General features: G+C 43.9%; 46 protein-coding genes, 1 rRNA gene and 1 pseudogene. 21 read left to right on the top strand and 27 right to left on the bottom strand.

Translation table 11 applies throughout. The annotated features are described in order from the left end of the window. The first annotated feature begins 39 nt into the window (after positions 1-39). Complete coding sequence (locus GKR61_RS11235; RefSeq protein WP_036950659.1) at positions 40-1224, top strand: MdtL family multidrug efflux MFS transporter; 1185 nt, start codon at positions 40-42, stop codon at positions 1222-1224. Next, positions 1217-2182, top strand: coding sequence for an HTH-type transcriptional regulator YidZ (gene yidZ / locus GKR61_RS11230; RefSeq protein ID WP_336426621.1), 966 nt, complete (start codon positions 1217-1219; stop codon positions 2180-2182). Before GKR61_RS11235 ends, yidZ begins: the two co-directional genes overlap by 8 nt. A 74-nt stretch (positions 2183-2256) precedes the next feature. Here yidZ and ykgO read toward each other — a convergent pair whose 3' ends face one another. Next, on the bottom strand, positions 2257-2382 hold the full coding sequence (gene ykgO / locus GKR61_RS11225) for a type B 50S ribosomal protein L36 (RefSeq protein WP_006660624.1): 126 nt from the start codon (positions 2380-2382) through the stop codon (positions 2257-2259). 211 nt (positions 2383-2593) lie between these two features. Between ykgO and nagK the strand changes: the two genes are divergently transcribed. The 5 genes from nagK to GKR61_RS11200 all read left to right on the top strand — a co-directional run bounded on the left by nagK (position 2594) and on the right by GKR61_RS11200 (position 12485). Next, entirely contained in the window at positions 2594-3505 is a 912-nt protein-coding gene (gene nagK, locus GKR61_RS11220; protein ID WP_154639773.1) for an N-acetylglucosamine kinase, read from the top strand. Positions 3506-3934: 429 nt separating this feature from the next. After that, a complete protein-coding gene (locus GKR61_RS11215; protein WP_036950652.1) occupies positions 3935-4573 on the top strand; it encodes an OB-fold-containig protein in 639 nt (212 codons plus the stop codon). A gap of 74 nt (positions 4574-4647) precedes the next feature. After that, positions 4648-6849 carry a flotillin family protein gene (locus GKR61_RS11210; RefSeq protein ID WP_036950649.1) on the top strand — a complete coding sequence of 734 codons (2202 nt, stop codon included), beginning with the start codon at positions 4648-4650 and terminating at the stop codon, positions 6847-6849. Positions 6850-6969: 120 nt separating this feature from the next. Further along, positions 6970-11907 (top strand): DNA repair ATPase, encoded by a 4938-nt coding sequence (locus GKR61_RS11205; RefSeq protein ID WP_154599600.1) that lies wholly within the window; start codon positions 6970-6972, stop codon positions 11905-11907. Continuing rightward, entirely contained in the window at positions 11907-12485 is a 579-nt protein-coding gene (locus GKR61_RS11200; protein WP_154639772.1) for a rhomboid family intramembrane serine protease, read from the top strand. Before GKR61_RS11205 ends, GKR61_RS11200 begins: the two co-directional genes overlap by 1 nt. Here the strand turns inward: GKR61_RS11200 and GKR61_RS11195 are convergent. After that, complete coding sequence (locus GKR61_RS11195; RefSeq protein ID WP_036950643.1) at positions 12469-13131, bottom strand: helix-turn-helix transcriptional regulator; 663 nt, start codon at positions 13129-13131, stop codon at positions 12469-12471. The genes GKR61_RS11200 and GKR61_RS11195 overlap by 17 nt on opposite strands. A 74-nt stretch (positions 13132-13205) precedes the next feature. On the opposite strand from GKR61_RS11195, the gene GKR61_RS11190 reads away from it, so the two are divergent. Further along, complete coding sequence (locus GKR61_RS11190) at positions 13206-14636, top strand: MFS transporter (protein WP_036950641.1); 1431 nt, start codon at positions 13206-13208, stop codon at positions 14634-14636. Positions 14637-14867: 231 nt separating this feature from the next. On the opposite strand, the gene GKR61_RS11185 is transcribed toward GKR61_RS11190, so the two are convergent. Next, a complete protein-coding gene (locus GKR61_RS11185) occupies positions 14868-16358 on the bottom strand; it encodes an MFS transporter (protein ID WP_154599601.1) in 1491 nt (496 codons plus the stop codon). Between the two features lie 93 nt (positions 16359-16451). Between GKR61_RS11185 and GKR61_RS11180 the strand changes: the two genes are divergently transcribed. Together GKR61_RS11180 and GKR61_RS11175 are read left to right on the top strand one after the other, a co-directional pair. Next, on the top strand, positions 16452-16991 hold the full coding sequence (locus GKR61_RS11180; RefSeq protein ID WP_036950636.1) for a TetR/AcrR family transcriptional regulator: 540 nt from the start codon (positions 16452-16454) through the stop codon (positions 16989-16991). Positions 16992-17060: 69 nt separating this feature from the next. Further along, on the top strand, positions 17061-18011 hold the full coding sequence (locus tag GKR61_RS11175; RefSeq protein WP_051422601.1) for a hypothetical protein: 951 nt from the start codon (positions 17061-17063) through the stop codon (positions 18009-18011). A gap of 61 nt (positions 18012-18072) precedes the next feature. Here GKR61_RS11175 and GKR61_RS11170 read toward each other — a convergent pair whose 3' ends face one another. Then, a complete protein-coding gene (locus tag GKR61_RS11170) occupies positions 18073-19149 on the bottom strand; it encodes a nitrilase-related carbon-nitrogen hydrolase (RefSeq protein ID WP_154639771.1) in 1077 nt (358 codons plus the stop codon). A 558-nt stretch (positions 19150-19707) separates the two neighbouring features. Between GKR61_RS11170 and GKR61_RS11165 the strand changes: the two genes are divergently transcribed. After that, positions 19708-21000 carry an MFS transporter gene (locus tag GKR61_RS11165; protein ID WP_108479118.1) on the top strand — a complete coding sequence of 431 codons (1293 nt, stop codon included), beginning with the start codon at positions 19708-19710 and terminating at the stop codon, positions 20998-21000. Between the two features lie 53 nt (positions 21001-21053). Here GKR61_RS11165 and GKR61_RS11160 read toward each other — a convergent pair. From GKR61_RS11160 to GKR61_RS11150, 3 genes and pseudogenes are all read right to left on the bottom strand, one after another. Continuing rightward, positions 21054-21699, bottom strand: a pseudogene (locus GKR61_RS11160) (3-keto-L-gulonate-6-phosphate decarboxylase UlaD). Between the two features lie 50 nt (positions 21700-21749). Beyond that, positions 21750-22217 carry a PTS sugar transporter subunit IIA gene (locus GKR61_RS11155; protein ID WP_036950629.1) on the bottom strand — a complete coding sequence of 156 codons (468 nt, stop codon included), beginning with the start codon at positions 22215-22217 and terminating at the stop codon, positions 21750-21752. A gap of 66 nt (positions 22218-22283) precedes the next feature. Next, on the bottom strand, positions 22284-24056 hold the full coding sequence (locus tag GKR61_RS11150; protein WP_154599603.1) for a PTS ascorbate-specific subunit IIBC: 1773 nt from the start codon (positions 24054-24056) through the stop codon (positions 22284-22286). A 427-nt stretch (positions 24057-24483) separates the two neighbouring features. Between GKR61_RS11150 and ulaR the strand changes: the two genes are divergently transcribed. Together ulaR and ulaG are read left to right on the top strand one after the other, a co-directional pair. Beyond that, positions 24484-25239, top strand: coding sequence for an HTH-type transcriptional regulator UlaR (ulaR, locus tag GKR61_RS11145; protein WP_154599604.1), 756 nt, complete (start codon positions 24484-24486; stop codon positions 25237-25239). A gap of 115 nt (positions 25240-25354) precedes the next feature. Then, positions 25355-26422 (top strand): L-ascorbate 6-phosphate lactonase, encoded by a 1068-nt coding sequence (gene ulaG / locus GKR61_RS11140; protein WP_036950623.1) that lies wholly within the window; start codon positions 25355-25357, stop codon positions 26420-26422. Positions 26423-26527: 105 nt separating this feature from the next. Here the strand turns inward: ulaG and GKR61_RS11135 are convergent, their stop codons facing one another. From GKR61_RS11135 to asnC, 16 genes are all read right to left on the bottom strand, one after another. Beyond that, positions 26528-27823: an SLC13 family permease gene (locus tag GKR61_RS11135; RefSeq protein WP_132496979.1), complete on the bottom strand. Its 1296-nt coding sequence runs from the start codon at positions 27821-27823 to the stop codon at positions 26528-26530. Between the two features lie 231 nt (positions 27824-28054). Further along, complete coding sequence (gene glmS, locus GKR61_RS11130) at positions 28055-29887, bottom strand: glutamine--fructose-6-phosphate transaminase (isomerizing) (RefSeq protein ID WP_036950619.1); 1833 nt, start codon at positions 29885-29887, stop codon at positions 28055-28057. A 262-nt stretch (positions 29888-30149) separates the two neighbouring features. Continuing rightward, on the bottom strand, positions 30150-31520 hold the full coding sequence (glmU, locus tag GKR61_RS11125) for a bifunctional UDP-N-acetylglucosamine diphosphorylase/glucosamine-1-phosphate N-acetyltransferase GlmU (protein ID WP_036950618.1): 1371 nt from the start codon (positions 31518-31520) through the stop codon (positions 30150-30152). A gap of 123 nt (positions 31521-31643) precedes the next feature. Then, a complete protein-coding gene (locus tag GKR61_RS11120) occupies positions 31644-32069 on the bottom strand; it encodes a F0F1 ATP synthase subunit epsilon (protein WP_006660646.1) in 426 nt (141 codons plus the stop codon). A gap of 21 nt (positions 32070-32090) precedes the next feature. Further along, entirely contained in the window at positions 32091-33473 is a 1383-nt protein-coding gene (atpD, locus tag GKR61_RS11115; RefSeq protein ID WP_006660647.1) for a F0F1 ATP synthase subunit beta, read from the bottom strand. Between the two features lie 34 nt (positions 33474-33507). Continuing rightward, complete coding sequence (gene atpG / locus GKR61_RS11110) at positions 33508-34371, bottom strand: F0F1 ATP synthase subunit gamma (RefSeq protein ID WP_006660648.1); 864 nt, start codon at positions 34369-34371, stop codon at positions 33508-33510. Between the two features lie 55 nt (positions 34372-34426). Continuing rightward, on the bottom strand, positions 34427-35968 hold the full coding sequence (gene atpA, locus GKR61_RS11105; protein WP_006660649.1) for a F0F1 ATP synthase subunit alpha: 1542 nt from the start codon (positions 35966-35968) through the stop codon (positions 34427-34429). Between the two features lie 14 nt (positions 35969-35982). Next, positions 35983-36516, bottom strand: coding sequence for a F0F1 ATP synthase subunit delta (gene atpH / locus GKR61_RS11100; protein WP_036950613.1), 534 nt, complete (start codon positions 36514-36516; stop codon positions 35983-35985). 12 nt (positions 36517-36528) lie between these two features. Then, positions 36529-36999, bottom strand: coding sequence for a F0F1 ATP synthase subunit B (atpF, locus tag GKR61_RS11095; protein WP_036950611.1), 471 nt, complete (start codon positions 36997-36999; stop codon positions 36529-36531). A gap of 57 nt (positions 37000-37056) precedes the next feature. Next, positions 37057-37296, bottom strand: a complete 240-nt coding sequence (gene atpE / locus GKR61_RS11090) for a F0F1 ATP synthase subunit C (protein ID WP_004246596.1) — start codon at positions 37294-37296, stop codon at positions 37057-37059. A gap of 47 nt (positions 37297-37343) precedes the next feature. Continuing rightward, positions 37344-38162 (bottom strand): F0F1 ATP synthase subunit A, encoded by an 819-nt coding sequence (gene atpB, locus GKR61_RS11085; protein WP_006660652.1) that lies wholly within the window; start codon positions 38160-38162, stop codon positions 37344-37346. A 33-nt stretch (positions 38163-38195) separates the two neighbouring features. Beyond that, entirely contained in the window at positions 38196-38570 is a 375-nt protein-coding gene (gene atpI, locus GKR61_RS11080) for a F0F1 ATP synthase subunit I (protein WP_154639770.1), read from the bottom strand. Between the two features lie 590 nt (positions 38571-39160). Then, complete coding sequence (rsmG, locus tag GKR61_RS11075; protein ID WP_036950606.1) at positions 39161-39784, bottom strand: 16S rRNA (guanine(527)-N(7))-methyltransferase RsmG; 624 nt, start codon at positions 39782-39784, stop codon at positions 39161-39163. 1 nt (position 39785) lies between these two features. Next, the gene (gene mnmG, locus GKR61_RS11070) at positions 39786-41675 is read right to left on the bottom strand and encodes a tRNA uridine-5-carboxymethylaminomethyl(34) synthesis enzyme MnmG (protein WP_154599606.1); all 1890 of its coding nucleotides are present in this window, start codon (positions 41673-41675) and stop codon (positions 39786-39788) included. Between the two features lie 376 nt (positions 41676-42051). Beyond that, complete coding sequence (gene mioC / locus GKR61_RS11065) at positions 42052-42498, bottom strand: FMN-binding protein MioC (protein ID WP_036950602.1); 447 nt, start codon at positions 42496-42498, stop codon at positions 42052-42054. A 90-nt stretch (positions 42499-42588) separates the two neighbouring features. Further along, positions 42589-43050 (bottom strand): transcriptional regulator AsnC, encoded by a 462-nt coding sequence (gene asnC, locus GKR61_RS11060; RefSeq protein WP_036950600.1) that lies wholly within the window; start codon positions 43048-43050, stop codon positions 42589-42591. A gap of 161 nt (positions 43051-43211) precedes the next feature. Here asnC and asnA point away from each other — a divergent pair, with 161 nt between their 5' ends. Continuing rightward, a complete protein-coding gene (asnA, locus tag GKR61_RS11055; RefSeq protein ID WP_154599607.1) occupies positions 43212-44204 on the top strand; it encodes an aspartate--ammonia ligase in 993 nt (330 codons plus the stop codon). Here the strand turns inward: asnA and viaA are convergent, their stop codons facing one another. Then, complete coding sequence (gene viaA, locus GKR61_RS11050) at positions 44205-45662, bottom strand: ATPase RavA stimulator ViaA (protein ID WP_036950597.1); 1458 nt, start codon at positions 45660-45662, stop codon at positions 44205-44207. Continuing rightward, complete coding sequence (ravA, locus tag GKR61_RS11045; RefSeq protein WP_154599608.1) at positions 45659-47182, bottom strand: ATPase RavA; 1524 nt, start codon at positions 47180-47182, stop codon at positions 45659-45661. Before ravA ends, viaA begins: the two co-directional genes overlap by 4 nt. Before the next feature lie 392 nt (positions 47183-47574). Between ravA and rbsD the strand changes: the two genes are divergently transcribed. From rbsD to rbsR, 6 genes are all read left to right on the top strand, one after another. After that, positions 47575-47994 (top strand): D-ribose pyranase, encoded by a 420-nt coding sequence (gene rbsD, locus GKR61_RS11040; RefSeq protein WP_036950593.1) that lies wholly within the window; start codon positions 47575-47577, stop codon positions 47992-47994. Between the two features lie 7 nt (positions 47995-48001). After that, a complete protein-coding gene (gene rbsA, locus GKR61_RS11035; RefSeq protein WP_036950591.1) occupies positions 48002-49516 on the top strand; it encodes a ribose ABC transporter ATP-binding protein RbsA in 1515 nt (504 codons plus the stop codon). Then, entirely contained in the window at positions 49513-50475 is a 963-nt protein-coding gene (gene rbsC / locus GKR61_RS11030) for a ribose ABC transporter permease (protein ID WP_036950589.1), read from the top strand. Before rbsA ends, rbsC begins: the two co-directional genes overlap by 4 nt. Before the next feature lie 39 nt (positions 50476-50514). Next, complete coding sequence (gene rbsB / locus GKR61_RS11025; protein ID WP_108479110.1) at positions 50515-51405, top strand: ribose ABC transporter substrate-binding protein RbsB; 891 nt, start codon at positions 50515-50517, stop codon at positions 51403-51405. 103 nt (positions 51406-51508) lie between these two features. Beyond that, positions 51509-52432, top strand: a complete 924-nt coding sequence (gene rbsK / locus GKR61_RS11020; RefSeq protein ID WP_036950585.1) for a ribokinase — start codon at positions 51509-51511, stop codon at positions 52430-52432. Positions 52433-52441: 9 nt separating this feature from the next. Beyond that, positions 52442-53443: a ribose operon transcriptional repressor RbsR gene (gene rbsR / locus GKR61_RS11015; protein ID WP_410431404.1), complete on the top strand. Its 1002-nt coding sequence runs from the start codon at positions 52442-52444 to the stop codon at positions 53441-53443. On the opposite strand, the gene mdtD is transcribed toward rbsR, so the two are convergent. Together mdtD and GKR61_RS11005 are read right to left on the bottom strand one after the other, a co-directional pair. Beyond that, complete coding sequence (gene mdtD, locus GKR61_RS11010) at positions 53440-54852, bottom strand: multidrug transporter subunit MdtD (protein ID WP_036950583.1); 1413 nt, start codon at positions 54850-54852, stop codon at positions 53440-53442. The two genes, rbsR and mdtD, sit on opposite strands and share 4 nt — an antisense overlap. A gap of 45 nt (positions 54853-54897) precedes the next feature. Further along, entirely contained in the window at positions 54898-55590 is a 693-nt protein-coding gene (locus GKR61_RS11005; RefSeq protein WP_154599609.1) for a FadR/GntR family transcriptional regulator, read from the bottom strand. Between the two features lie 529 nt (positions 55591-56119). Here GKR61_RS11005 and GKR61_RS11000 point away from each other — a divergent pair. Next, a 16S ribosomal RNA gene (locus GKR61_RS11000) occupies positions 56120-57659 on the top strand. Positions 57660-57671: the final 12 nt, after the last annotated feature.

The following is a 57671-nucleotide window of genomic DNA, read 5'->3' as shown; positions in this document are numbered from 1 at the left end:
TAAGATTAGCGAGTTAATCCTCACAAAGTAGCGTATCTCATGACCAAATATGTCCTTTTCAGTTTCTGGATCGTCCTTATCTATCCTTTGGGCGTTGACCTCCATTTAACCGGTATTCCTTATATTGCCGCCGATTTAAATGCCAATGAAAGCCAGCTCCATGTGGCATTTTCTATCTATTTAGCGGGTATGGCATCCACCATGTTAATTGCCGGATGGTGTGCCGATCATATTGGTCGAAAACCTGTCGTTTTAGTCGGTACGATGGTATTTGCCATCGCCTCTGTGATCGCCGGAAATGCCACCGCCATTGATACCTTCTTAGTATCGCGATTCTTTCAAGGGATTGGCGCAGGTTTCTGTTATGTCGTGACCTTCGCTATTTTGCGTGATGTACTGACACCGCAGCGCCGCACCAAAGTGCTCGCCGCAATGAATGGTGTGACCTGCATCGCGCCCGTGTTAGCGCCTGTCATTGGATTTGCCATTTTGCTGATTCACCATTGGTCGGTGATGTTCTACTTTATGGCGGGTTATGCGGTTATCAGTATGCTATTTTGCTTAATCTCAATTAAAGAAACTAAGCCTTCTTCAGCATCACCAGCTATGCAATCGAATGCCCAACCAGTCACAGAAGAAAAGCTATTTAGCACCTTCTTTGTCACGCGCTTGATTATTTCCTGCTTCGGCATGGGCGTGATCCTGACTTACGTGAACGTCGCCCCAATTATCTTGATGGAAAACCTCGGTTTCACAACCGGCCAATACTCTACCGCCATGACCTTACTGGCGATGGTGAGTATGGGAACCTCATTCTTGATGCCAAAACTGATTTCGACATTTAATAGCCATACCTTGCTCAACACAGCCCTAAGCCTGTTTCTAGTTAATGGCATCCTGCTCTTCATCTATCTGCTGGCTCTCCCACATTTGGCGCTGCTGTACATCGTCTTCGCCTTCTGCGGTATTGGTTTCTCAATGCAGTTTGGCATCATTATGAGCCAAGCACTGTCACCATTTGCCCAAAAAGCGGGTATTGCCAGTTCTGTATTGGCCATCTCACAATTAAGCTGCGCCTCAGCGTATATTTGGGTGATGGGTGTGATGGGCGTTCCATCAATCAGTATGTTGTTAATTATCTTGCTTGCGGCGGGAATGATTGGCATGGTGTTGCTAAGAGTGCCCACCACGCAAGTCAACCAACAGGTCGCTACATGTGAATAAGCAACTGCATCGATTAGACTTAAATTTACTGGTTATTCTGCAATATCTGGTGGAAGAGCGCAGTGTTAGTCTCGCAGCTAAACGCCTTGCAATCACCCCATCATCGGTCAGTAAGTCGTTGTCTAAACTGCGCCAATGGTTTGATGACCCTCTATTTATCCGCAGCCCACAAGGGCTGCTTCCTACCCCACTCATGCTACGCATTGAAAAATCACTGCCTGAGTTTTTAAATCTCTCACACTATATTGCTGAAATTCGTGATACCGAGAAACCACGAGGCATGAATTTCCGCTTAATGATGGAAGCACCGTTAAACTTAATCATGCTCCATGATTTATCCCTGAATATCCTCAATCAATATCCAGAATCCGAGGTCATTGTACGAGATTGGGATTATAACTCGTTGGCAGCACTGATTGCGGGGGATGCCGATATTGGGTTAGTCGGTCGTGAAAGTTTTCATTTATCTAGAGAGTCGATAAGCCAACTACCCGATATTCTAAATTTCGAAGTGTTATTCACCGATAAACCTCTGGCGTTTATCCGCAGTGACCACCCCATTTTGCAAGAAGAATGGACGTTGGCAAATTACTTGAAATATCCCCATATCAGCACTGAATTTGGCAACCGTATTCCGTGGGCGCTCGATGATTTACTGGAAACCATGGGGTTACATCGCCAAATCCATTTATCCTTTTCGACCTTTGAACAATCCCTCTTAATGGCTTCTCGCCCCGACCATAACCTTATTACAAGCTCCCCGGGCTATTGCCAACACTATGTTAATGATTTTAACCTTGATTTAGTCTGCCTTCCTCTTCCTGTTGATGACATTCTCTACCAGCAGCTCGAAATCCCTTTTTTGATGCTGTGGCACAAACGTAATTCCTATAACTCAAAAACCTTATGGTTAAGAGAGCAGATCAAAAACAGTACGCTTGAGTTTGTAACAATATAAAAAAACGCCATGGTAAGGAGTATGAATTGCCACGGCGAAAGCAAGGATGCGAAGAAACAGAGAATAACGGAATACTAACCTTGAACGGCTTTGAAACGAGGATTGGTTTTACAAATTACGTAGATACGACCACGACGACGCACAACTTGGCAATCAGGATGGCGCTGCTTAGCGGTTTTTAATGAGCTGAGGACTTTCACGGTAACTCCCAATAACTATTTAATGTAAATAAAATACAATGTAATGTTATAATATTACACTCATGGGATATGACAATAATCGAATTAAAATCATCCCGCAATCATTTTTTGGGAAACTTTTGTATACTTAAGCCATTACTGACTCTCTGTCATTATTTATCAAATAGATACATTTCTATTTAATGAAATAGACCAATTTGAGGAAGATGAAATGTATTACGGCTTTGACATGGGCGGCACCAAAATTGAATTAGCAGTGTTCGACCAAGCGCTCAATCAAGTGTGGCAAAAACGTGTTCCAACCCCCAAAGATGACTATCTCGCGTTGCTCAATGCTTTTCGTGATTTAACGGCTGAAGCCGATGCGCAGTTTAACTGCCAAGGTAAAATTGGCATTGGTGTTCCGGGGATCGTCAATCACGCAGAAGGCGTGGTATTTACGACCAATGTCCCAAGCGCACAATACAAACCTTTCATTCATGACCTAACCAAGCTGTTAAATCGCCCCGTTAGAGTTGAAAATGATGCCAACTGCTTTGCCTTATCAGAAGCGTGGGATCCTGAATTCAAGCGTTACCCTAGCGTGTTAGGTTTGATTCTGGGCACTGGTGTTGGTGGCGGTTTCGTCATCAACGGCAAGGTCTTATCAGGGAAAAATGGCATTGCTGGGGAAATCGGACACATGAACATGAGTGTTCGTGCTGCAAAATATCTCGGGGACACCGTACCTGAAATTGTCTGTGGTTGCGGTCAAACAGCCTGTTTTGAAACCTACCTTTCAGGCCCCGGTTTCGAACGTATTTATGCCGCATTTACCGGTGAGAAACGCTCTGCTATCGAGATTATTGAACGTTATCACAACGGTGACATCGCTGCGAAACAGCATGTTGAACGCTATATGATGGTGCTGGCGATGTTTATGGGGCAAGTTATTACTGTCTTTGACCCTGACTTAGTGGTGATTGGCGGCGGCTTGTCACAATTTGATGAAATTTATCGCCTATTACCGGAAATAGTACCTCAATATCTTTATGGTATTGCGAAAATGCCCGTTATCGAAAAAGCCCGTTATGGTGCCTCTGGTGGTGCCCGTGGTGCTGCATTTTTGAACCTGGTCGATTAATTTTCCGCACTCATTAATACCCGTACTTAATGTCCGCAAACTGCTCTTTCCGCACATTATTCCGCAATCGCATCTCTACTCTTTCGACTTATCGAGAGTAGAGATGACCAATACCTCAAAATCACCAAAATATAATTGAGAATAATTATCATCTTTGTTATTTTTAATTAAATTGGCTAATAATCAACAAGTTAAATCTTTTTTCTTTTTCAGATTAACAACAGAAAATTAACCATAAAAATCAGCGAGATAATCTAGAAACTAGACTTAGACTAGTCCTATGTTGTTAACGCGAAAAGAGCTTATGATTAACGTGGTTTTGCTCATTTTTAGATAAATTCGCGATAAAAACACAGTTAAAGGCCATACACGTAACAGACAGATACCCGCTAAAGTCACATTCAGCCACTTAACTAAAGAGAAAAATAAATGAATTTGTTTTTAGAAAATTGCTTGGCTTTCCCGACCATTATCTTTAGCGGTTTACTGATTATTGTCCTGTTTTACTGGCTTTGTGCCGCTTTTGGTCTGTTAGATATTGATTTATTTAATATCGATACCGAATTAGATGCTGACGGCCTCGATCTCACTGGCTTTGCCGGCTGGCTGACAAAACTTGGTTTAGCCGGAATTCCCGTCACCATTATCTTGACGCTATTCACCCTCTTCGGCTGGCTGATTAGTTACTTTGCTGCGCATTTATTCCTACGCTTTATTGATATGACCTTGCTGCGTTACGCCGTTGGAGTCACGTCGCTAGTGATCACCGCCTTTATTTCCCTGCACTTAACCGCCATTTGCCTAAAACCCATCCGTAGCCGACTGGTTAATATTAATAAACCCAAAACGGTTCATCAGCTAATGGGAAAATTGGCAACCGTGCGCTCAGGGACTGTCACAGAACAAAATGGGGAAGCCACCTTAGAAGATGGCGGTGCGGGGCTGATTTTGCAGGTTAGAGCACCTAGCGCCGAAAATATTAAACGCGGGGATCGCGTCGTTATCATCAGTTATGACCCTCAATCCCACAGTTACCAAATTGTCACCGAGAACGAATTCAGGCAGTAAACACAAAAAATAAACTACCTACTTTGCTAATTAATAAAGAATGACGACATCGTCAGAACCCATGGAGAAGAAATATGGATTTGGCTGAATACATGCCTTTTTTAACGGTTGTTGGGGGAGTGATCATCATCATTCTTGGGTTCTTTGGTTTATTTAAAGCCTTCTACATCAAAGTCCCTCAAGGTACCGCTCTGATTGTCAACGACATGTCGTCACAACCAAAAGTGCATTTCACGGGTGCGTTAGTGTATCCCGTTATCTACAAGAAAGAGTTTATGCGCATTTCGCTGCTGACGCTGGAAGTGGATCGCCGTGGTAAAGACGGCTTAATTTGCCAAGATAATTTACGTGCAGATATCACTGTTGCCTTCTATCTGCGTGTTAATGAAACCACTGAAGACGTATTAAAAGTAGCAAAAGCCATCGGTGTTGAGCGCGCCTCTGACCATCAAGCCGTCAGCGCCCTATTCAGCGCTAAATTCTCTGAAGCCCTGAAAACGGTTGGTAAGCAATTAGAATTAGCCAAACTGTTTGAAGACCGTCAAAGCTTCCGTGACCGTATTGTTGATGTGATTGGTAAAGACCTTAATGGTTACGCGCTAGAAGACGTAGCAATCGACTATTTAGAACAAACGCCGAAATCTGCCCTCGATCCGAATAATATTTTCGACTCCGAAGGTATTCGCAAAATCACTGAAATTACCGCTATCCACAATATCGAAACTAACCAAAAAGAGCGCGACCAAGAGTTAGCTATCAAAAAGAAAAACGTGGAAACCCGCGAAGCGAGCTTAGCATTAGAGCGCCAACAAGCCGACGCTGAAGCCCGTCAAAAACGTGAAATTGATAATATCCGTGCACGAGAACAAGCTGAAACCCTACGCGTTCAAGAAGAAGAGCGCCTCAAGTCAGAGCAAGCGCGTATTCAAACTCAGCAAGAAATTGAAATTCGTGAAGAAAACCGCATGCGTGAAGTGGAAGTGGCTCAACAGAACCGCACCCGCGCCGTGGCTATCGAAGAAGAGCGTGTCAACCGTGCTCGCGAGCTAGAAATTGTCGCCCGTGAACGTGAAGTTGAGCTGCAACGTATTGAAAAAGAAAAAGCGCTAGAAGAAGAACGTAAAAACATCTCTAACGTGATCCGCGAACGTGTTGCCGTCGAAAAAACCGTCGCGCAGGAAGAGGAACGTATCAAGGAAGTCCGCGAAATTTCAGAAGCTGAGCGTATGAAGCAAGTCACCGTGATCAACGCCCAAGCGGAAGCTGAAGAAGCCTTAGTCCGCCAGGTGAAAAAAGCCGAAGCCGATGAAGCAAGTGCCAAGCACCGTGCAGAAGAAATCAGCACTATGGCACAAGCAGAACTGGAAGCTTCCGCCAAACAAGCTGAAGCCAAAAAACGCTTAGCGGAAGGGATTGAAGCAGAACATGCAGCATTAGGCTTAGCAGAAGCCCGTGTTCGCCAAGCCACTGCCGAAGCTGAAGAGAAAGAAGGTCTGGTTCAAGCCAATATCACCGCGGAAAAACTGTTAGCCGAAGCTCGTGGTCTGAAAGAAAAAGGCTTAACCGAAGCGCAAGTGATGGAAGCTAAAGCGAACGCCGAACGCCAGCAAGGTTTTGCCGAAGCGAAAATTCTGGAAGAAAAATTGGCAGCGCAGGCTCGTGGTGAAGAACAACAAGCCAACGCGAAAGAAAAACTGGGCTTGGCAGATGCAAAAGTCTTGGAAGAAAAACTGGCAGCCCAAGCTCGCGGTGAAGGTCAATTAGGGGCAGCGCAAGCCGAAGTGATTCGCCAGCGTCTGAAAGCGGAAGCTGACGGTCTGACTGATAAATTCCAATCTATGGATCACCTCAGTGATACGGCTCGTTCACATGAAGAGTTCCGTATGCGCCTTGAGAAAGAGTTCGAGCAATCCATGGCATCCATTGAAGCGAATAAAGAAATTGCTCGCGAGCAAGCGGATGTCCTGGCTGCGGCACTGAGCAAAACCAACATCGAAATTGTGGGCGGTGATGGCGACTTCTTTAACACCTTCTCCAAAGCGCTGAGCTTGGGTAAAGCCGTTGATGGGTTTATGGATAAAAGTAGCTTTGCCAAAGATAACCTTGAAAAGTTAGTCAATCGAGTCACAGAAGAGAAGAAAATTGATATCGCGTCCTTACTGCAACACCCTGAAGTCAAAGATTTAATCAATGGTTTTATGGCTGCAAAAAGCGCACCACAAACAGCGAAAAACATCGTGAACAAACCTGTGTCTTACGATGATAACCAAAGCTAATTTATCAATATTCAGGCTTTTCAAGTAAGTTTTATACCTCATCCCGCCAAGTTGCAGCACATAGGCAACTTGGCGGTTTATGAGCGTATCTTTTTTTAAGACCAAGGAAATTCGTTAAACATGTCAGAAACCCAAGATGTGAATCGCGAACAGGAAATTCTCGACAGTGCCGTCGCGGAAGGTGGTGCGTACGAAATATTACGCAAGCGCTTAACCGAACAAGGGCAGCAACTTCACCAAAAAGCAGCTCAACTCAACGACAGCCGGTTGACTGAATTTGGTCAAAGCCAGATGGACATTATCGGGCGTATCCGTATTCGTACCGAAAATAACTGCCAAGCAAGGGACATTGTCCGTGTCGGTGACTGGCTGCTATTTGGCTATAACGTTTTTCTGGGTCTGAAAAAAGAAACTCACATTGAAGATGTTTTTTCCTTATATCAACTCACTGAAAATGAAGGTGATTTTGATGTAATCTCTGTCCCTTACGAAGAGACATTCCTCAATGATACGCGCTTTGTTCAGGATTTTACTGAGCTATATACCTATTACAAAAACACGCAATTACTGCAATTGGTCGAGCGTGATGGCAAGCTGTTAGCCAGCTTCCAAATTGGTGATCGGTTAACCGACGTGCGTGTTTTCCGCTGGTCAATTTCCAGCGATAAATCCCGCATCGAATACATCGATAACCGGGGTGAACGTGATATCGCCCTACCCCCCACCAATGATTTCGAATGGGTACGTACTACGCGGGAAAATACCGTTAATGGACGCTATCCTCACATTAATATTCTCGATACCGTCTTTGTGGAAACCATCGGCGGCGACCTAACCATCAAATGTGAAAATAATACCGAAGATGGGTTGGGCATATACCGCGAAGCGGTACTCGATAAAAACCAATCCCTCGATGACGCCCAAATTGAATATGCTCAGACTGGCAGCCTAATTTTACTCAAAATCTTGCCATACCGCGAAGAGAGCTGGCGCTATCTGGTTTACAACATTCTGAATCAAACCGTTCACCGTATTGATGCCATCGGGCAAGCGTGCGTGCAGTTGCCGGAAGATCACGGAATTATCTTCCCAGGGGGTTACTACCTGCAAAACGGGGAGTACAAAACCTTCGAGCAACCAATGGATGGCATGCGTTTTCGTCGTCTGCGCCGCTCACCCAACGGGGAAGATGTGCTGTATGTGTTTTATTCCCCGAACCAAGGTCGTATCGCCCTTTTCAATTACAATTTAATTGAACGTAAACTTGCCGTACCATTAATCGGTCATGGTTATGCCATGCTCGAAGATGGCAAAATGGTGCTGTTCGAAGGGGAAGGTGACGAAGCCACTCGCGTTCACCCTATGCAGGTGTGGCAAACCCCATTCTATTCTGACGAATTTGCCGATAAGCAGCCGCCACGGGGTGGGTTTCTTGGGCGTATCGGTAATGCCGATTTAGTCCGCGGGATCTCCGAAATTCTCCATGTCGCCAAAGAGATTGAAGGCAACCAAGTTTCCGTTTCCCGCTATGAACAGCTCAGCCAGCAACCTAAAAACTTGCTGGATATTTTCTATTGGTTTAATGACGACCAATGCTTAGGTATTGGCAAACTCTTAAAAGAGATCGCCCAAACCAGTGAGTTGGTACTCGACGAATACGAGAAAGTCGAAAGCATCCGCCAGCAATCCGTCAAATCAATGAATGAAGCGGTCACTCGCCAACGCTCCTTACTGTCCCTCACATTGCCTGAAGGATGGACAGATATTCAACAATTTGTAGATGGGCTAAACGCCTTAAATGCCCAACAAGGGCATCTGATTTCATTGCGAGAATTCCGCTATATGGATCTCACAAAACTCAGTGAGATGGAAAATGAAATCACCGAAGCACAGCAACGCGTTTCCCAAGGCACTGCGCAATTTCTTGCCAGCGACAAAGCTCTGCAACCGTTTAAAACTCAGCTCGCGACCTTTGAAGAGTTAATTGAAAAAGCACAAACCAGCGCGCAGTTAGATGTCCCAATGAATGACATGGAAAAAATGTCAGCGGATTTGGACATGCTCTCTAATTTAATGGCTTCATTGAGTTTTGATGATGTCACCTTACAGACACATATCATCGATGCCATTTCGCACATTTATGCCCAGTTAAACCAGTCCCGCGCCCGTTTGCAGCAAAAACGTAAATCTCAAACTAGCATTGAGAGCGTGGCGCAATTTGGGGCGCAGTTCCGCCTATTTAGCCAAGGTATCACCAACGCATTATCCCTCGCGACTGACCCAGAACGTTGTGATGATCAGTTATCCCGATTACTGGTTCAGTTAGAAGAGCTAGAAAGTCAGTTTAGCCATCACGATGAATTTCTTGATGATATTCTGGCAAAACGCGAAGAATTACTGGAAACGTTTGAATCCCATAAACAAATCCTGATTGATGACCGCCAGCGCCGTTCGCAGAATTTATTAACGGCCGCCGACCGCTTATTAGAAAGCCTTCAACGCCGTACTGTACGCTTGCAAAACCAAGATGAACTGAATGCGTTTTTTGCTACCGACCCGCTCGCACAAAAAACCCGTGAAATCATCGAGAAACTACGAGAAATCAACGATAACGTCAAAGCTGACGATATCGATGCCAGACTCAAAGCCTCTCGTGACCAAGCCATTCGCATTTTGCGGGATAAAACCGATATCTTTGAAGATGGCGGCAACATTATTAAGCTGGGTCGCCACCGTTTCAGTGTTAACACCCAAGAGCTTGACCTGACTATCTTGCCAAAAGATAACCAGCTGTGGGTATACCTCACCGGAACGGATTTCCAAGAACCCATTGAGAACGCCGAACTTGCACAGTTGCAGCCTTATTGGACAGCCAACCTCGAATCCGAATCTGATACCGTTTATCGCGCTGAATACCTCGCGTATTCCATCATTTATGCCGCAGCAAAACGCCAAGATGGTTTGAATTTCGATACCCTAAAAAGTACGCTGTCTGCCCCTGAAAAAATCGACAAACTGGTGCGTGATTTTGCGGCTCCACGCTACAAAGAAGGCTACGAAAAAGGGATCCACGACCACGACGCTATCGCGATATTGAAAAAGCTGATCCCGATTGGTGAAAGCGCGGATTTACTGCGTTTCAACCCAACAGCTCGCGCCATTGCGGCGATTTTTTGGCATCACATTCAAAGCAACAAATACCCTGCCCAATGGCCAGAACGAGCCAGAACCGCGATGAATATCCGCCAGCTATTCAATAACGATGATGCCCTTTTAGATCTTCAAGCGGAGATCGAGGCAGATGTCAGCTTATTCCTACAAGATAATCCAATTAATTGCCAAGCTCATGAGCAAGCTCAAGCTGCGGAATACCTCAGTTTTGCGTTAGCCAGAACGCCGATTGAATTGGTGTACAGCAAATATGCGCGGGACTTAGTGGCAGCACTACAAACGCGCTTAGAAGAAGCCCATATGTGGCTGGATTTCAATCATTCACAGCAAAACCTTGGCACTCGCTATGCTCAGCGCTGGGCGCTGTTGCAAAATTGGCTGCAAGGGCTGTGTTCGATTGACGAATTTGCACATTTACGTCCATACATTCCAGGCGCCATCGCCATTATTATCTTAGATAAAATGGCATCGGCACGTTATAGCGAAGCCGATTTATACTTTAAAGTTACTGGATTACTGGGGGATCACCCGACAATCCACAACCAAACTCTCTCGTTAAGTTTGGATGACTTTTTCAGTCGAATGCGCGAACAGCGCAAGCAATTTATTCCAGCCTTCCGTCAATACCAAGCACTGCGTCAGCGCATTGTGAGTGAAGAGCGCAGCCGCCTAAAACTTCATGAGTTCAAAGCTAAGCCACTGAGCTCATTTGTGCGTAACAAGCTGATCAATGACGTCTATTTACCGATTATCGGTGACAACATGGCGAAGCAAATTGGCGCTCTAGGCGAAAACAAGCGTACCGATTTAATGGGCTTGTTACTGATGATCTCCCCGCCAGGTTACGGTAAAACGACCCTGATGGAGTACGCGGCTGACCGCCTTGGTTTGATCTTTATGAAGATTAATGGTCCTGCGCTTGGGCATGATGTGCTGTCCCTCGACCCAGAGCAAGCCCCGAATGCTACCGCCAGACAAGAGCTGGAAAAACTAAACCTCGCCCTCGAAATGGGCAACAACGTGATGCTGTATGTGGATGATATTCAACATACTCACCCTGAATTTTTACAGAAATTTATCTCCCTGTGTGATGGAACCCGTCGCATCGAAGGGGTATGGAAAGACAAAACCAAAACCTACGATATGCGCGGTAAAAAATTCTGTGTTGTCATGGCGGGTAACCCGTATACCGAATCTGGCGAAGTGTTCCGTATCCCTGATATGCTCGCCAACCGTGCGGATATTTATAACCTGGGTGAAGTGCTCGGTGGGATGGATGATGCCTTTGCATTGAGCTACATAGAAAACAGCCTGACCTCAAACCCAGTATTAGCACCGTTGGCGCTGCGCGATTTAAATGATTTGTATTTGCTGGTGGATAAAGCCATGGGCAAATCAGTCTCCACTAATGCACTCAGCTACCCGTATTCCGATGCGGAAGTAAATGAAATTACTGCGGTTATTTCCCGATTACTCAGCCTGCGCGATGTGGTTCTGAAGGTAAACCAGCAATATATTGCCAGTGCCGCACAGTCCGATAAATATCGAACCGAGCCGGCATTCCGCCTGCAAGGCAGCTACCGAAATATGAACAAGCTCAGCGAGAAAGTCTCTTCCGTTATGAATGATGATGAATTAGAGAGATTGCTGGATGACCATTATCTTGGGGAAGCGCAATTATTAACGACAGGTGCTGAAGAGAACTTATTGAAGCTGGCAGAATTACGCGGAAGGCTGAATGAGAAAGATGCAGCACGCTGGCAGCAAATCAAGAAAGATTTCTTGCGTAACAAAGCATTAGGTGGTGATAATGCCGATGTGGGCGACCGCGTTGTGACTCAGCTCGCCCAACTGGTTGAAAGCGTACAATCTCTCGGACATCGATAATGCAAACTTGGCTAAGCCCGCGAATTAAATTACTGATTACCCTTGCGGGTTTGCTGATCACTATTCAAATCGCCAATAGTTTAAGTGGCTACGCGCTTGTTGGGTTCGGCATCCAACCAAGAACACTGCACGGGCTGGTGGGGATTATCTTCGCCCCTCTGATCCACGGTGATTGGGCACATCTTCTGAGTAATCTGCCGCCATTACTGGTTTTAAGCGCCCTGCTGCTGCATGATTCCATTCGAAAATATGCTTATGCCAGCGCGTTTATTATTGTGGTTGGCGGCTTGATTGTCTGGCTAGTGGGCAGAAATGCGCTACACATTGGCGCTAGCGGCTGGATTTTTGGGCTTTGGGGCTTATTGATTGCCCAAGGTTTTTTCCGCCGAAAACTGTTAGATATCATTATTGCCCTGTTAGTACTGTTCTATTTTGGCGCGATGGCGAGCGGGTTATTGCCTGTTCATCAACAAATATCGACAGAATCCCATATTGCCGACGCCATCGCCGGAATTACCTATGCGTGGTTAGCCAATAAAAAATTAAAAGCGACGCCGCCGACTACCCTTTCAAAGTAACCCGATATACACAGCGCCCTGCACCATCAAGCAGGTATTGCTCCCGTTCTACATTCACCTGTTCCCCTAATACTTCGCGAAATAGTGCCAATTCAGAACGGCAAAAGTTTTGGCACGCGGTTGCCGCCGCGCAGATAGGGCAATGGTTTTCGATAAATAACCAGCTATCGCCTTCCTGCTCAACCTTCGCCATATAGCCCTCTTCGCTACGAACCTCGGCGAGTGCAGCTAAACATTGTTCTAATGGCAGCCCTTGGCAGCGCCCTAAATATTTACTGCGACTTTCCGCTTCTCGCTGTTCAATCAGCTTTTCTAACCCCTCATCACCAAAAATGGTTTTCACTGAATCAATGAGCTGCAAAGCGAGTTGAGCATGGGTATCGGGAAAACGTTGATGTCCCAGTTCCGTTAATACCCAATTTTGCCGAGGACGCCCAGCGCCAGATTGTGCGGTGCATTGAACTCCTTCCACCAGACCCAGTGACGTTAATTTATGGATATGCTGGCGTGCTGCTTCCCCCGTTAAACCCAGGTCATGGGCAATCACTGCTGTGGAAACGGGTCCTTTGGTTTTGATGCAAAACAGCACCTTATCCACTGCTTGAGTGAGATTTAGATTATCAAAGTATTTACTTGCTTTATTCATAGTGTAATTTTATTATCCAAGACAATACTTGGATAATACCCTTTTCTTTACTCTTTCGTCCAGCAGGTCTGCGTATGAGCAACAAAACTGTCACCGAATTCAATGAAACAGGCACCGAACCTCAAGGAAAATGGGCCGATTTACTCAGCGGCACTAATGCATTATTGACGATAGCCCTCACAGGTGGCGTCGCACTTCATGCTATCAATATTTATATTGTCACCACGATTTTACCGAGTGTCGTCAATGATATTGGCGGTCTTGAATATTATGCGTGGAACACCACGTTATTTGTGGCAACCTCCATTATTGGCTCTGCATTATCCAGTAAAGTACTGGACAGCCTAGGACCTAAACTTGCCTACCTTAGCGCTCTGTTACTGTTTTCCTTGGGCGCCATTTGGTGTGCATCCTCACCGTCCATGCTCACCTTATTAGGCGGGCGCGCCTTACAAGGGCTTGGCGGCGGAATGTTATTCGCGCTTAGCTACGCGCTGATCCGTATTGTCTTCACGCCAAACTTGTGGTCTCGCGCCATGGGAGTGATATCCGGTATGTGGGGGATAGCTACGTTGTGTGGTCCTGCCATTGGCGGTATTTTTGCTCAAGGGGGTCATTGGCGCTGGGCTTTTTGGGCTTTATTGCCCGTGGCGGTTGTGCTGGCAATGATAGTTATCAACCAATTACCAGGGAAAAAATCTCAGCAAGCGCAAACAACAAAAATTCCCATTCTTGCGATTTCACTGTTAGTTATTTCCGTGCTGGCTATCTCAATTGGCAGTTTATCGGAAAGCTTGCTCAGCAATCTTATCGGGTTATTCATTGGCATTGCCTTGCTCGTCACCATTGCGCTTATTGATGGTAAAAATGGAAAGCGTTTACTCCCCACAGGGGCTTACTCCCTAAAAACTCAGCTTGGGGTTATTTTCCTGACAATGGGTTTACTGGTGGGGGGAATGACCACCGAAATTTATGTGCCTTACTTCCTGCAAACCATTCACCAGTTTTCACCGTTGATGGCGGGTTATTTAACTGCCGTGATGGCAGCGGGGTGGACGGTGGGTGCTTTACTCAGCGCTAATAAAACGGGTGCCATCGTTTTACGCATCCTTAAAGCGGGTCCCGTTATCATCTTGGTATCGCTGATAATTCTAGCTGTTCTAACCCCTAATCTGGATTTAGTTAACTCCATTCCATTATTTATTCTTTACCTACTCGCCATGATGGGAGTTGGATTAGGAATTGGCATCTGCTGGCCTCATTTAGTTCTGCGAGTATTTAATGCGGCACCTAAAGGGGAAGAAAACTTAGCATCCTCTTCAGTGATTACGATCCAATTGTATGCAACCGCGTTATCTGCGGCATTAGTGGGCGTGGTGGTCAATAATAGCGGATTGATTAATCCTGGTGGGTTAGTTGGTGCTCAACAAGCCTCTGTCTGGTTATTTGCCCTGTTTGCTATTAGCCCATTCTTGGCTGCAGTTTTAATTCGCAAAGTTAAATAATCAGACCATAGAAGGATGCTCAATCACGAGCATCTTTCTATTTTGTTGATTATTTTTTAAATAAAAATAATGAGTTAGGAATTTCTCTCGAAAATTCCTTATTGGTTTTAAATTCCCGTAGAGATAGACACTCAGGCCCGTGAATCATTTTTTGTCTATTAAATGAAAAGTGCGCCTTTATTCGGCGCACTTTGTTCTTAATTTTTAGACAAAGTTATTTGAACAATATTGTTAGGCGGTACGCTTTTGGCGAAAGAAAAAAGGTAGAACTACAATACTCACCACCAGCACGATTACCGTAGCAATCATGACAGACATAAATGCGCTATCAAATGCTATACTCGCCTGACTCACTAAGAGACTTGCACTATCTTGCGATAACCCTTCAGCCACAATTAACGCTTCATCAAGGCTATCATAGACTTTGTCTGCTACCGTTAAACCTGCCGGTAATACCAGCTTTGCGGTATAAACCGCACTCATCAAGCCACCCATAAATGTCACACCGAGCACGCTACCTAGCTCGTAAGCCACTTCTTCAATGGATGCTGCCATTCCCGCTTTTTCATCTGGCGCATTTAACATGATGGTGGTTGATGCTGTGGTAAAAATGGCACCTAATCCGAACCCGACACAGAATAAGAATGACAGTAATACCAAGCCGGTTGAGGTTTTGAATACCCACGCAACCCCAATGACGCCAACTAATGTGCAAATAAATCCTAAAATCATCATTAGCTTAGCGCCGACTTTATGTAGATACATGCCCGCTAACGGAGACGCTAACACAGACGCAATCGGGATCGGAATAATGTATAACGCCGCCTCGAATGGGGTATAACCTAATACCAACTGCAAGCGCTGACTTAGCAAAAGCTCGACACCAACGATAATCACGATGGATAAAATCGCCATCATAATACCCGCAAAAAATCGAGGGTCGCCAAGCAATTTGAAATCAATCATGGGCGATTCTGATGCTAACTGTCGACGGCTAAAAATAACCAGGAAGGCAATGCCGATCGCCCCTGCAATAAGTAACGTGAACCAATCAATATTGGCTTTTCCAAGTTCTTTCAAGGCGTAAATTGAACCAATCAGCCCCACCAAGACAAACAAAGAGCCTAAATAATCAATCGGTTGCTGCGAATTTCTCGTACTTTTTGGTATTAAAGAAAGCGCAAATGGGATCACCAACAGCACGACAGGTACGTTGATTAAAAAGACGGAGCCCCACCAGAAATGATTAAGTAATACACCGCCGACTAATGGTCCAATTGCCGCACCACCCGATGCCACTGCAGACCAAATACCAATCGCCAGTGCCCGCTCTTTCGGATCTAAAAATACTTGGCGAACAATGGCTAATGTCGCTGGCATACTAATCGCAGCACCCACCGCTAAGAAACCACGAGATAAAATTAAGCTCAATGCACTCGGTGAAAATGCCGCGCACAGAGAGGCCAATGCGAATAAGGGCAACCCTAGTATAAACATCCGCTTATGACCTACTTTATCACTTAACATTCCCGCAGCAGGCAATAGCCCCGCAACCACTAGCGGGTAAGCATTCATGATCCATAATTTTTCAGACGCTGTTGCACCTAGATCATGGGTGAGCTTAGGCAGTGCGGTATATAGCACGGTGACATCAATGACGATGAGAAATAAAACACTCGATACTAAGAGTAAAATAATCCAACGTTTATAATCTGCTATCATAAAATCTTCTCAACTTGTTTAATTGATCACCTTGATGGATGATCGTGCTACAATATAATTCCATACGTACGTATTGAAAAGAGGTTTTTTTAAATGGGACGTCAACGAACAATCGATCGCGAAAAAGTGCTAGAAGCCGCAGAAGAGATTGTCATTAATCAAGGTGCTACCGCACTGACGATTGATGCAGTCGCCAAATCAATGGGGATTTCTAAAGGGGGAGTCCAATACTGCTTTGGTAACAAAGAAGCCTTAATTGATGCCATGTTTGAGCGCTGGAGCCACTCTTACGATGAGATTTTCAGTCAAGCGATAGCCCAAGATAACAGTCCTGAAGGTCGAGTGATTGCCCACATAAAAGCCACAGCGGATCACGATAAAACCAGTATCGCCAAAGGTGCCGCATTAATGGCTTCTCTGCTTCAAACACCTGAATATTTAGAAAGCACCCGTAAATGGTATCGAGAACGCATTGCTAATTTAGATTTATCAACCGAAAGCGGCAAACGCGCTAGATTGCTATTTTTAGCCACTGAAGGCACTTTTATTTTGCGCCATTTTGGTTTGATGGATATTGATGATGCAGAATGGCAATCAATATTCAGCGATATCGAAAACACGTTTAAATTTTAAGTGAAAATCTATTTTTGATATCTCTAACACTCTCTGTTTTATATTTTTATCTAAAAAGGAGAGTGTTCAATGAATAGAATAAGTAATGGGTGTACAAATAAAATATCTCAGCCACATATTGAACAAAACCAATCCGCTTTGGCGAAACCTAAAAATAAAAAAAACGGGTTTATAGAGAGAGTAAACAGGTTATTTAATACCAACTTGTTTAATACATTGTTAAAACGTCCCAAGAAAACAAAAAATACAGAAATCATCCCTTCCCATCAAAGTTTCGTAAAGCTGACAATACCAGAGAATCCTTCTCCGCAAAAAATAGAAAAAAATACGAATTTAGCGCCAAACAAAGTACACATTGAACCGATCGTACATATTGAGCCTATAATCGCAAAAATAGTACCAAGCGAAATAGACCAGTTCACAGAAAAGTTGCATCGTCTCAATATCATCTTTAAAAATGATGCGTTCGGCGCTGATCATCGACCTATCTTTTTAGTCAAAAATCACTCGACATGTCGCGCGCGCTCCCTCAGCAAACACAATGAACTTGGTGAGGAGGAATATGGCACGCTCACCCTCAACATGCGTCATTATCTTGGTAAAGGGGAATATGGAACCGCCTATCGCGTGGGTAACTTTGCGATTAAAATTCCTCATCGCGATTTAAACTTTAAATACAATAAATATGCGAAATACGATCGCTGTGCCAGAGTATTAAATGAGGTAAATCAAGATATTAACTTTGCACGATCTACTACGCTCGCAAATGGCAATGCCATTTTAGTCACTAAGTTTATTGATGGGAGATCGATAACAGGCAAGGAGGCTTCTGGTTTTGTTGAATCCCGGGGACGCACTCTTTTTGATCATGGCTCCGAAGGCAACGTAAGAAAAGATAGGCAAAAAAATCTGTTTTTAATTGATGCTGATTTTGCTGCGCAACCTAACCAGCTAAATCGCACCCTGTCTATAGGTACCATTAAAATCTATAAGCGTTATGAAAATAACGATATCCGTTAGCTTAGAATTAAAAAAACCAACAACGTAATACACGCTGTTGGTTTTTGATTAATCGCGACCGTTATTGCTTATCATACACACTCGGTACAAACACATTTCGTTCGATCATTTTCTCGATTTGCTTATTTAAAATGGTTTCTCGGTAGTGTTTATGATTGCCTTGAGGCTCATGTAAGTAGATATTTTTCGGGTAAATTGGCGTTTCATAAATGAGTTGAGCACATTCAGTCCGAATATCTTTCAGCCAATTACTGACCGAAGCATTGGCGCGGTGATGGCGCATCGCTTCGATATCAATCACCCCATAAACATAGGTAGAACCATTAGTATCCTCTTGTTTACCCACGATTTTACCCTTGTAGTCCACAATCAGTGAACGACCGCCACCACAATCAATTGGCGCTTGTGTGGTTGGGAACATATACATTGAGCCAATATTAGGCGCCACAACATAGAAATTGTTTTCCAACGCACGGGCGCGGTTAGAAATTTCAAACAGGTCATTTTCAGTAAATGGCGTTGGTAATGAAGCGCGGTACACCACTTCTGCCCCATTTAATGCCAGACCACGACCGTTTTCAGGGAAGTTTCCTTCCATGGCCATCATTACCCCTAATCGACCAATTTCAGTATCAACCACCGGCCAGAAAGATTGTAATGAACGCCCATATTTTTTTATCCACTCATCGTACAGATCATGAGGCGATGCCGAACGTTCACACGGCAACAAAGAGGACATTTTATGGTGTTTCAGGATAATGTTGCCTTTGGGATCAATAACAAACCCAACGTTAAACATAATTCCTGGCCAATCAGGATCACGAGTTTTCGCTTGCGCCATGATGTACACATTTTGAGATTTCGCTAATTCACCCAGTCTATCAGTCTCAGGGCCTGGAATATCAATAGCGCCATCTTTTAAGAATTCAGCAATCGGTAAATCCAATGCTTCATCGTTGAAACCTTGTAAAGCACCTTCAGGGAGAACAAGTAAACGAACAGGGAGATCCAATGAAGATAGCCACAACGCACCGTGAGATAGCTCCTCAAGATGGTCGATATTTTTCATAATATCGCTACGCGTTTTTATTCCCCACGTTGTTGGCACTAAACCCACTACACCATATGGCTTTATCATAATAATTCTCCGATTTTATTTTCGATTTACCTGCATTTGGCATTGTTCAAAAATCAAACTCATCGAATATTATTCATATGTTAAATTTATGTCAAATAAATATTAAATTATACTTTTTGGATATTCACACTTAATCCGTTCAATACTTCACGCTAATATTTAAAATAAAAAATCAGGCTATAAACATATTAACAATCTAGTGATTATCTTATTATTTATAAATATAACCTCGCGTTACTTTATTTTAAAATGCATAAATATCAATTAGATGAAAAATTATTGCTATTTTTAATTTCCTCATAAAATTAATATAGGAAAACATTTTCATTCTTAAAAACAGAAACAAAAACTGCGAGTAAACTTAAGTTTTATTAATATTTAATCCAAAAACAAAAACTGCAATAAATATCCTATTTCTGCATTTATTGTACATTTAATTAACATTTCTATTGTGATTTAACTTAAAAAAGTAAAGTGTAATGTCGGCTTTTCAGATTTAAAAATATACGTACTTGCCATTAAAAAAATATCGGTCGAATAACGATTAGAGAGTGATTTATGACAATACAAACATCTGAAATTACATCTGTCTCCTCAAAACGCACGACCTTTAAAGTCATGCTGGTTTGCTGGCTAAGCATTTTATTTGAAGGTTATGACGTGGGGGTGATGGGTGCAGTTTTACCCACACTCTCTGAATATAAAGAGTGGAATTTAACCCCTATTGAATTAGGCGCCTTGAGCAGTTATACCCTCGTGGGAATGTTCTTCGGTGCTTTTATTATCGGAACGTTAAGCGAGTTATATGGTCGACGACGCATGCTACTAATCTGCGTTACGCTATTTTCGTCCACCATGTTAGCCACCGCTTTAGCGCCAACACCTTGGTTTTTTGGATTAATGCGTTTTATCGGCGGAATTGGACTTGGGGGCGTGATCCCCGTAGCCGCGGCTCTCACTATTGAATATTCACCAACTGAAAAACGGTCGTTTAACTATGCCATTATGTACTCAGGCTACTCTCTGGGTATCTTATGTGCTGCGTTAGTGGCGATTGCGATTCTTAGCCAATTTGGTTGGCGTGGCGTCATGATGATCGGGTCATTGCCTTTGTTATTAATCTGGCCAATGTCCCGCCTATTGCCTGAGTCTATTGAATACCTTAATAACCGAGGGCAACACGAAAAAGCGAGAAAACTGGCGGAGAAACTTGAAGTTACCTATCACGAACCCGTGAAACAAGAAAAGCAGGCTTCCCGTAGCTTAAAAGAAGTTGTCGCGATTATCTTTTCCAAAGATTACCTGCGAGCAACCTGCTGTTTTTGGGTCGCTCTGTTCTGTGGTGGCTTCATCGTTTACGGCTTAAATACGTGGCTGCCATCCATTATGCGTAAAGAAGGTTATGATCTCGGCTCCAGCTTAACTTTCTTAGTGGTGTTCAGTTTATCTTCTGCGCTAGGCGGGTTATTCCTCGGGAAAGTCGCCGATAAATGTGGCGCTCGCGGTACAGTTGCATTCTTCTTTATGCTAGGTGCAATGGGTATTGGATTGATGGTCTTCAAGCAAAATATCTATATGAATTATTTACTTGTGGGCCTCGCGGGGATTGGCTGTATTTCTGCGCCATTAATTTTGACAGGCTATGTCGCTCATTTCTATCCATCCAGTGTGCGGGCTTCTGCAACAGGTTGGACAATGAGTATTTCCCGTGTAGGTGCAATGTCTGGTCCCATGTTTGGCGCTTATATTGCCAGTCTTGGAGTCGCCAGTAGTTGGAACTTTGCCGCGTTCTCTGCGGTGACGGTAATAGGCGGTATTGCCGTAATGCTACTACCAAGTAAACGCTTATAAACCTAAAAACAAAATCCCCTCCGTAATTTCGAGGGGATTTTTATCAATACCAATTACCAGAAACGAGCAATTTGTTCACGCAGTGCTTCTGCGGTGGCTTTTCCTTTTTCACCGACCAATGCGCGCCCAGCAATAAAGGCTTTGGCTTTGATACCTTCAAAAAGATGAATATCTTCCGGCACAATCCCCCCCAGTTATCGACAATTCGAGGCCTAAATCAGAAAGTTGGCGCATTTTGGTGAGATCTTCAGGTCCCCAGCCCACGCCAGCGAGCTCAGCATCACGAGAACGATGGTAAATCGCCTGTTTGATTCCTAAATCTACCCAGCGCTGAGCATCGTCTAATGTCCAGTTACCATACAGCTCAATTTGGATTTCACGCCCAAATTCATCCGCCACTTTTTTACATGCCGTAATAGTGGCAATATGCGCCGCTGCCGAAACCGTGATCCAATCCGCGCCAGCTTCGAACGCCATTTTCGATAAAATCGCACCGCCATCCGTGGTTTTCATATCGCAAACAATAATGTGTGATGGATGATTTTTACGTAGTGTTGAAACTGCATTCATGCCTTCCGCAAAAGCCAAAATAGTACCAATTTCAATCACATCAACAAAAGACTCCACATTATCAGCAACCGCCAGCGCATCTTTCAGATTGGTTTGGTCTAATGCAATTTGAATTAAAGGTTTAGTCATTTGATTATCCTAGTATTTTAGATTAAATCGGGTATCTGGTGAATAACGGCTTAAGCCAATGCGGCATCAATCACCTGATAGACCTCGTCTGCGCTGGTGCATCGGCGAATTTTATCGAGATCAATCCCCGTTTCGCTCTCTTCATCATCCAGTACTTGAGTCACTTCCATTAATCCTTCCATATGTTCATCAGAAGAACTTCCCGCGAGGGTAATAAGGACATCCACAGGCTCACTTTCCCCATCAAATACAATCGGTTCTTTTAATGTCACCAAGGCAAATGCGGTTTTTAAAACGCCATTTTCTGGGCGCGCATGAGGTAAGGCTAAATGAGGTGCAATACAGATATAAGGGCCTAACTCTTTGACGCTGCTAATAATGGCGTCATGGTAATCCGGCAAAATCGCCCCAGATGCGATGAGCATATCGGTGCCAATCTTAATCGCGTCCTGCCAATTATCCGCTGAGGCATGTAATTTAATGGAGTTGTTATCCATTAGAGATTGTTTGAAACCCATGGCATTGCTCTCCTATTGTCATGGGCATACATCACTGAATCCCCATGATAAATTTAGTTATTGGATTTATTTCGACTCACTAAAGTTATTATGAATAATCGCCAGTAATTCATCGCCGAATGAGTTCGGATTTAACATATTCTGCACACCTAGTACGAATTTACCTTCCCCCGCATCCATTTCAGAAGAGAGATGCTTGGAAGAGACGATGATATCTGTATTCGCCAGTTTTGATTTGTAATCAGAGACCGCGCAGGAATCCATCACATGAGGAATGCCTTTACCTTCAAGGTACTTGGCAATTTTCATTTTCATCATCATTGATGAACCTTGCCCATTACCACACACCGCAAGAATACTGACGGGTCTAGCGCCTGTTGAAATAGGCAGTTCTGTTGGTTCAATCGGCGCATTTTCAACACTCAGCTCCGCTTGTGGCTCCGCTGCCGTAGCGGCTTGCGCATCTTCTTCCGCACGCAATCTTTTCGACGCAAAGTACATGTAAACAAACGACAGTCCAATCAAGACAAAGAAGAAATATTTAGAGAAGGAAAGCCCCTGCATCACTGGTGGGAAAACTAACGCCCAGTCAGCCATGCCCATCCAACCGCTAAAATCCGTTCCTTGCTGGCTAAACAATGAAATCGCCCATGCAGACCCAAACACCTCAATGATCCCCATCACGAAACAGATTTTCATGACTGCTTTCCAGCCACCGAAATGGTTGGCAAATACCCCAATTGTCGCGTTGGAGAAGAACATTGGGATAAATCCAGGAATAATCATGATCGGGGAACTTAATCCCAACATAATCAACACCGCAGTAAACTGCCCCAACGCCCCCCACATAAAGCCGAATACCATGGCATTAGGAGAGAAGGCGTAAATTGCCGCACAGTCAATGGCGAGTACCGCATTAGGAATAACGCGCTCGGAAATCCCTTTAAACGCTTCAGAGAGCTCGGCAACAAACATCCGCACACCGGTAACAATAATCTGGATGGCGACCGCGAATTTCAAACCGGTTTCTAGAATATAGATGGTCCAATGGGTTTTCCCTGCCATTTCTTGCAAGTTAGTTAACCCAAAGGAAAGAAGAATGATGCCGAAGAAAACGGTCATCACAATCGCGGTGGCCGCGATGCTATCATGGAAAATATGCAACCATTTCGGTAGGTTAAGATTATCAACGCTATCGTTTTTATCACCGAGTTTATGGGCAATTTTAGTGGCGACCCATGATGCGACTTGCTGCTGGTGACCAATTGAAAACCCTGCCCCACCCGTGACTGATTCCGTTGGCTTGAACATAATATTGGATGAAATGCCCCAATACAGCGCCATGAGAACGGCTGAGTAAATAATGGTTTCCCACATACTGGTGCCCAGCACAAAATAGAATACCGCGATCAATCCCGCTTGCTGGAACATGATATGCCCCGTCAGCATAATGGTTCGGATCCCCGTGATACGGCGGAAAAGCACCAAAAGAATATTAATCGCCAATGCAATCAACACCGTATACCCAACCCATGAATAGTTATCCCCCATGGTTTCCATGGTGGCCATCATTGAGGTATAAGGGTCGATAACTGAACCGGTAAGATGATGATATTCTGACATTTTTGCAATGACAGGTTTGAAGCTGGAGACTAATGTATCGGCTCCCACTTGCACTAACATAAAGCCGACAATCGTTTTTATGGTTCCCTTCAGGATGGTTGTGCCATCTCTCTTTAGAAGCCAGTAGCCAATCAATGTCACTAATCCCAGTAATAACGGGGCTTTGGTCATCACTTGGCTGTAAAAAATATAGAATGAGTCATACAGAAAATCCATATTTTTACCCCTAAATCAAATTTAGTGTGAATTATTATCTTATTTAAAATTACATTACCCTGATCACAGACAAGCATTCTCACGCTATAATCAAACAGTTCATCAATTTAATCACTCAAATACATTTTGCAATCATAAGTAATCACCATTTGCTCATTTATGATTATTTGAAGTGACGCTTTTTGACCAGTAAAAAACCCTACATTTGTTGAGCTGATCACAACAAATATAGTAAAAATCAATATTTACATATAGTTAAATAATTAAATCGGCATGGGTAATTTTTGAATTTAGTGAGTTGACAATTTTCATTATAATCATATAGAATCAAACTCAATCATTTTGAGTCAAAAGTTATCATGGAATCGTGATTATAATAATCATCACTAAAGACGAAAAATGATTATACAGAAATAAGGCGCTACACATGAATGAGACACAAAGACATCATGAAATATTGTCTTTATTGAAAGAAAATCAAATCATTAACGTATCTTTTATCACAAAACATTTTGATATTTCGCCGGCAACTGCTCGCCGAGATATAGCCAAGCTGGATGAGCAAGGCAAACTCAAAAAAATACGTAATGGTGCAGAGCGCATTGAAGAAAAAAGACTCAGATGGTCACCACTGAATATCAATAGCACCGACCATTATGAAGAAAAGTCACAAATCGCCATGAAAGCGGCAGAACTTTGCCAACCGGGAGATAGCGCTGTTATCAACTGTGGATCCACCGCATTTTTGCTAGGACAGCAACTGTGTGGAAAAGGGGTTCAGATAGTAACGAACTATTTCCCTCTCGCCAGTTATTTGATTGAAGAAGAACATGAAGATGTGGTTCTGATTGGCGGGCAATATAACCGAACACAAGGTATTTTCCTCAATCCTGCATTAAGCACATTGATGGGATATGCCGGTAACTGGATGTTCACTTCAGGGAAAGGTTTAACCGAAACAGGGTTGTACAAAACAGATATGCTGACTGCGGTCGCGGAGCAACAGATGCTCGATCGTATTGATAAATTGGTTGTCGTTGTGGATAGCTCAAAAGTCGGAAGTCGAACGGGCATGTTATTTTGCCCTACCGAAAAAATTGACTATCTCATCACCGGTAAGAATGCCGACCCGAAAATTATCAAAGCCATCGAAGCCCAAGGCACGCAAGTCATCCTTGTATAATTAGATTAACTATCTAATTCAACGAATTAACAAATTTATTCTGTATTTCGCCTTATTTTCATTAATAAGGCGCTAATCCCTTACATTTGAAATTCTGGATAGGAAAGGTGTTGCTATGAGTAAAGTAAATGAAATTACCCGTGAATCTTGGATTTTAAGCACATTCCCTGAATGGGGAACCTGGCTCAATGAAGAGATCGAAAAAACCGTCGTAGAACCCAACACATTTTCTATGTGGTGGCTGGGCTGTACAGGTATTTGGTTGAAAAGCGAAGGTAACACTAACATATCCATCGATTTTTGGTGTGGTACAGGTAAAAAGACCCAAAAAAACCCACTGATGAATCAGCAGCACCAAATGATGCGTATGGGCGGAGTTGAAGCCCTGCAGCCCAACTTACGTACCGCGATTTTTCCGCTCGATCCATTTGCGATTAAAGATGTCGATGCCATTTTGGCATCCCATGACCATGCTGACCATATTGATGTCAACGTTGCGGCGGCAGTGCTACAAAACTGCGGAGACCACGTTAAATTTATTGGTCCACAAGCCTGCGTCAACCTATGGACAGGTTGGGGTGTACCAGAAGATCGCTGCATTGTGGCCAAAGTGGGCGATGTGATTGAAGTTGGCGATATGAAAATCCGTGTTTTAGATTCATTCGACCGTACCGCGCTAGTGACCTTACCAAAAGGCGTTTCTTCCTATGACAAAGCCATTTTGGACGGTATGGATGAACGTGCGGTGAACTATTTAATTGAAACCACAGGCGGCTCTTTGTATCACTCTGGAGATTCTCACTATTCCAACTACTATGCGGCGCACGGCAACCGCTACAATATTGATGTTGCCCTGCTTTCTTACGGCGAAAACCCGCGCGGTGTCACCGACAAAATGACCTCTTCCGATATTTTGCGTGCCGCCGAATCATTAGATTGCACGACGGTTATCCCATTCCACCACGATATTTGGGCTAACTTCCAAAATGACCCTCGTGAAATTGAAGTGTTATGGAATATGAAAAAAGAGCGTCTGCAATATAAATTTGCCCCATTCTTCTGGCAAGTTGGCGGGAAATATACCTACCCAACCGATAAAGGACGCATGCATTATCAGCATTTCAGAGGCTTCCAAGACATCTTTAAAAACGAACCTGAATTGCCGTATAAAGCCTTCTTGTAAGATTGTTATCGATAAAAAAAACAAAATCCGGTAAGGCATACTCCCTACCGGATTTTTATTATCTTTATAAAATAGCTAACTTTATGTTAATCACCAAAATCGTGATTAAGGGATCACGCCCAGCAATTTAAACCAGAAATAATCCAGAGGCACCAAGAGGAAAAAGGTCAAAATAAACAAAATCAGACACAGCCTTACGCCATCCATTAACGGCACTTTGCCCATTCCCATCGCGACAACAATCGGAGACGCTTGATAAGGCAATAAAGGTGTTGAGTAACCGATGACTTGTACCATGAGAACCGCAATTAGTGGTAAGCCCGTGGCATTAGAGAGAGATTCTGCTAACGGGGTATACAGTGCTGGAACGCCGTTTGCCGTCACCACAAAGTTTAAACCGCTAGTCAGTCCCACTAAGCTACCAAAATCCATAAACGGGCTATTTGGATCCAGTGGCAGCATCTTTTGTAAGTAAGTACCAACCACCATTCCAACGTTGGAATAACTCACCAATGTTGCTAGGCTCAAAATCCCTGCCACATAGATACAAGTACGGATATTCACCGCTTTAACAAACTCGTCATTGGTGACAAAACCGACTTTAGGCAGCAAGCAGAAACATGCCGCGACTAATCCCACCCATGCTGGTGAAATACCGTGTGTGGTATCCGTGATCCAGAAAAGCAATGTGACCGCCAACACAACACCGAGTTTTTTCTCATCGCGGCTCATCGGCGGTAAAGTTTTTTGCTCAACCACCTGCTGCAATTTGGCAGGAAACAGAAAATAGATACACAGCACCACCATTGCGCCTTTAATCAGCCCTAAGATTGGCATATGCAGGAACAGGTAATTCAAGTAGGAAAGTTTAAGGTGGTAAGTGGTTTCTATCGCTCCCGCCATAACAAGGTTGGGAACGTTCGCAGGCAGCACAGTTGCAGAAAGTTGGAAGGTACCAAAACCCACCGCCAGCGCTAACCCGATACGCCCTCGGCTGCCACTTTCTAGCCCGACTTTATCTGCTATTGCCATCACAATCGGCATCAGTAATGCAATTCGCCCCATATTCGACGGCATAATAAATGCCAATCCATAGGCGAGGATCACCACGCCAATGATCAATGAGAGCCAGGATTTTGTGAAACGCCCCGAGATATGCTGCGCAATCCGTTCCGCTAGCCCCACTTTATTGATGGCAAACCCAAGAATGAATCCGCTTAAAACGAGCCAAAATGCTTCCGAGGTGAACCCCGAGAAAATCACATTGGTTGGCGCTAGATGTAAGCATGCCGCTGCTGCTAAAAACAGTAATGCTACTAAATATTCCGGTAGTTTTCCTGTCGCCCAAAACCCTATTGTGATTGCGATGACAACCGCACTTAACCATTCTATCTCTGCCATCCACGTCGCCTTCTGCTGATTTTTATTGTTGTTTATTATTGCTCAATACTGCATCAAGAAAATTAAGTATACGTGAAATTGATAGCGAATAGATGCATGCAAAAGCAACTAATTAGCATCGGATTGTTATAGTTCAGCAGGGAAATTTTAATGGAGTGTAAGAATAGAGAAGCAATAAAAAGCCGGTGTTCTTTTACAGAACACCGGATGGATTTTTAAATCAGAGCGAGATTACTCAACAGTCACTGATTTTGCTAAGTTACGCGGCTGATCCACGTCAGTTCCTTTGATTAACGCAACATGGTAAGAGAGCAGTTGCAGAGGAACAGTGTAGAAAATTGGTGCGATTAACTCTTCCACATGCGGCAGGGGAACAATTTTCATGTTTTCACTTGCCACAAAACCAGCATCTTGGTCAGCGAACACATACAGCAGACCACCACGCGCGCGAACTTCTTCAATGTTAGATTTCAGTTTTTCTAACAGTTCGTTGTTCGGAGCAACGATGATAACTGGCATATCTGCATCAATTAACGCTAATGGGCCATGTTTTAATTCGCCCGCTGCATACGCTTCGGCGTGGATATACGAAATCTCTTTCAGTTTCAGTGCGCCTTCAACGGCGATAGGGAACTGATCACCACGACCTAAGAACAGTGCGTGGTTTTTGTCTGAGAAATCTTCAGCTAACGCTTCAATCACTTTGTCTTGAGACAGCATGCTTTCAATACGCGCAGGCAGTGCGTGAAGCGCATGAGCAATACGCTCTTCCAGTTCTGGGTTTGCCCCTTTCAGGCGTCCCATATATGCCACCAGCATCAACAATACCGTTAACTGGGTTGTGAATGCTTTGGTGGAAGCAACGCCAATTTCCGCACCCGCTTTGGTCATCAGCGAAAACTCAGATTCGCGGACTAATGAAGATGCGCCAACGTTACAAATCGCCAGGGACGTTAAGTAACCCAGTTCTTTAGACAAGCGTAAAGCGGCTAAAGTATCTGCCGTTTCCCCTGATTGGGAAATGGTGATCATCAAGCTGCCTTTACGATGTGCCGGTTTACGGTAGCGGTATTCAGACGCAATTTCCACGTCACAAGGAATACCCGCCAATGATTCAAACCAGTAACGCGCAACCATACCAGCGTTGTACGAGGTTCCGCAGGCAACGATTTGGATATGGTCAACTTTGGACAGAATTTCGCTGGCTTTTGGACCTAACTCGCTAAGGTCGATACCATTATCTTGGTTAAAACGCCCTTCGAGGGTGTTTTTAATCGCCATTGGCTGTTCATAGATCTCTTTTTGCATGTAATGGCGGTATGCGCCTTTATCACCTGCATCGTATTGAACATTCGATTCGATTTGCTCACGTTCAACTGGTGCGCCTTGCTTATCAAAAATACGCACAGTGCGACGAGTAACTTCCGCAATATCCCCTTCTTCTAAGTAGATAAAACGGCGAGTCACAGGCAATAATGCCAGTTGGTCAGAAGCTAAGAAGTTTTCGCCAACACCCAGACCGATAACCAACGGGCTACCTGAACGTGCTGCGACTAATAATTCTGGGTTGCGGCTATCCATAATTACGGTGCCATAAGCGCCACGTAATTGTGGGATCACGCGCTGAACCACTTCCAGCAATGTGCCACCTTGCTGCTGTTCATGATGAACAAGGTGTGCAATCACTTCAGTGTCAGTGTCTGAACTAAAGATATAGCCAAGTTTTTTCAGCTCTTCTTTCAGTTCTAAATAGTTCTCAATAATTCCGTTATGAACAACGGCAATGTAACCCGAGGTATGAGGGTGAGCGTTACGCTCGCTTGGAATACCATGAGTCGCCCAGCGGGTATGCGCGATACCAGTTCCACCAGAAACCGGGTTCTTTTCTGCTTCTTCCGCCAGCATTTGTACTTTACCGACTTCACGTAAGCGTTGCAGATGACCTTCGTGATCAACCACCGCCATACCCGCTGAGTCATAACCACGGTATTCTAAACGGCGAAGACCTTCTAACAGAATTTCCGCGATATCACGTTGTGCGACAGCACCAACAATTCCACACATATTAAGTTATTCCTAAATAAAGGGGTTATTCCCCCTCTTATTGTCGCAACCTGATTATTGTTCAGCTTTCGCTGTTCCCCAGCCTTGTAGAAACGGGGAATTTTATTGTTTTATCTATTTGCTACTTTGTAGCGATTTTTATATTAAAAAATACTGACCGACATTGCTTAGACTGCTAATTCTTAGATAACTAATTCGTTCATAACTAATCATAGGAGAGACTTGAATATCTCTCCTCTATATTTACTTATGTTTTATTTACTTATTTTTTCTTTACTGGGCGCTGCCAGTTTTTAATGTGTGTCTGTTTCACGCGGCTCACCACCAGCTCACCTTCGTTAATATCACGAGTGACCGTGGTACCAGCACCAATGGTTGCGCCATTAGCCACACACACTGGAGCAACTAACTGAGTGTCAGAGCCAACAAACACATCATCACCAATAACCGTTTTAAATTTATTCACACCATCATAATTACATGTGATCGTGCCCGCACCAATATTCACATTACTACCAATCTGAGCATCACCCAGATAGCTTAAGTGACCCGCTTTAGAGCCTAAGCCCAGCGTGGCATTTTTCATTTCAACAAAGTTACCCACATGGGATTTTGCTGCTAATTTAGCACCAGGGCGTAAACGAGCGAAAGGTCCAACAGTACATTCCGTGGATAATTCAGAATTTTCAATCACTGAGTATGGGCTGATAACTGAGTTATCGCCAATCACGCAGTTTTTCAGTACACAGCCTGTTTGGATCTGAACGTTATTACCCAGTGTCACGTTACCTTCGATGATCACGTTGGTGTCGATCACCACATCGCGACCGTGAGTTAAGGTTCCGCGAATATCAAAACGCGCAGGATCAATCAACATCACACCCGCTAACAGTAATTTTTCAGCTTGTTCTTTTTGGTAGATGCGCTCTAACGCAGCTAATTGCAGACGGTTATTAACCCCTTCCATTTCACTGAGATGGCTTGGGTGAACGGTCGCAATTTTGTTACCTTCTTTATGAGCAAGAGCAATGATGTCGGTAATGTAGTATTCACCTTGGGCATTGTTATTGTTCAGTTGGCTCAGCCAGCGGTTAAAGTCTTTTCCGCTTGCAACCATAATACCGGTGTTGATTTCTTGGATTTTACGCTGTTCTTCACTGGCATCTTTCTGTTCGATGATACCAACGACTTCGCCGTTTTCGCGGATAATGCGACCATAACCGGCTGGGTTATCTAGGATAACAGTGAGTAAGCCAATGCCGCCTTCTGGCTTAGCTTCTACCAGTCGTTGTAATGTGTCTTTAGCGATCAAAGGTACATCGCCATAAAGCATGACAATATCTTCATCATCTTGGAAGTGGGGAGCGGCTTGCTGCATCGCGTGGCCAGTACCCAGTTGCTCTGCTTGCAGAACCCAATTGAGGTTTTGTTCACCCAGTTTTTCTTTCAGTAAATCACCGCCATGTCCGTATACCAGATGAATATCCGACGCACCGATTGATTTCGCTGTATCAATCACATGCTGAACCATTGGTTTACCTGCGAGTAAATGCAGAACTTTAGGTAAGTCTGAATACATCCGTGTGCCTTTACCGGCAGCTAAAATCACGACACTTTTTCTTTGCACAGTCATATTTTCCTGAAACTCCAACTTTGGGGTGAAAGTAAACCTATTTCCTGTATAAATTACTACATATTTCGCACAAATAAAAAAGCCAGTTAGTCAAACTAACTGGCTTTTTCTATATTGCTATCATTACATAAGCTTTTTAGTTAACTCGATAACTCGAAGTTTCGCTATTGCTTTTGCAAGTTCTGCTGATGCCTGAGCATAATCAACATCGCCGTGTGCTTTGCGGACATGTTCTTCCGCTTTGCGTTTAGCTTCCACTGCACGAGCTTCGTCTAAATCTTTACCACGGATCGCTGTATCAGCGAGTACGATAACACCTGTTGGTTGAACTTCTAAAATACCGCCGGAGAGGTAAATTAGCTCTTCTTCACCAAACTGCTTCGTAATGCGTACCATGCCCGGTTTTATGGCAGTCAGCAGCGGGGTATGCTGCGGATAAATCCCCAACTCACCTTCACTACCTGTCACCTGAATTTTTTGTACTAAGCCTTCAAACATCTGTTTTTCCGCGCTTACTACTTTCAGGTAGTATGTCATTGCAGCTACCATATCAACCTCTCGTCAGATGGATTAAAGCTTTTTCGCTTTTTCCACAGCTTCTTCAATGGTACCAACCATGTAGAACGCTTGTTCTGGCAGGTGGTCGTAATCACCGTTCAGGATGCCGCTGAAGCCACGGATAGTGTCTTTCAGAGAAACGAACTTACCTGGTGAACCGGTAAAGACTTCTGCAACGAAGAATGGTTGAGACAGGAAGCGCTGGATCTTACGAGCACGAGCAACAACCAGTTTGTCTTCTTCAGACAGTTCATCCATACCCAGGATTGCAATGATATCTTTCAGTTCTTGGTAACGTTGCAGAATAGACTGAACGCCACGAGCAACATCATAGTGCTCTTGACCAACTACCAGTGGGTCTAATTGACGGCTGGTAGAATCCAGAGGGTCAACCGCAGGGTAGATACCCAGAGATGCGATTTGACGGCTCAGAACTACGGTTGCGTCTAAGTGAGCAAAGGTGGTTGCTGGTGATGGGTCAGTCAAGTCATCCGCTGGTACGTATACCGCTTGAACGGAAGTGATAGAACCAGTTTGAGTTGAGGTAATACGTTCTTGCAGAACACCCATCTCTTCCGCCAGCGTTGGTTGGTAACCTACCGCTGATGGCATACGACCTAACAGTGCTGATACTTCAGTACCTGCCAGTGTATAACGATAAATGTTGTCAACGAACAGCAGTACGTCACGACCTTCGTCACGGAATTTTTCAGCCATAGTCAGACCAGTCAGCGCAACACGCAGACGGTTTCCTGGTGGCTCGTTCATCTGGCCATAAACCAGTGATACTTTATCCAGAACGTTTGAGTCGGTCATTTCATGATAGAAGTCGTTACCTTCACGGGTACGCTCACCAACACCGGCGAACACTGAGTAACCTGAGTGCTCAATCGCGATGTTACGGATCAGTTCCATCATGTTTACTGTTTTACCAACACCCGCACCACCGAACAGACCTACTTTACCACCTTTCGCGAATGGACAGATTAAGTCCATTACTTTGATACCGGTTTCCAGCAGTTCAGTTGAGTTAGCTAACTCTTCGTAGCTTGGTGCAGCACGGTGAATAGACCAGCGCTCTTCTTCGCCGATATCACCTTTCATGTCGATTGGTTCACCCAGAACGTTCATGATACGTCCCAGAGTTGCTTTACCGACTGGTACTTCGATTGGGTGCTCTAGGTTTACAACTTCTAAACCACGGCTCAGACCGTCTGATGTACCCATTGCGATACAACGGACAACACCACCACCTAACTGTTGTTGAACTTCCAACACCAGTTTTTCTTTACCGTTAATAACCTCAAGAGCATCGTACACTTTTGGTACGTTATCTTGAGGGAACTCGACGTCCACAACGGCGCCGATTACCTGGATAATCTTTCCAGTAGCCATCTTGAATCCTCTACGTAATTCGTAAACCTAGCTGTTAAACCGCGGCAGCACCAGAAACGATCTCGGTCAGTTCCTGAGTAATGCTGGCCTGACGAGCTTTGTTGTAAACCAACTGCAACTCTTTGATCAGGTTTCCACCGTTATCTGTAGCGGCTTTCATCGCTACCATTCGAGCGGCCTGCTCACTAGCTAGGTTTTCAACGACGCCCTGATAAACCTGCGACTCGATATAACGACGCAGCAGGGTATCCAGCAACGCCTTAGGATCGGGTTCATATAAATAATCCCAAGATTTCTTCTTCAGTGTTTCGTCATCGCTTGCAGGCAATGGCAGTAACTGAAGAATAGTTGGCTCTTGAGACATTGTATTGACGAACTTGTTGTTCACCACATACAGTTTATCTAAACGCCCTTCATCATAGGCTTGTAGCATAGAGTTAACCGGGCCAATCAGGTCAGAAAGGGTCGGGTTATCCCCCATTCCGGTTACTTGTGAAACGACATTGCCGCCTACAGAACCGAAGAATGCTACCGCTTTAGAACCGATTAAAGCCAAATCAACCTGAACGTTTTTCTCAGACCACGTTTTCATGTCTGCTAGCAGTTTTTTGAACAGGTTAACGTTCAAACCACCACACAGACCACGGTCTGTTGAAACAACCAAATACCCGACGCGCTTAACTTCGCGCTCTTCGAGATATGGGTGTTTATATTCCAGATTACCTAATGCAAGGTGACCAATCACACTGCGCATGGTTTCTGCATAAGGACGGCTGGCCGCCATGCGTTCCTGCGTTTTACGCATTTTGGACGCCGCGACCATTTCCATCGCTTTAGTGATCTTCTGTGTGTTTTGCACACTTCCAATCTTGGAACGTATCTCTTTTGCGCCGGCCATTTCTGCTTCTCCTTATTAACCAGACGGCCCATAAAAATTCACGGGCCGAATAGTATTACCAGGACTGGGTGGCTTTGAATGATTCGAGCAGTTTATTCAACTTAGCTTCGATATCATCGTTATATTTGCCCGCCAGACCAATTTCGTTCATAAGGTCAGCATGCTCGCGCTGTGCAAATGAAACTAATGCAGCTTCGAATGCACCAATTTTTGCTAACTCAACATCGTCCAGATATCCACGTTCTGCAGCGAACAGAGACAGTGCCTGCTCTGCTACTGACATTGGTGCATACTGTTTCTGTTTCAGCAGTTCAGTTACTTTCTGACCATGGCTCAACTGTTTACGAGTTGCGTCATCGAGGTCGGAAGCAAACTGAGCAAACGCTGCCAGTTCACGGTATTGAGCCAGTGCTGTACGGATACCACCAGACAGTTTCTTAATGATTTTAGTCTGAGCAGCACCACCAACACGAGATACTGAAATACCTGGGTTAACCGCTGGACGAATACCAGAGTTAAACAGGTTAGATTCCAGGAAGATCTGACCATCAGTAATCGAAATTACGTTTGTTGGTACGAATGCAGAAACGTCACCCGCTTGAGTTTCAATGATTGGCAGAGCAGTCAATGAACCAGTTTTACCTTTCACTTCACCTTTAGTGAATGCTTCTACGTAATCAGCGTTAACACGAGCAGCACGCTCAAGTAAACGGGAGTGCAGATAGAAAACATCACCTGGGTATGCTTCACGTCCTGGTGGACGACGCAGCAACAGTGAAATTTGACGGTATGCGACAGCCTGTTTAGACAGGTCATCATAAACGATCAGAGCATCTTCACCGCGGTCACGGAAATATTCACCCATCGCGCAACCAGAGTATGGTGCTAAGTATTGCAGTGCAGCTGATTCAGATGCAGTTGCAACAACAACGATAGTGTTTTCCAGAGCGCCGTGTTCTTCCAGTTTACGTACTACGTTAGAGATAGTTGATGCTTTCTGTCCGATAGCAACGTAAACACATTTGATGCCAGAATCACGCTGGTTGATGATTGCATCGATCGCCAGAGCTGTTTTACCAGTTTGACGGTCACCGATGACAAGCTCACGCTGACCACGGCCGATTGGAATCATCGCATCGACTGATTTATAACCAGTCTGTACAGGTTGATCAACTGATTGACGGTCGATAACACCCGGAGCAATAACTTCTACAGGAGAGAAGCCATCGTGCTCAACAGGACCTTTACCATCAATTGGTTGACCCAGTGTATTCACTACACGTCCTAACAGGCCACGGCCTACTGGAACTTCAAGAATACGACCAGTACATTTAACTTTCATGCCTTCTGCTAAGTCAGCATAAGGACCCATAACAACCGCACCAACAGAGTCACGCTCTAAGTTCAGTGCAATTGCGTAACGGTTGCCAGGCAGTGCGATCATTTCACCCTGCATGACTTCGGCTAAACCGTGAATACGAATGATACCGTCGTTAACGGAAACAATCGTACCTTCATTGTGAGCTTCACTCACAACATCGAACTGAGCAATACGCTGTTTGATCAGTTCGCTGATTTCGGTGGAATTCAGTTGCATATGCTCCAGTCCCCTTAAGACTGCAAGACGTCAGTTAAACGCTCTAAGCGACCGCGGACACTACCGTCAATGACGAGGTCTCCCGCACGAATGATCACTCCAGCAATAACAGACTTGTCAATTTTGCAATTCAGCTTAACTTTGCGTGACAGACGTTTTTCCATCGCGGCAGAAATTTTAGCTGACTGCTGTTCACTCAGTTCGTTCGCAGAAAGAACATCAACTTCAACAGTTGATTCCAGCGTATCGCGCAATTGGATAAATTGAGCTAATACTTCTGGCATCGTTGTTAAACGACCGTTTTCCGCCATAACACGAATTAGATTTTGAACATGCTCGTCAATTTCATCTCCACAAACAGAGATAAACGTTTTAGCTAATGTTTCTGGTGCAATAGAACCAGAAAGCAGCTCACCAACCTGTTCATTGCGCGTCACCTCAGAGGTGAAGGCCAGCATTTCCTGCCATTTAGCAACAGCTTGGTTTTCCACAGCAAAGTCAAAAGCTGCTTTGGCGTAGGGGCGAGCTACAGTAGCGATTTCAGACATGCCCCTCCCTCCTTACAGTTCAGCGACTAGTTTATCAACGATGTCGCTGTTAGCAGCTTCATCCACGGAACGTTCGATGATCTTCTCGGCACCTGCGATAGCAAGCATCGCAACCTGTTTACGTAACTCTTCACGTGCACGTTTACGCTCAGCATCAATTTCAGCTTGCGCTTGTGCTACGATTTTTGCACGTTCTGCTTCTGCTTCCGCTTTAGCTTCATCAATCATTTGAGTGCGTTGTTTATTCGCTTGTTCAATGATGATTTGAGCTTCAGCTTTCGCTTTTTTCAGTCGGTCGGTTGCGTCGGTTTGCGCCAGTTCCAGGTTCTTTTTAGCACGTTCTGCGGAAGATAAACCGTCAGCAATTTCTTTTTGACGTTTTTCTATGGCCGCCATAATCGGTGGCCATACATACTTCATACAGAACAAAACAAACAGGACAAACGCGATAGCCTGGCCGAGGATTGTTGCATTTAGATTCACAGACAATACCTCTTATTTATTAGTTAGTTAATGTTCTTAATGTGTGCCGAACGTTAATTAGGCAACAGCGAACATTACATATAAGCCCAGACCAACAGCAATCATCGGAATAGCATCGACCAGACCCATTACGATAAAGAACTGTGTACGCAGCAGAGGAATTAAATCTGGCTGACGAGCAGCGCCTTCTAAAAATTTACCACCTAGGATGCCGATACCGATCGCAGCACCGATCGCCGCTAAACCCATCATAATAGCGGCAGCCATGTACAGCAGATCCATACTCAGGTTTTCCATGACAGTCTCCAGTTTGTTTCAGTTAATACAATTATTGATTAATAAAATTAGTGCTCTTCAGAAGCCATCGACAGATAGACAACAGTCAGAACCATAAAAATAAAGGCTTGTAGCGTAATAATCAGTATGTGGAAGATAGCCCAAGGCAGGCTTAACAACCACTGTGACCACCACGGAAGCAGAGCCGCGATAAGAATAAAGATCAATTCACCTGCATACATGTTACCAAACAGTCGCAGACCGAGTGATACAGGTTTTGACAGCAGGCTAACCCCTTCAAGAATCAAGTTTACAGGGATAAATACCGGATGGTTGAAAGGCTGCATAGTGAGCTCTTTCGTGAATCCGCCAATTCCTTTCATCTTGATGCTGTAAAAGATTATTAGGATAAACACACCAATTGCCATCGACATCGTGATACTCACATCTGCGGTTGGAACAATACGCAGAGCAGGTAAACCTAAGTAGTGCTCACCGATGTATGGGATGAAATCAATTGGAAGTAGATCCAGAAGGTTCATTAAAAATACCCAGACGAACACCGTTAATGCCAGAGGGGCAATAACTTTGCTCTTCCCGTGATACATATCACGGACTGAGTTATCAACGAAACCAATGATCAGTTCTATTGCAGTCTGTAACTTACCGGGTACGCCACTAGTCGCATTGGCAGCAACTTTTCTAAATAGCCACAGGAATAAAGCCCCGAGAACTACTGAGAAAAAAAGCGAGTCAATGTTTAACGCCCAAAACGTTGGACTAGCGTGGGGATCGACCAACTCAAAGGTACGTAGATCCAACTGAAGGTTTCTCAGATGGTGACCTATGTACTCATTTGTAGTCATCACTTCTCCTGATGCAGACATGATGCCTCTTACCCTTTTGTAGTTTAAAAATACTTACCGTTTTACAACGGCTGGTGCAACAATCTGAACAATCAGCACCGCTAAATAGGTCAAACCCAGTGGTGTTATTGACGCTTTAAACACACCAAAAGCAACAACTAAGACAGTAATAGTTGTCACAACCTTTAACCCTGCTCCTAATGCAAAGAACCAGGCAATGCGGACAGGTTCATCCTCTTCTTTTGCTTTTTCAAAGCGTGATAGCAGCATAAATACGATATTAGGTAACCAGCATGCTAACCCACCAGCAAGAGCAGAGGCCCCCCATTCTATACTATTTGCACAGAAAGCCCCACTGAGGATTACAAAAGTTATTAACTGAATAGACAGTTGCTTAGAAGCATTACTGCCATAAAGGGAAATAGACATAACTTTGTGTACTCCCAGCTCTCTCAGCCTAAGAAACGCTAAGGGTTGTAATAAAACTGCCTTTGCTTAAATGTGTCAAGAGACAAAAACGTGCAAATTATACGGGCAGGCGAAATGAATTCAATCAGTAAGTAGCGAAAAGGTGAATAAATATTTAATTTTTTCGAGATAGCGCAGAATTAAGACAGGTAGGATTAATAATTTATTAACGATTCGTCGCCTAAAAATAACTTTATGTGATTAAGATCACAACAAATCTTAATCTCTTGATTAATAACCACACTCTTTATCCGGTTAGAACCCTATTTTTAAGCCATAAATCAAATAATTAAATTTGTTATTTTTTAGGCAAAAAAATGAAAAAATAATTTGGATATTTCATTATTAATGCTAAAACGATTTAGTAATAATATTAGATTAGGAATATTATTACGATTAATGTGATTATTTTTGATATATATTCGTTAATATTCTGTAAATAACAAGTGAATTTAAATTATCTTTATTTTAATTATATATAAAAATAGCCGTAACATTGTAAATGTACGGCTACCGCTCTAAAAGATAAAATAATTTTACTAGAAACTACGTTATTTTTTGAATAATTTAACTAAGTGACGCTGTTCGTCTAATTCTGGAATTTTTAGCTCTGTAATGGACTCAACTTCAAATCCTTCAGGTAGCTGTGTGAGTTCTTCGTTACGAACCACACCTTTTAACGCATAAAAGCGCCCTTCCCTTGCAGGAAGATGGTGGCACCAACTCAGCATATCGTTGAGTGATGCAAAGGCTCTGCTAATTACGCCATCAAATCCATCTTCAACAGGGTACTCTTCCACTCGAGATTGAACTGGCTCAATGTTAGTTAGCCCTAACTCATGCTGAACCTGTTTTAGGAAGCGTATACGCTTCCCTAAGCTATCCAATAAAACAAAGTGAGCATCAGGTCGTACAATCGCTAAAGGTACGCCAGGAAGCCCTGGGCCCGTTCCTACATCGATAAACTTGTCACCCTTAAGGTGATCGTTCACCACGATGCTGTCCATGATGTGGCGAACTAACATTTGTTCCGGCTCACGTACCGACGTTAAATTGTACGCTTTATTCCATTTGTGCAATAAACCAACATAATCAACTAACTGCTGTTTTTGCTTGCCAGTCAGTTGAATGTCGGCCTTTGCCAATAGCTTTGTCAGTTTGCTAAGTAAATCCATATTATGCACTCCGACGTAGCATGCCTTGTTTTTTGAGCCACACTAACAAAATTGAAATTGCTGCTGGTGTGATCCCTGAAATACGAGAAGCTTGACCAATTGACGTTGGTTTGTGGTCATTCAGTTTTGCCATGACTTCGTTGGATAAGCCTTTCACCTGCTTATAATCTAAATCAACAGGGAGTAAGGTATTTTCATTACGCAGTTGACGCTCGATCTCTTCTTGCTGACGAGCAATGTAACCTTCGTATTTCACTTGAATTTCAACTTGATCTGCAGCTTGAGGATCTTCAACTCCTGGAGCAAACAAATTCAAAGAAGTCAGCATTTGATAAGTCATTTCAGGACGGCGTAATAAATCTTCACCATTGGCTTCTTTCGATAATGGAACGGTTAAAATTTGGTCGATTTCTTCATGATTATCAGATTTAGGGTGAACCCAGATATCTTTTAAGCGTTGACGCTCTTTTTCGATCATTTCGACTTTGCGGTTGAAGTGCTCCCAACGAATATCATCCACAAGACCTAATTCACGTCCTTTTTCGGTTAAACGTAAATCTGCATTATCTTCGCGTAGCATCAAACGGTATTCCGCACGGGAAGTAAACATACGGTACGGTTCTTTAGTTCCTAATGTGCACAAGTCGTCAACTAATACGCCGACATAGGCTTGGTCACGTCGAGGGAACCAACCTTCTAGGCCAAATGCATGTTGTGCAGCGTTAAGACCTGCTAATAAACCTTGAGCTGCGGCTTCTTCGTAACCTGTTGTACCGTTGATTTGACCCGCAAAGAACAAACCTTCGATAAATTTGCTTTCGAGAGTTTGTTTTAGATCGCGTGGGTCAAAGAAATCGTACTCAATGGCATAACCAGGGCGGACGATCCTTGCATTTTCCATTCCCTTCATGGAATGAACTATTTTCATTTGAACATCAAATGGCAAGCTGGTGGAGATCCCGTTTGGATAAATTTCGTTGCTAGTTAAACCTTCTGGCTCTAAGAAGATCTGATGTGCATTTTTATCCGCAAAACGCATGACTTTATCTTCAATTGAAGGACAGTAACGAGGACCGATCCCTTCAATGATCCCTGCATACATAGGGCTGCGATCTAAATTATTACGGATCACATCATGAGTTTGCTCATTGGTATAGGTGATGTAGCAAGGCACTTGTTGTGGATGCTGCTCTCGCGAACCTAAAAATGAGAATACCGGCATTGGGTCGTCACCTAGCTGTTGAGCTAACTGACTGAAATCAATAGTTCTTGCATCAATACGTGGTGGTGTACCCGTTTTTAAGCGGTTTACACGTAATGGCAATTCTCTTAAACGTTGAGATAACGTAATTGCGGGTGGATCACCTGCACGACCACCACTGTAATTTTCTAAACCGATATGAATTTTTCCATCAAGGAAAGTACCTACGGTTAATACCACCGCTTTGGCTTTAAATTTTAAGCCCATGCGGGTAACAGCGCCAGTTACTCGGTTATTTTCAACAATCAGATCTTCAACAGGTTGTTGGAAGATCATTAAGTTTGGTTGGTTCTCTAATGCAGTTCTAACGGCTTGGCGATATAGCACGCGGTCTGCTTGTGCGCGAGTTGCACGAACCGCTGGGCCTTTACTTGCATTGAGTGTTCTAAATTGAATACCCGCTTTGTCAGTTGCGGTAGCCATTAAGCCACCGAGGGCATCAATTTCTCTTACCAGATGTCCCTTACCGATCCCACCGATGGCTGGGTTGCAAGACATCTGGCCCAATGTATCAATATTGTGAGTCAGTAATAGGGTTTGACGCCCCATACGTGCAGCTGCCATTGCTGCTTCAGTACCGGCATGACCACCACCAATTACGATGACGTCAAATTGCTCTGGATAAAACATGTGTGAACCTTAACGTTAGAAAATGCGGATTCTGCATTCGAGGAGTGAATTCTACTCAAGTTTGATGGAGAGACCAAGCCCTGGCCTCTCGCCTATATAATATAAAGATCTTTTTTATTTAAAGATCTCTTTATTAGATCTTTTATTAGGATCGACAGTTTCTGTGGATAAGTGAATTTTCACTTTAAAGATCATCAAAGTGTAAAGGATCATATACTGTGAATGATCCGTGATCCTTTTGCGTATAAGCTGGGATCAAAATAGGGACTTATGCACAGGTCTTGGACGACCTAAAACTTATAATCTGGATAACTACCGGTTAATACCATGATCTTACCTGAGTTATCCACAGTTGTTTGCTGTTAATTTGAACAGATTAGAGTTCGTTTGCCCAAATTTTAACCCAAACACCTGCGGGATCTTCAGGGATTTCGTGTTGCTGAACATCAATTTCGAAGCAATCACCGATCCTTTTTGCACCATGATCCTGTAATAAGGTATCAAGGGTATGGATCGCACCACAAAAAGTGTCATATTCCGAACTACCAATCCCCACTGCACCGTATTTGATCTTACTCAGGTCTGGTGACTGAGATTGAATTGCTTCCGCTAACGGTTGGATATTTTCGGGAAGATCCCCTGCGCCATGTGTGGAGCTCACCACCAGCCATAACCCTTCAAGTGGTAAGTCATCTAGTTCAGGACCGTGCTGTATATCCGTTTCATAGCCGAGTTCTTCTAAAATCTCTGCCATATGCTCCGCTACATATTCGGCACTGCCCATGGTACTGCCACTAATTAAGGTTACTTTTGTTACGCTCATGGTCACTCTCTTTCACATTAACAGGCCGCTATTGTACGCTGTGAATGAGCTGGGATCTACCTGTGGATAATGTGGTTATATCATTTTTTTCTACGGGGTGATCGTTCGCATGATCGGGTTCTGTAAGGAGATCAGCGTTTCGGTTGATTGTATTTCATCGATAGTCTGAATTTTGTTGATAAGTACATCTTGAAGGGAATCTATCGAGCGGCACATTACCTTAATAAAGATACTGTATTGACCCGTCGTATAGTAAACCTCCACGACTTCCTCTAAAGCATCTAACTTTTTGAGGGCAGTATGATAATCCTTGGCACTTTTTAAAATGATCCCTATAAAGCAGCAGACATCAAAACCCAATTGTTTTGCGCTGATATCGATACGGGTTCCTTTTATGATCCCAGCTTGCTTCATTTTTTCCACTCGCACATGAATAGTTCCGGGACTTACCGAGAATTTTTTGGCGAGTTCAGCATAAGGTGTACGTGCATTGACCATTAATTCGTGAAGTATGTCACGATCGAGATTATCGATTTGATAATTTTCTGGCATTATTTAGCCCTCATTTTGATGATTATTCATTTTTATACCCATTTTTTTAATCAAAATAAACAGTAAAGGCTTTTTTTAATGATGGATATTGAATTTATACCTCATTTTGTTGCTTAATCTACACATCGGCTAATTACAGCTAACAAATTATGGGTAAAATTATGGACAAGTCATTCATCGAACATCAGCAACAAATCAGCTTTGTTAAATCCTATTTCTCACGTTTACTTGAAAAAGAGCTTGGCTTAATCGAAGTTCAAGGTCCTATCCTGAGCCGTTTAGGTGATGGTACACAAGACAACTTATCAGGCTGCGAAAAAGCCGTTCAAGTAAAAGTGAAATCAATTCCTGGTGCAACGTTTGAAGTGGTTCACTCTTTGGCTAAATGGAAACGCAAAACCTTAGGTCGTTTTGGTTTCAGCGAAGGTCAAGGTCTGTACACACACATGAAAGCGTTACGTCCGGACGAGGATCGCTTAACCCCAATCCACTCCGTCTATGTTGACCAGTGGGATTGGGAAAAAGTGATGGCAGATGAGGATCGTACGCTTCCTTATCTGAAGCAGACAGTGGGTAAAATCTATAAGGCAATAAAAGAAACAGAAGCTGCCGTAAGTAAAGAATTTGGGCTGGCACCGTTCCTGCCAGACCAAATTCACTTTATCCACAGCGAAGAGCTGCTAAAACGTTATCCAGATTTAGACGCGAAAGGTCGTGAGCGTGCGATTGCGAAAGAATTGGGTGCGGTATTCTTAATCGGTATTGGTGGAAAACTGTCAAGCGGTGAATCCCACGATGTACGTGCACCAGACTACGATGACTGGACAACCGAAAACGAAGATGGCTTCAAAGGCTTAAACGGTGACATTATTGTTTGGAACCCAGTATTACAAGACGCATTTGAAATCTCTTCAATGGGGATCCGTGTCAGTCCTGAATGTTTAACTCGCCAACTCGCATTAACAGGTGATGAAAAACGTATGGAACTGGAATGGCATCAAGCGTTAGCCAAAGGTGAAATGCCGCAATCTATCGGTGGTGGTATTGGTCAATCTCGTTTAGTGATGTTACTGCTGCAACGTCAACATATCGGTCAAGTTCAGTGTGGTGTTTGGTCACCAGAAATGGCTGAAACTGTTGAAGATATGCTGTAATTAGCGATTAAAACGGCGTAGTAGTCGGCTTTTTAGCCCTGTATCAAAGCGCCAGATATGATCAAATATCTTCATGATACCGGGCTTCCCATAATTTGAGACGGATACCGCATGGAAGCGGTATTTACCAACCTTCTGAAGGGACTTAATCTTCTGAATTAACTCATCCGGTAAGCGTTGAGCCACAAAGTCCGAAATGACAACCGCATCGGCATCACTCCACTGTTTTGACTCTAATTTTACCGTTGTTTCTCGTAAACATGCTGCCAAGTCTGTTCCACCACGGAATGTTTGATGCAAGAAGCGCATGCATTGTTCTAAGCCATCCGCAGAGAGAAGGTCATAATGAACAATTTCAGTGGAAAACAGCATCACGTGACAAGCTCGGTTATCCGCCAGCGCGATTTTCATTAAAGCCAGACAGAACGCCTTTGCACAGCGTTCATTGATTCCACCCATAGAACCTGAAGTATCGATACATACCACAAATGGTCCTCTGGGCTGATCTTCATGTTGATGATGGGTCACAGGGCGTAAAACTTTGCGTTCTTGCCAGCTTTCCCCTTGTAAGCGATAGGTAATAAGCTGTTTCTCTAATAACTTGCGGTAGAACTCGAATTCAATATCTTCAAGCCCTAACATCGCAAGCTCAGCTGGTAATAGCCGCAGAATATCGTCACTCTGGTTTAAGCCATTCACTTGTTCAGGTACGGTTTCCGGGACTTTTTCCATCACCGTCATCGGCTCAAGGATCACATTATCATCCAGAATAGATTTGGCTGATTGGCTACGCCCCAGTAGCTGAGCAATTTTTTCGAGCTCGGGTTGCTGGCGCAAAAAATCACTGTAGCGCGCGATTAATTGATCATTATAAGCCGCTGGGTTACTAAACCCTTTGCTCAGATCCCATAATCGCCCAGAAGAGCGCTCATTTTCCCCTAGAATATCCTCAAGATTTCCGCTCAGTGCTAAACGGCGCTGTAATTCCGCCAGCAGTTGCTCTTTTTCCTGTTCTAAGAGTTCTTTATGTAATGTAGTCACCTGCAAAATCAAACTAATACGCCAACGCTGAACAATCAAAGATTGTCGCGCACTGCGATTTTCAATTTTTCCCTTTTGCAGTTGCAGGGCTTCACGGTAAAACGGGGAATCTAACTGCTCGAGCCGTGCTATCACATCGGGTAATTGCGTGAAAAACTTATCAGTGGGAATGCCCAATGACTTCTGATATAGCCCAAATTCTTCAGAAAGTTGCTGAGGAACTAACGCATCTTGCAGCTTCTGTTTAAGGTCTTTTTTCCAACTGGAGAGATCTTTTAATAGCGCCTTTTTCAATCGAGGATGCTTTTCAAAGAAAACCGCCAGCTGTGGGGTGGCGAGAAGAGAAATAATAATCTCTTCAATCAGCTGGCTTTCATTCACCGAAAGCAATAATTCGAGGGACGCTAGGCTCATCATAATGAGTTAGTCACCTTTCCCATAATTTGCTGGCGGAGTTGGGTCAATTTATCGCTAAGCTTAATAAAGCTCTCTTCAACATCCGCGAGCCAGTGCGCCTCGATAAACAGGTTAGGTTGCTGCTTCTCAAACTGATATTTAGCCCCTTGGATCTCATTTTGGATGGCATCAAGCTTATCCAACCACTCTTTATTATTGGTTGTCGGTGCGGCTGTAGGGTTTTTATCTTGTAAATATAAGGTTGATGCTTGATGGCTAACATCTAATAGTTGGATCTGGTTTAAATTATTCACTTCAGCGGCTAGCTCTTGCGCGAAACCAATCCCATTAAGATGAGCGGATAAGGTGGTGCCTTTATTAAGGAAATTTGCCAGTGATTTTTTCTCGGTGGTAATAAAGGTCACTTTCATATTATGTAGCTGTAATGGGCGATGCAAAAATAGGGTTACACGCCCTTCGCTAATATTCTCAGGCAACATATAAGAGGCTTTTCGTGCAAACATCGCGTTATTTTTTAAAACTTTAAAAGCATCTTGGTTATTTTGATCTTGGGTGGATGACATCCACTGTTGGTAAACTTGCTCAATTTCTCGTGTAAATTTACGTTGTTGCCAACCATCTTCTTGTACTAATGACTTGAGCAATTGGGGCAGTAAGTTCATTGACTGCATATCGTGCCATAAGCAATCTTTGAGTAGCACAATATCCAACGGTGAAACAGAGTTTCGACCATTAAAGAATGCGCTAGCCTGCAATAAATAAACGGCTTTTTTCCAACGTCTATCAGAGACATACAGATTCTTCTCTGTGGCATCAATTTGTTGGCGTAATTGGTAAATCAATTCAAAACAGTGATCGGGCAGCGAAACCTTGGGAATTTCTTTTTGCCATTCTCGGTACTCTTCTTCACTGATTTTTAGGTGATCAGGAACCAAATTTTCTTCTTGCTGAGATTTGCCAGTCAGCAGCGCACGGAAATTTTGTTTCTCTTGTACTTTATCCAGCCAAATTCGCAGCAACATCCTATCAAACAGCGCTTCAAGACTATTATCCGCATCCGGTAGCTCGTTGGATGCGGTGACTAGCAAGCGCATTGGGATATTTTTCTCTTCATCCCCATTACGGAATTTGCGTTCATTTATGGCAGTTAGTAAGGTATTTAAGATGGCAGGGCCTGCTTTCCAAATTTCATCCAAAAACACCACTTCCGCATCGGGCAGGTATCCTTTGGTTAAACGCTCATAACGCCCTTCATCTTTTAAGGCTTGAATGGAAAGCGGTCCAAAAATTTCTTCGGGGGTAGAAAAGCGCGTCATTAAATATTCAAACGCATTCGCTTGGCGGAAGGCATATTTCATGCGGCGGGCAATTAAGCTTTTCGCTATCCCAGGAGGACCCAGCAAGAACACGCTTTCCCCACTCAGCGTGGCGAGCAAACACAAACGAATAGCTTGCTGACGTTCATACAAACCACCTTCAAGGTAGTTGCTTAATTGGGCTATCCGTTCTGCTAATTGCATAAGGTGTTCCTTTTCTCTAAATAACTCTTCTAAGGGTTAGAGGGAGATGGTTATTGGCCAAGCTATTGCTAGGTTAGCTGTCCTTTTATTCATTGTGCAATCAGTTTTGTGATTTTTCTTTGATGTTATTTCGGATAAAGAGCAACAAATTTAGGTTGTAGCGAACAACTGAGTATTAATTAAGCAGGAACGATTCAGCGACAACTTATTCAATAAGTTAGCTTTTTATGTGTAAAAATAGGCTAACGAAACGTTTCGATAGTGATCACAAAACCAAGATAAGAACATTGAGTTGTGACTATTCTTTACTATTATTGTATAAGCGAAACGTTTCGCTCATGCAGAGCCAAAACTCGAAAGTAGAAAAAACAGACTAAAAACGGTGGTAAAGAATGAAGAAAGGTATGTTGCTTAACTCAAATGTTGCTTCCGTGATTGCAAAACTCGGTCATACCGACCATATCACGTTGGGAGATGCAGGTTTACCCATTCCTGCCAGCGCTGAACGTATCGATCTGGCTGTGACGCAAGGACTACCGGATTTTATGTCTGTTTTGCGAGTGATTACCCAAGAGATGCAGATAGAAAAAGCGATACTTGCTCAAGAAATCAGCAAAATAAATCCTCAAATGGAAAAAGCCATTTTAGCCCATCTTCATGAATTGGAAGCGGCACAGGGAAACCATATTGAAGTCATCTATTGCAGCCATGAACATTTCAAGCAACGCACTCATGAAAGCAAAGCCGTGATCCGAACAGGGGAATGTTCACCATACGCTAATATCATTCTTTGTTCTGGTGTGACTTTCTGAGGTGACTATGCAACCTTTATTAGAACTTATTGGCATTGATAAAGCCTTTCCCGGAGTAAAAGCTCTCTCGGGAGCCGCCTTAAAAGTCTACCCTGGTCGAGTGATGGCGCTGGTGGGGGAAAATGGTGCGGGTAAATCCACCATGATGAAAGTGCTCACGGGGATCTACAACAAAGATGCGGGCGCGATCCGTTACCTTGGTAAAGAAGTCGTGTTTAATGGTCCGAAAAGTTCCCAAGAAGCGGGGATCGGGATCATTCACCAAGAACTGAATTTAATTCCTGAACTTACCATCGCTGAAAACATTTTTTTAGGTCGCGAATTTGTGAACAAATTCGGCAAAATCGACTGGAAAAAAATGTTCAGCGAATCAGACAAACTGCTCCAGCGATTAAACCTTGATTACGATAGCCACCAAACTATCGCCGAATTATCTATCGGTGAACAACAAATGGTGGAAATTGCCAAAGTTCTCAGCTTTCAGTCTCAAGTCATCATTATGGATGAACCGACAGACGCACTGACCGATACCGAAACTGCCTCACTCTTTCGCGTGATTGAAGATTTAAAATCCCAAGGCTGTGGCATTGTGTATATCTCTCACCGTTTAAAAGAGATCTTCGAAATTTGCGACGACGTGACTGTTTTTCGTGATGGCCAGTTTATTGGTGAAAAGCCAGTCAGTGAATTAGAAGAAGAAAAATTGATTGAGATGATGGTAGGACGCAAACTGGAAGACCAATATCCGCGAGTCGATGTACCTGTTGGCGATATTCGCCTGCAAGTTGAAAATGTTTCTGGCCCCGGTGTCACCAATGCCAGTTTCACGCTAAGAAGCGGTGAAATTTTAGGTGTTTCAGGTTTGATGGGCGCAGGACGTACGGAGCTGATGAAAATCATCTACGGTGCAGCTTCGAAAAAATCCGGCAATATCCAGTTAGAAGGTAAAAACGTCACCTTAAAAACCCCGCAAGATGGTTTGAATAACGGCATCGTTTATATTTCGGAAGACCGTAAGCGCGATGGGTTAGTGCTGGGGATGTCAGTAAAAGAAAATATGTCCTTAACGGCATTAGGTTACTTCAGCCACTTTGGCGGCACATTAAAACATGGCGAAGAGCAAATGACCGTGGGGGATTTTATCCGCTTATTTAATATTAAAACCCCATCCATGGACCAAATTATTGGCAACTTATCTGGTGGTAACCAGCAAAAAGTGGCTATTGCCCGTGGACTAATGACACGACCGAAAGTGCTTATCCTCGATGAGCCAACCCGTGGTGTCGACGTCGGGGCAAAAAAAGAGATCTACCAACTAATCAACCAATTTAAAAAAGAAGGGCTGAGTATCATCCTCGTATCTTCAGAAATGCCTGAAGTGATTGGGATGAGCGATCGCATTTTGGTTATGCATGAAGGGCATATCAGCGGCGAATTCTCTGCCAAAGAAGCAACGCAGGAAGCCTTAATGGCGGCCGCAGTCGGTAAAAATTACGGCTCAGTTCAGGAGTTAACAGCATGAGTTCAACAACCGCACCATCAAAACGCTACTTCAGCAAAGCATGGCTAATGGAGCAAAAATCCTTAATCGCCCTATTAGTCTTAATTGCGATTGTTTCAACCCTAAGCCCTAACTTTTTTACGGTCAACAACCTGTTTAACATCCTGCAACAGACTTCTGTGAATGCGATTATGGCGGTGGGAATGACATTAGTGATTCTTACGTCGGGGATTGATTTGTCTGTGGGATCACTATTGGCATTAACAGGCGCAGTAGCTGCATCGATGGTCGGAGCTGAAGTGAATGCCTTTGTTGCTGTCGCAGGAGCATTAGCGCTCGGTGCTGCAATTGGTGCATGTACAGGGGTGATTGTTGCAAAAGGTAAAGTCCAAGCTTTTATCGCCACATTGGTCATGATGCTATTACTACGTGGTGTAACCCGGGTTTATACCGATGGCAGCCCAATCAATACGGGTTTTAGTGATAACGCCGATTTATTTGGTTGGTTTGGTATTGGTCGCCCATTAGGTATTCCTACCCCAGTATGGTTAATGGTTATCGTCTTTGCGGCGGCTTGGTACATGCTACACCACACTCGCTTAGGTCGTTATATCTATGCGTTAGGCGGAAATGAATCAGCGACCCGCTTATCCGGTATTAATGTCGATAAAATTAAAATTATCGTTTACTCCTTGTGTGGTTTATTAGCAGCGCTGGCGAGTGTGATTGAAGTTGCACGTTTATCTTCAGCTCAGCCAATGGCGGGTAACGGTTATGAACTGGATGCGATTGCTGCGGTTGTACTGGGTGGCACAAGCCTTGCTGGTGGTAAAGGGCGCATTGTAGGTACGCTGATTGGTGCGCTGATCCTTGGTTTCTTAAACAATGGTTTGAACTTACTCGGTATTTCCTCGAACTACCAAATGATCGTAAAAGCCGTTGTGATTTTATTAGCTGTACTTGTTGATAACAAAAAATAGTGATTCTGACCCCTACCCGATAATGACAGGAATTTTCTTATGAAACTGAACAAATTAGCGACTTTATTTACCGCTTTTGCACTAACAGCAACCGTCAGTGTGAACGCGATGGCCAAAGAGAGCATTGCGCTGGTTATTTCAACCCTGAACAACCCATTCTTTGTGACTATGAAAGATGCGGCACAAAAAGAAGCGGACAAACTGGGTTATGAACTGATTGTTTTGGATTCTCAAGATAACCCGGCGAAAGAGTTAGCGAATGTCCAAGATTTAACGGTACGTGGTACCAAATTAATGCTGATCAACCCAACTGACTCTGACGCAGTGGGTAACTCTATCCTGATGGCTAACAAAGCGAAAATCCCCGTGATCACCTTAGACCGCGCCGCTAACAAAGGTGAAGTGGTGAGCCATGTTGCTTCTGATAACCGCATGGGTGGAAAAATGGCGGCAGACTTTATTGCCAAGAAAACGGGCAATGACGCCAAAGTTATTCAATTAGAAGGGATTTCTGGAACGTCGGCAGCTCGTGAACGTGGTGAAGGTTTCAATACGGGTGCGAAAGAGCATAAATTCAACGTATTAGCGAGCCAACCTGCGGATTTCGACAGAACTAAAGGCTTGAACGTTATGCAAAACTTATTGACAGCGCACCCTGCAGTTCAAGCTGTTTTTGCACAAAACGATGAAATGGCATTAGGTGCGTTAAGAGCATTACAAACTGCTGGTCGTGATGACGTTTTAGTGGTTGGTTTTGATGGCACCAATGACGGTATCAAAGCAGTTCAAGGCGGAAAATTAGGCGCGACGATTGCTCAGCGCCCAGATCAAATTGGTATTGTTGGGGTGCAGATCGCAGATAAAGTATTAAAAGGCGAGAAAGTTGAAGCAACAGTTCCCGTTGAATTAGAACTCGTGGTAAAACAATAAATCTATATAAAGTAATTATCCTTGATAAAACAATAAGATTGGTAAATCGCCGTGAAACTTTGCGGCGGTTTATTTAATTGCGTAGCGAAAGGACATAAATGTGATGGCAGCAGCTAAACTGGTTGTTTTAGGTAGTATCAACGTTGACCACATTCTCAATGTGCAGCAGTTTCCCCAGCCAGGCGAAACAGTAAGAGGTGATAGTTACCAAGTTGCTTTCGGCGGTAAAGGCGCGAACCAAGCAGTCGCCGCAGGTCGTAGTGGTGCTGATATCACATTTATTGCTTGTGTCGGTGATGACGATGTCGGCGTCAGCATCAAAAAACAACTGCAAAAAGATACGATTAAGATTGATTGCATCGACTCAGTTGCTGGCGAAACCACGGGTGTTGCACTTATTTACGTAAACGGGCAAGGCGAAAATATTATTGGGATTAATGCTGGGGCTAATGGTCATCTCTCCACAGAGCGACTGGCAGGGTATCAGCAAAAAATTGTCGATGCGGATGCGCTATTGATGCAGCTTGAGTCCCCAATTGAAACTGTCCAAATGGCCGCTGAGATTGCGCGCCAACATCAAACCCAAGTGATCTTAAATCCTGCGCCTGCACAAGCGTTACCTGATTCGCTACTGTCGCTGGTGGATGTGATCACGCCAAACGAAACGGAAGCGGAGCATTTAACGGGCATCGCTGTTAATGATGAAGAAGGCGCACAAAAAGCAGCACAAGCACTGCATCAAAAAGGCATTAATAAAGTGATGATTACATTGGGTGCCAGAGGGGTTTGGTTCAGTGAATCTGGCAAGCAAGGCAAAATAATTCCGGGCTTTAAAGTGAAAGCGGTGGACACCATTGCAGCAGGTGATACATTCAATGGGGCGTATGTAACCGCGCTACTTGAAGGTCAGTCCGATGAAGATGCGATTGTCTTTGCCCATGCGGCTGCTGCAATTGCAGTGACGCGTCCCGGCGCACAACCTTCTGTTCCATGGCGTAATGAAATAGACCAGTTTCTTCTTCAATAGGATAAATTTGTGGCAACAATGAAAGATGTTGCTCGCCTTGCTGGCGTGTCAACATCCACCGTCTCCCATGTTATCAATCAAAATCGCTATGTTAGCGAAAGCGTTACTTCACGGGTAAAAAGTGCCATCGAACAACTCAACTATGCGCCATCGGCCTTAGCGAGAAGTTTGAAGATGAACCGCACCAATACCATTGGAATGTTACTGACAGCCAGTAATAACCCGTTTTATGCGGAAGTCGTGCGTGGTGTAGAACGTAGTTGCTACGAATTGGGTTACAGTTTGATCCTGTGTAACACCGAAGGGGATTTTAAGCGGATGGATCATAGCTTAGAAACTCTTCTGCAAAAACGCGTCGATGGGCTTCTTATTATGTGCACCGAAGCGCAAGGTCCATCCAAAGCGGTATTTTCTCGTTATCCCTCCGTTCCTACAGTAATGATGGACTGGTCTCCGTTTGAATCAGCCGGAGATATTATTCAGGATAACTCGTTCCTCGGCGGTGAAATCGCCACGCGTCATTTAATCGATGCTGGGTTTACTCGAATCGCCTGTATTGCCGGTCCTCAAGATAAATCTCCCGCGCAAGCGCGTTATCAAGGTTTTCTTCATGCCATGAAGGCTGCATCCCTCAAAATCCACGAAGAATATATTATCTTTAGTGATTTTGAATTTTCAGGTGGATTTGATTCAATGAATAAGCTTTTGGCGTTATCGAATCCTCCAGATGCTATTTTTGCGGGGAATGACGCGATGGCGGTCGGTGCTTACCAAGCTATTTACCAAAAAGGCATGAAAGTACCTGACGACATTTCCATTATTGGTTATGACGATATTGCACTCTCTTCTTATATGATCCCACCACTTACCACTGTTCATCAGCCAAAGGATGAACTTGGTCAGCAAGCGGTTAACCAACTTATTTATCGAATGGATAACCCAGATGCGGAACCATCTATTTTAGTTTTAACGCCAAAACTCGTGGAACGCCAATCAGTGAGGAAACGCTAATTCTGCGTTTTCTCAGATTTTTTGCTTTTGCCTTTAATCAAATTATCACCATCAGTTTTACTGAGTAATAAAAACACAAAGGCAGAAAGTAACGTGATAGCCCCGATAGTAATAAAGGTGTAATGGAAGTTATCCACGACATTACTATTTGGCTGGTTATCAAAAAAGCTCAAAATAGTGGCGCTCACCGCGATCCCAAAGCTAATCGAAAGTTGCTGAGTCACCGCTAGCATACTGTTGCCAGCGCTAGCATTATTATCCGTTAAATCCGCTAGGCAAATGGTATTCATGGCAGTGAACTGGGTGGACATCACCATCCCTAAAACAAACAACGGAACGATAAGCAGATAAATCGACATATCTGGAGATTGCAGCGAAAACTGCGAGACCATCAACCCAATAATCACCGTGACAGTAAATAGCGTATTACGGTATCCAAATCGGGTTAGAATTCTTGTGACTGCGGACTTTGCCGTAATCGAGCCAATGGCCAGCGGAGCCATCATCATTCCCGCCACCACCGCTTCATAACCAAATCCCACTTGCAGCATCAATGGCATTAAGAATGGAATGCTTCCAGTACCTAATCGAGTGGCGATGTTACCGCTAATACCGATGGAAAAGGTTCTTGTCTTAAATAAGTTGAGCGGAATAATAGCGTGCTTAATGCGCCTTGCGTGAAGTATATAAAGAAGAAGACAAAGAAAACCGCCCAGAACAATAGCCAAAGGAATATAGCTAGATAATGATTTATCGCCGAACAGATCCAGACTGACTGAGAGCATGACCAAGCCAAACCCAAATAAAAGAAAGCCAAGGGTATCAAACTTACGTTTTGGCATTTTAAAATCAGGCATATGTTTTAATGCATACACAATCCCAAGCACACCAATAGGGATATTAATAATGAATATCCAATGCCATGTGGCATAGGTGACGAGAATACCACCTAATAGAGGTCCTAAGATGGGGCCGACTAATCCAGGGATGGTGACAAAATTCAATATAGGTAGAAGTTCACTGCGCGGATACGCCCGAATTAATGCGAGTCGCGCTACTGGCATCATCATCGCCCCGCCAATTCCTTGGATAACGCGAGAAATAACAAGCACTGTTAATGAAGGGGAAAGAGCGCAGAGCAATGATCCTAAAGAAAACAGAGAAACCGCAATAATAAAAATACGTCGAGTACCAAATCTATCGGCAAACCAACCACTCACCGGAATTAACAGTGCAACTGTTAGGGTATAGCTCACCACGGCAGATTGCATCGCTAATGGGGAGTGATGCAAACTTTTGGCGATATCAGGCAGTGCCGTATTCAATATCGTGGCATCTAACGCTTGCATAAAGAAAGCCATCGCGGCAATCCATGGCAAACCCGACATATTTTTAGCAGTTTTAAACATCCGTTACCTATTGATAAATTTGGTGAGCGAATTCGTTCTGTTAGCTTATTTGTTCATTGTCGTTAATAAGGTATAGCAGAGATCGTAAGCTTCACGACTATTGCCATTAATAATAGCATCAGCAAGTTGTTGATGAAGTTCCACTTCAATCGCATCATTTTCTGTTATTGCATCAAAATAAAGCTGGTACACCGACCTAAACAGATTCGCGAACGAAATTAAAAAAGGATTACAGCACGCCCGATAGATAGTGAGATGAAAACGAAAATCAACTTTTACCCAGTGAGGTCTATCGAACTCTTTTTCTAAGGTTACCATTTCATTTGATAGTAATTGTAGAGACTGTTTTTGTTCTTCTGTGGCATTCAGTGCAGCGAGATAGCAAGCTTGAGGCTCAATGGCGAGACGAACAACTTGAAAGTGTGTAATTACCACTGACTTTTCTTCGCTGTTAATCCACCAATTTAATAAGTCTTGGTCGAGAAAGTTCCAATTCGATGAGGGCATGACTCGTGTACCAATTCGAGGGCGAGCTAAAACCATGCCTTTTGCTGCTAATGTTTTAATGGCTTCTCTTATGGCGGTTCGGCTGGCATTAAACTGCTTTGATAATTCTAATTCACTGGGAAGAATAGAGTCAGATAAGTAGGTGCCTTTTAATATGAGCTGTCCAAGACTCCGCGCAATAATAAAAGAGAGGTTTTTTTGTGAGGCATTTTGTTGCTTGCTCAATTCCATAATTCATCTCATACAGATACTAATCAATGATATGTTACGTGAGTAAATCAATTATTGCTGCTGAAATAGTCAAAAAACAGTAGTAATTTACGCTATTAAGTCATATTTGACTAAAAAAAACGCGAACGAAATAAATATGTAAAAAAACACTTGCGAGATTTTTCGAGCTCCCTATAATGCGCATCCGTTGTCACGACAAACCGGCTCGAAGAAAACCTCGAAGCCCCGTGATAACAGAGGTGAAGAAAGAAAATAGTTGAAAATAATCGCTTGACTTTCTAAATAAAAAACGTAGTATACGACACCTCGCGACAACGACCTAAAGTCGATAATCAAAAGATTAAGTCGCACCGCTCTTTAACAATTTATCAGACAATCTGTGTGGGCACTCACAGGACACTATCAAAAAAATATTTGATTTTAAGTCTTGAAGAGTGACTAACACGTTAATTCATATATATGAACTAATAGGTAATTTGGTTTCTTCGGAAATCAAACGACAGTAACATTCTTTGAGCATCAAGCTTTTTAATTGAAGAGTTTGATCATGGCTCAGATTGAACGCTGGCGGCAGGCCTAACACATGCAAGTCGAGCGGTAACAGGGGAAGCTTGCTTCTCGCTGACGAGCGGCGGACGGGTGAGTAATGTATGGGGATCTGCCCGATAGAGGGGGATAACTACTGGAAACGGTAGCTAATACCGCATAATCTCTTAGGAGCAAAGCAGGGGAACTTCGGTCCTTGCGCTATCGGATGAACCCATATGGGATTAGCTAGTTGGTGAGGTAATGGCTCACCAAGGCGACGATCCCTAGCTGGTCTGAGAGGATGATCAGCCACACTGGGACTGAGACACGGCCCAGACTCCTACGGGAGGCAGCAGTGGGGAATATTGCACAATGGGCGCAAGCCTGATGCAGCCATGCCGCGTGTATGAAGAAGGCCTTAGGGTTGTAAAGTACTTTCAGTTGGGAGGAAGGCGTTGATGCTAATATCATCAACGATTGACGTTACCAACAGAAGAAGCACCGGCTAACTCCGTGCCAGCAGCCGCGGTAATACGGAGGGTGCAAGCGTTAATCGGAATTACTGGGCGTAAAGCGCACGCAGGCGGTTGATTAAGTTAGATGTGAAATCCCCGGGCTTAACCTGGGAATGGCATCTAAGACTGGTCAGCTAGAGTCTTGTAGAGGGGGGTAGAATTCCATGTGTAGCGGTGAAATGCGTAGAGATGTGGAGGAATACCGGTGGCGAAGGCGGCCCCCTGGACAAAGACTGACGCTCAGGTGCGAAAGCGTGGGGAGCAAACAGGATTAGATACCCTGGTAGTCCACGCTGTAAACGATGTCGATTTGGAGGTTGTTCCCTTGAGGAGTGGCTTCCGGAGCTAACGCGTTAAATCGACCGCCTGGGGAGTACGGCCGCAAGGTTAAAACTCAAATGAATTGACGGGGGCCCGCACAAGCGGTGGAGCATGTGGTTTAATTCGATGCAACGCGAAGAACCTTACCTACTCTTGACATCCAGAGAACTTAGCAGAGATGCTTTGGTGCCTTCGGGAACTCTGAGACAGGTGCTGCATGGCTGTCGTCAGCTCGTGTTGTGAAATGTTGGGTTAAGTCCCGCAACGAGCGCAACCCTTATCCTTTGTTGCCAGCGATTCGGTCGGGAACTCAAAGGAGACTGCCGGTGATAAACCGGAGGAAGGTGGGGATGACGTCAAGTCATCATGGCCCTTACGAGTAGGGCTACACACGTGCTACAATGGCGTATACAAAGAGAAGCGACCTCGCGAGAGCAAGCGGAACTCATAAAGTACGTCGTAGTCCGGATTGGAGTCTGCAACTCGACTCCATGAAGTCGGAATCGCTAGTAATCGTAGATCAGAATGCTACGGTGAATACGTTCCCGGGCCTTGTACACACCGCCCGTCACACCATGGGAGTGGGTTGCAAAAGAAGTAGGTAGCTTAACCTTCGGGAGGGCGCTTACCACTTTGTGATTCATGACTGGGGTGAAGTCGTAACAAGGTAACCGTAGGGGAACCTGCGGTTGGATCACCTCCTTACCATTGAAGTGT

The sequence above is a fragment of the Providencia sp. wls1916 genome (genome assembly GCF_009706585.1).
In the GTDB taxonomy this organism is placed as follows: Bacteria; Pseudomonadota; Gammaproteobacteria; order Enterobacterales; family Enterobacteriaceae; genus Providencia; species Providencia lanzhouensis.
The sequence above is the reverse complement of the archived record's forward strand: the minus strand, read 5'-3'. Positions and strand labels throughout refer to the sequence as shown.

What these genes read in the sequence shown, in the direction of transcription:
- GKR61_RS11235 (WP_036950659.1), top strand. Translation starts at nt 40, where the DNA reads ATGACCAAATATGTCCTTTTCAGTTTCTGGATCGTCCTTATCTATCCT.
- nagK (WP_154639773.1), top strand. Translation starts at nt 2,594, where the DNA reads ATGTATTACGGCTTTGACATGGGCGGCACCAAAATTGAATTAGCAGTG.
- GKR61_RS11215 (WP_036950652.1), top strand. Translation starts at nt 3,935, where the DNA reads ATGAATTTGTTTTTAGAAAATTGCTTGGCTTTCCCGACCATTATCTTT.
- GKR61_RS11210 (WP_036950649.1), top strand. Translation starts at nt 4,648, where the DNA reads ATGGATTTGGCTGAATACATGCCTTTTTTAACGGTTGTTGGGGGAGTG.
- GKR61_RS11205 (WP_154599600.1), top strand. Translation starts at nt 6,970, where the DNA reads ATGTCAGAAACCCAAGATGTGAATCGCGAACAGGAAATTCTCGACAGT.
- GKR61_RS11200 (WP_154639772.1), top strand. Translation starts at nt 11,907, where the DNA reads ATGCAAACTTGGCTAAGCCCGCGAATTAAATTACTGATTACCCTTGCG.
- GKR61_RS11195 (WP_036950643.1), bottom strand. Translation starts at nt 13,131, where the DNA reads ATGAATAAAGCAAGTAAATACTTTGATAATCTAAATCTCACTCAAGCA.
- GKR61_RS11190 (WP_036950641.1), top strand. Translation starts at nt 13,206, where the DNA reads ATGAGCAACAAAACTGTCACCGAATTCAATGAAACAGGCACCGAACCT.
- GKR61_RS11185 (WP_154599601.1), bottom strand. Translation starts at nt 16,358, where the DNA reads ATGATAGCAGATTATAAACGTTGGATTATTTTACTCTTAGTATCGAGT.
- GKR61_RS11180 (WP_036950636.1), top strand. Translation starts at nt 16,452, where the DNA reads ATGGGACGTCAACGAACAATCGATCGCGAAAAAGTGCTAGAAGCCGCA.
- GKR61_RS11175 (WP_051422601.1), top strand. Translation starts at nt 17,061, where the DNA reads ATGAATAGAATAAGTAATGGGTGTACAAATAAAATATCTCAGCCACAT.
- GKR61_RS11170 (WP_154639771.1), bottom strand. Translation starts at nt 19,149, where the DNA reads ATGATAAAGCCATATGGTGTAGTGGGTTTAGTGCCAACAACGTGGGGA.
- GKR61_RS11165 (WP_108479118.1), top strand. Translation starts at nt 19,708, where the DNA reads ATGACAATACAAACATCTGAAATTACATCTGTCTCCTCAAAACGCACG.
- GKR61_RS11155 (WP_036950629.1), bottom strand. Translation starts at nt 22,217, where the DNA reads ATGGGTTTCAAACAATCTCTAATGGATAACAACTCCATTAAATTACAT.
- GKR61_RS11150 (WP_154599603.1), bottom strand. Translation starts at nt 24,056, where the DNA reads ATGGATTTTCTGTATGACTCATTCTATATTTTTTACAGCCAAGTGATG.
- ulaR (WP_154599604.1), top strand. Translation starts at nt 24,484, where the DNA reads ATGAATGAGACACAAAGACATCATGAAATATTGTCTTTATTGAAAGAA.
- ulaG (WP_036950623.1), top strand. Translation starts at nt 25,355, where the DNA reads ATGAGTAAAGTAAATGAAATTACCCGTGAATCTTGGATTTTAAGCACA.
- GKR61_RS11135 (WP_132496979.1), bottom strand. Translation starts at nt 27,823, where the DNA reads ATGGCAGAGATAGAATGGTTAAGTGCGGTTGTCATCGCAATCACAATA.
- glmS (WP_036950619.1), bottom strand. Translation starts at nt 29,887, where the DNA reads ATGTGTGGAATTGTTGGTGCTGTCGCACAACGTGATATCGCGGAAATT.
- glmU (WP_036950618.1), bottom strand. Translation starts at nt 31,520, where the DNA reads ATGACTGTGCAAAGAAAAAGTGTCGTGATTTTAGCTGCCGGTAAAGGC.
- GKR61_RS11120 (WP_006660646.1), bottom strand. Translation starts at nt 32,069, where the DNA reads ATGGTAGCTGCAATGACATACTACCTGAAAGTAGTAAGCGCGGAAAAA.
- atpD (WP_006660647.1), bottom strand. Translation starts at nt 33,473, where the DNA reads ATGGCTACTGGAAAGATTATCCAGGTAATCGGCGCCGTTGTGGACGTC.
- atpG (WP_006660648.1), bottom strand. Translation starts at nt 34,371, where the DNA reads ATGGCCGGCGCAAAAGAGATACGTTCCAAGATTGGAAGTGTGCAAAAC.
- atpA (WP_006660649.1), bottom strand. Translation starts at nt 35,968, where the DNA reads ATGCAACTGAATTCCACCGAAATCAGCGAACTGATCAAACAGCGTATT.
- atpH (WP_036950613.1), bottom strand. Translation starts at nt 36,516, where the DNA reads ATGTCTGAAATCGCTACTGTAGCTCGCCCCTACGCCAAAGCAGCTTTT.
- atpE (WP_004246596.1), bottom strand. Translation starts at nt 37,296, where the DNA reads ATGGAAAACCTGAGTATGGATCTGCTGTACATGGCTGCCGCTATTATG.
- atpB (WP_006660652.1), bottom strand. Translation starts at nt 38,162, where the DNA reads ATGTCTGCATCAGGAGAAGTGATGACTACAAATGAGTACATAGGTCAC.
- atpI (WP_154639770.1), bottom strand. Translation starts at nt 38,570, where the DNA reads ATGTCTATTTCCCTTTATGGCAGTAATGCTTCTAAGCAACTGTCTATT.
- rsmG (WP_036950606.1), bottom strand. Translation starts at nt 39,784, where the DNA reads ATGGATTTACTTAGCAAACTGACAAAGCTATTGGCAAAGGCCGACATT.
- mnmG (WP_154599606.1), bottom strand. Translation starts at nt 41,675, where the DNA reads ATGTTTTATCCAGAGCAATTTGACGTCATCGTAATTGGTGGTGGTCAT.
- mioC (WP_036950602.1), bottom strand. Translation starts at nt 42,498, where the DNA reads ATGAGCGTAACAAAAGTAACCTTAATTAGTGGCAGTACCATGGGCAGT.
- asnC (WP_036950600.1), bottom strand. Translation starts at nt 43,050, where the DNA reads ATGCCAGAAAATTATCAAATCGATAATCTCGATCGTGACATACTTCAC.
- asnA (WP_154599607.1), top strand. Translation starts at nt 43,212, where the DNA reads ATGGACAAGTCATTCATCGAACATCAGCAACAAATCAGCTTTGTTAAA.
- viaA (WP_036950597.1), bottom strand. Translation starts at nt 45,662, where the DNA reads ATGATGAGCCTAGCGTCCCTCGAATTATTGCTTTCGGTGAATGAAAGC.
- ravA (WP_154599608.1), bottom strand. Translation starts at nt 47,182, where the DNA reads ATGCAATTAGCAGAACGGATAGCCCAATTAAGCAACTACCTTGAAGGT.
- rbsD (WP_036950593.1), top strand. Translation starts at nt 47,575, where the DNA reads ATGAAGAAAGGTATGTTGCTTAACTCAAATGTTGCTTCCGTGATTGCA.
- rbsA (WP_036950591.1), top strand. Translation starts at nt 48,002, where the DNA reads ATGCAACCTTTATTAGAACTTATTGGCATTGATAAAGCCTTTCCCGGA.
- rbsC (WP_036950589.1), top strand. Translation starts at nt 49,513, where the DNA reads ATGAGTTCAACAACCGCACCATCAAAACGCTACTTCAGCAAAGCATGG.
- rbsB (WP_108479110.1), top strand. Translation starts at nt 50,515, where the DNA reads ATGAAACTGAACAAATTAGCGACTTTATTTACCGCTTTTGCACTAACA.
- rbsK (WP_036950585.1), top strand. Translation starts at nt 51,509, where the DNA reads ATGGCAGCAGCTAAACTGGTTGTTTTAGGTAGTATCAACGTTGACCAC.
- mdtD (WP_036950583.1), bottom strand. Translation starts at nt 54,852, where the DNA reads ATGTTTAAAACTGCTAAAAATATGTCGGGTTTGCCATGGATTGCCGCG.
- GKR61_RS11005 (WP_154599609.1), bottom strand. Translation starts at nt 55,590, where the DNA reads ATGGAATTGAGCAAGCAACAAAATGCCTCACAAAAAAACCTCTCTTTT.